Origin of the sequence: Rhodococcus sp. Leaf278, assembly GCF_001426085.1 — a bacterium.
Taxonomy (GTDB): domain Bacteria; phylum Actinomycetota; class Actinomycetes; order Mycobacteriales; family Mycobacteriaceae; genus Rhodococcoides.
On the sequence record NZ_LMRR01000016.1, the window covers coordinates 1 to 57,359 of the forward strand.

The 57,359-nt window shown below is 62.3% G+C and carries 50 protein-coding genes and 1 pseudogene; 38 read left to right on the plus strand and 13 right to left on the minus strand.

The features are described from left to right. The first annotated feature begins 178 nt into the window (after positions 1–178). Genes ASG84_RS15845 through ASG84_RS15855 form a run of 4 tightly spaced genes read left to right on the plus strand, consistent with a single transcriptional unit; the run spans position 179 to position 3,198 of the window. Positions 179–1,711, plus strand: coding sequence for a flavin-containing monooxygenase (locus ASG84_RS15845; RefSeq protein ID WP_235581687.1), 1,533 nt, complete (start codon positions 179–181; stop codon positions 1,709–1,711). Then, entirely contained in the window at positions 1,708–2,040 is a 333-nt protein-coding gene (locus ASG84_RS28540) for an SDR family NAD(P)-dependent oxidoreductase (protein ID WP_162248347.1), read from the plus strand. Before ASG84_RS15845 ends, ASG84_RS28540 begins: the two co-directional genes overlap by 4 nt. 22 nt (positions 2,041–2,062) lie before the next feature. Continuing rightward, on the plus strand, positions 2,063–2,551 hold the full coding sequence (locus ASG84_RS28545) for an SDR family NAD(P)-dependent oxidoreductase (RefSeq protein ID WP_082521025.1): 489 nt from the start codon (positions 2,063–2,065) through the stop codon (positions 2,549–2,551). Continuing rightward, entirely contained in the window at positions 2,548–3,198 is a 651-nt protein-coding gene (locus ASG84_RS15855) for a TetR/AcrR family transcriptional regulator (RefSeq protein ID WP_057478012.1), read from the plus strand. The genes ASG84_RS28545 and ASG84_RS15855 overlap by 4 nt, the downstream gene beginning before the upstream one ends. Before the next feature lie 10 nt (positions 3,199–3,208). Here the strand turns inward: ASG84_RS15855 and ASG84_RS27010 are convergent. After that, positions 3,209–3,736: pseudogene (locus ASG84_RS27010) on the minus strand (enolase C-terminal domain-like protein); the annotation flags it as partial. Between the two features lie 336 nt (positions 3,737–4,072). Further along, positions 4,073–5,662: a GMC oxidoreductase gene (locus ASG84_RS15870; RefSeq protein ID WP_235581688.1), complete on the minus strand. Its 1,590-nt coding sequence runs from the start codon at positions 5,660–5,662 to the stop codon at positions 4,073–4,075. A gap of 494 nt (positions 5,663–6,156) precedes the next feature. Between ASG84_RS15870 and ASG84_RS27490 the strand changes: the two genes are divergently transcribed. Next, positions 6,157–6,351 (plus strand): hypothetical protein, encoded by a 195-nt coding sequence (locus ASG84_RS27490; protein WP_156399552.1) that lies wholly within the window; start codon positions 6,157–6,159, stop codon positions 6,349–6,351. A 57-nt stretch (positions 6,352–6,408) separates the two neighbouring features. Here the strand turns inward: ASG84_RS27490 and ASG84_RS15880 are convergent, their stop codons facing one another. Next, positions 6,409–7,731: an NtaA/DmoA family FMN-dependent monooxygenase gene (locus ASG84_RS15880; RefSeq protein WP_057478017.1), complete on the minus strand. Its 1,323-nt coding sequence runs from the start codon at positions 7,729–7,731 to the stop codon at positions 6,409–6,411. 190 nt (positions 7,732–7,921) lie between these two features. On the opposite strand from ASG84_RS15880, the gene ASG84_RS15885 reads away from it, so the two are divergent. Continuing rightward, positions 7,922–8,512, plus strand: coding sequence for a TetR/AcrR family transcriptional regulator (locus ASG84_RS15885; protein ID WP_235581689.1), 591 nt, complete (start codon positions 7,922–7,924; stop codon positions 8,510–8,512). Positions 8,513–8,623: 111 nt separating this feature from the next. On the opposite strand, the gene ASG84_RS15890 is transcribed toward ASG84_RS15885, so the two are convergent. From ASG84_RS15890 to ASG84_RS15900, 3 genes are read right to left on the minus strand one after another with little or no spacing between them, the layout of a single operon-like run. Continuing rightward, entirely contained in the window at positions 8,624–9,331 is a 708-nt protein-coding gene (locus tag ASG84_RS15890; protein WP_082521027.1) for a nitroreductase, read from the minus strand. A 14-nt stretch (positions 9,332–9,345) separates the two neighbouring features. After that, positions 9,346–11,013 (minus strand): AMP-binding protein, encoded by a 1,668-nt coding sequence (locus ASG84_RS15895; RefSeq protein ID WP_057478019.1) that lies wholly within the window; start codon positions 11,011–11,013, stop codon positions 9,346–9,348. A gap of 55 nt (positions 11,014–11,068) precedes the next feature. Continuing rightward, entirely contained in the window at positions 11,069–12,940 is a 1,872-nt protein-coding gene (locus tag ASG84_RS15900; protein WP_082521028.1) for a flavin-containing monooxygenase, read from the minus strand. A gap of 344 nt (positions 12,941–13,284) precedes the next feature. Here ASG84_RS15900 and ASG84_RS15905 point away from each other — a divergent pair, with 344 nt between their 5' ends. After that, a complete protein-coding gene (locus ASG84_RS15905; RefSeq protein ID WP_057478020.1) occupies positions 13,285–14,472 on the plus strand; it encodes a CaiB/BaiF CoA transferase family protein in 1,188 nt (395 codons plus the stop codon). Here ASG84_RS15905 and ASG84_RS15910 read toward each other — a convergent pair. Then, on the minus strand, positions 14,469–15,146 hold the full coding sequence (locus tag ASG84_RS15910; protein ID WP_057478021.1) for a TetR/AcrR family transcriptional regulator: 678 nt from the start codon (positions 15,144–15,146) through the stop codon (positions 14,469–14,471). The two genes, ASG84_RS15905 and ASG84_RS15910, sit on opposite strands and share 4 nt — an antisense overlap. A gap of 114 nt (positions 15,147–15,260) precedes the next feature. Then, a complete protein-coding gene (locus ASG84_RS15915; protein ID WP_057478022.1) occupies positions 15,261–16,367 on the minus strand; it encodes a zinc-dependent alcohol dehydrogenase in 1,107 nt (368 codons plus the stop codon). Positions 16,368–16,718: 351 nt separating this feature from the next. Here ASG84_RS15915 and ASG84_RS15920 point away from each other — a divergent pair, with 351 nt between their 5' ends. The 5 genes from ASG84_RS15920 (at position 16,719) to ASG84_RS15940 (ending at position 25,228) form a co-directional block, all read left to right on the plus strand. Then, the gene (locus ASG84_RS15920) at positions 16,719–18,764 is read left to right on the plus strand and encodes a hydantoinase/oxoprolinase family protein (protein WP_057478023.1); all 2,046 of its coding nucleotides are present in this window, start codon (positions 16,719–16,721) and stop codon (positions 18,762–18,764) included. Further along, positions 18,764–20,857 (plus strand): hydantoinase B/oxoprolinase family protein, encoded by a 2,094-nt coding sequence (locus ASG84_RS15925; protein WP_057478024.1) that lies wholly within the window; start codon positions 18,764–18,766, stop codon positions 20,855–20,857. The genes ASG84_RS15920 and ASG84_RS15925 overlap by 1 nt, the downstream gene beginning before the upstream one ends. 54 nt (positions 20,858–20,911) lie before the next feature. Further along, a complete protein-coding gene (locus tag ASG84_RS15930) occupies positions 20,912–22,027 on the plus strand; it encodes an LLM class flavin-dependent oxidoreductase (protein WP_057478025.1) in 1,116 nt (371 codons plus the stop codon). A 127-nt stretch (positions 22,028–22,154) separates the two neighbouring features. Beyond that, positions 22,155–23,636, plus strand: a complete 1,482-nt coding sequence (locus ASG84_RS15935; RefSeq protein WP_057478026.1) for an MFS transporter — start codon at positions 22,155–22,157, stop codon at positions 23,634–23,636. Between the two features lie 257 nt (positions 23,637–23,893). Continuing rightward, the gene (locus tag ASG84_RS15940; RefSeq protein ID WP_162248348.1) at positions 23,894–25,228 is read left to right on the plus strand and encodes an MFS transporter; all 1,335 of its coding nucleotides are present in this window, start codon (positions 23,894–23,896) and stop codon (positions 25,226–25,228) included. Between the two features lie 93 nt (positions 25,229–25,321). On the opposite strand, the gene ASG84_RS15945 is transcribed toward ASG84_RS15940, so the two are convergent. Then, on the minus strand, positions 25,322–26,038 hold the full coding sequence (locus ASG84_RS15945; protein ID WP_057478028.1) for a TetR/AcrR family transcriptional regulator: 717 nt from the start codon (positions 26,036–26,038) through the stop codon (positions 25,322–25,324). Positions 26,039–26,271: 233 nt separating this feature from the next. On the opposite strand from ASG84_RS15945, the gene ASG84_RS15950 reads away from it, so the two are divergent. From ASG84_RS15950 to ASG84_RS15970, 5 genes are read left to right on the plus strand one after another with little or no spacing between them, the layout of a single operon-like run. Then, complete coding sequence (locus tag ASG84_RS15950; protein ID WP_200936605.1) at positions 26,272–27,378, plus strand: acyl-CoA dehydrogenase family protein; 1,107 nt, start codon at positions 26,272–26,274, stop codon at positions 27,376–27,378. Positions 27,379–27,414: 36 nt separating this feature from the next. Beyond that, a complete protein-coding gene (locus ASG84_RS15955) occupies positions 27,415–28,593 on the plus strand; it encodes a thiolase family protein (RefSeq protein WP_057478056.1) in 1,179 nt (392 codons plus the stop codon). Next, complete coding sequence (locus ASG84_RS15960) at positions 28,590–29,054, plus strand: Zn-ribbon domain-containing OB-fold protein (protein WP_057478030.1); 465 nt, start codon at positions 28,590–28,592, stop codon at positions 29,052–29,054. The genes ASG84_RS15955 and ASG84_RS15960 overlap by 4 nt, the downstream gene beginning before the upstream one ends. Beyond that, on the plus strand, positions 29,051–29,833 hold the full coding sequence (locus ASG84_RS15965) for a crotonase/enoyl-CoA hydratase family protein (protein WP_057478031.1): 783 nt from the start codon (positions 29,051–29,053) through the stop codon (positions 29,831–29,833). The genes ASG84_RS15960 and ASG84_RS15965 overlap by 4 nt, the downstream gene beginning before the upstream one ends. Beyond that, positions 29,830–32,235 carry a CaiB/BaiF CoA transferase family protein gene (locus tag ASG84_RS15970; RefSeq protein ID WP_057478032.1) on the plus strand — a complete coding sequence of 802 codons (2,406 nt, stop codon included), beginning with the start codon at positions 29,830–29,832 and terminating at the stop codon, positions 32,233–32,235. Before ASG84_RS15965 ends, ASG84_RS15970 begins: the two co-directional genes overlap by 4 nt. A 237-nt stretch (positions 32,236–32,472) precedes the next feature. On the opposite strand, the gene ASG84_RS15975 is transcribed toward ASG84_RS15970, so the two are convergent. Then, on the minus strand, positions 32,473–33,741 hold the full coding sequence (locus tag ASG84_RS15975) for an acyl-CoA dehydrogenase family protein (protein WP_057478057.1): 1,269 nt from the start codon (positions 33,739–33,741) through the stop codon (positions 32,473–32,475). Between the two features lie 65 nt (positions 33,742–33,806). Here ASG84_RS15975 and ASG84_RS15980 point away from each other — a divergent pair, with 65 nt between their 5' ends. From ASG84_RS15980 to ASG84_RS16020, 9 genes are all read left to right on the plus strand, one after another. Further along, on the plus strand, positions 33,807–34,283 hold the full coding sequence (locus ASG84_RS15980; RefSeq protein ID WP_082521031.1) for an FAS1-like dehydratase domain-containing protein: 477 nt from the start codon (positions 33,807–33,809) through the stop codon (positions 34,281–34,283). Next, a complete protein-coding gene (locus ASG84_RS15985) occupies positions 34,280–34,702 on the plus strand; it encodes a MaoC family dehydratase (protein ID WP_057478034.1) in 423 nt (140 codons plus the stop codon). The genes ASG84_RS15980 and ASG84_RS15985 overlap by 4 nt, the downstream gene beginning before the upstream one ends. Before the next feature lie 53 nt (positions 34,703–34,755). Next, on the plus strand, positions 34,756–35,901 hold the full coding sequence (locus ASG84_RS15990; protein ID WP_057478035.1) for an acyl-CoA dehydrogenase family protein: 1,146 nt from the start codon (positions 34,756–34,758) through the stop codon (positions 35,899–35,901). A 77-nt stretch (positions 35,902–35,978) separates the two neighbouring features. Then, positions 35,979–36,743 carry an enoyl-CoA hydratase/isomerase family protein gene (locus tag ASG84_RS15995; protein ID WP_082521032.1) on the plus strand — a complete coding sequence of 255 codons (765 nt, stop codon included), beginning with the start codon at positions 35,979–35,981 and terminating at the stop codon, positions 36,741–36,743. 29 nt (positions 36,744–36,772) lie between these two features. Beyond that, a complete protein-coding gene (locus ASG84_RS16000) occupies positions 36,773–37,222 on the plus strand; it encodes a Zn-ribbon domain-containing OB-fold protein (protein WP_162248349.1) in 450 nt (149 codons plus the stop codon). After that, complete coding sequence (locus tag ASG84_RS16005) at positions 37,219–38,433, plus strand: thiolase family protein (RefSeq protein WP_057478037.1); 1,215 nt, start codon at positions 37,219–37,221, stop codon at positions 38,431–38,433. Before ASG84_RS16000 ends, ASG84_RS16005 begins: the two co-directional genes overlap by 4 nt. Next, positions 38,430–39,368, plus strand: coding sequence for an SDR family oxidoreductase (locus ASG84_RS16010; RefSeq protein ID WP_057478038.1), 939 nt, complete (start codon positions 38,430–38,432; stop codon positions 39,366–39,368). Before ASG84_RS16005 ends, ASG84_RS16010 begins: the two co-directional genes overlap by 4 nt. A 101-nt stretch (positions 39,369–39,469) precedes the next feature. Further along, a complete protein-coding gene (locus ASG84_RS16015; protein WP_057478059.1) occupies positions 39,470–40,690 on the plus strand; it encodes an acetyl-CoA C-acetyltransferase in 1,221 nt (406 codons plus the stop codon). 152 nt (positions 40,691–40,842) lie between these two features. Then, positions 40,843–41,859 carry a zinc-dependent alcohol dehydrogenase family protein gene (locus ASG84_RS16020; protein WP_057478039.1) on the plus strand — a complete coding sequence of 339 codons (1,017 nt, stop codon included), beginning with the start codon at positions 40,843–40,845 and terminating at the stop codon, positions 41,857–41,859. A 130-nt stretch (positions 41,860–41,989) separates the two neighbouring features. Here ASG84_RS16020 and ASG84_RS16025 read toward each other — a convergent pair whose 3' ends face one another. Then, positions 41,990–42,559 carry a nuclear transport factor 2 family protein gene (locus ASG84_RS16025; protein WP_057478040.1) on the minus strand — a complete coding sequence of 190 codons (570 nt, stop codon included), beginning with the start codon at positions 42,557–42,559 and terminating at the stop codon, positions 41,990–41,992. A 362-nt stretch (positions 42,560–42,921) separates the two neighbouring features. Here ASG84_RS16025 and ASG84_RS16030 point away from each other — a divergent pair, with 362 nt between their 5' ends. Then, a complete protein-coding gene (locus tag ASG84_RS16030; protein ID WP_057478041.1) occupies positions 42,922–43,587 on the plus strand; it encodes a TetR/AcrR family transcriptional regulator in 666 nt (221 codons plus the stop codon). Between the two features lie 94 nt (positions 43,588–43,681). On the opposite strand, the gene ASG84_RS16035 is transcribed toward ASG84_RS16030, so the two are convergent. After that, positions 43,682–44,443, minus strand: coding sequence for a DeoR/GlpR family DNA-binding transcription regulator (locus ASG84_RS16035; RefSeq protein WP_235581690.1), 762 nt, complete (start codon positions 44,441–44,443; stop codon positions 43,682–43,684). Positions 44,444–44,608: 165 nt separating this feature from the next. Here ASG84_RS16035 and ASG84_RS16040 point away from each other — a divergent pair, with 165 nt between their 5' ends. Genes ASG84_RS16040 through ASG84_RS16060 form a run of 5 tightly spaced genes read left to right on the plus strand, consistent with a single transcriptional unit; the run spans position 44,609 to position 49,895 of the window. Next, entirely contained in the window at positions 44,609–45,490 is an 882-nt protein-coding gene (locus ASG84_RS16040; RefSeq protein ID WP_057478043.1) for a class II fructose-bisphosphate aldolase, read from the plus strand. Continuing rightward, on the plus strand, positions 45,487–46,809 hold the full coding sequence (locus ASG84_RS16045) for a D-tagatose-bisphosphate aldolase, class II, non-catalytic subunit (protein WP_057478044.1): 1,323 nt from the start codon (positions 45,487–45,489) through the stop codon (positions 46,807–46,809). Before ASG84_RS16040 ends, ASG84_RS16045 begins: the two co-directional genes overlap by 4 nt. 2 nt (positions 46,810–46,811) lie before the next feature. Then, on the plus strand, positions 46,812–47,957 hold the full coding sequence (locus tag ASG84_RS16050; RefSeq protein WP_057478045.1) for an SIS domain-containing protein: 1,146 nt from the start codon (positions 46,812–46,814) through the stop codon (positions 47,955–47,957). Then, positions 47,954–48,964: an N-acetylglucosamine kinase gene (locus ASG84_RS16055; protein ID WP_235581691.1), complete on the plus strand. Its 1,011-nt coding sequence runs from the start codon at positions 47,954–47,956 to the stop codon at positions 48,962–48,964. The genes ASG84_RS16050 and ASG84_RS16055 overlap by 4 nt, the downstream gene beginning before the upstream one ends. Next, complete coding sequence (locus tag ASG84_RS16060) at positions 48,957–49,895, plus strand: DMT family transporter (protein ID WP_235581692.1); 939 nt, start codon at positions 48,957–48,959, stop codon at positions 49,893–49,895. Before ASG84_RS16055 ends, ASG84_RS16060 begins: the two co-directional genes overlap by 8 nt. 70 nt (positions 49,896–49,965) lie before the next feature. Here the strand turns inward: ASG84_RS16060 and ASG84_RS16065 are convergent, their stop codons facing one another. Beyond that, positions 49,966–50,967, minus strand: a complete 1,002-nt coding sequence (locus ASG84_RS16065) for a LacI family DNA-binding transcriptional regulator (protein ID WP_057478048.1) — start codon at positions 50,965–50,967, stop codon at positions 49,966–49,968. A 147-nt stretch (positions 50,968–51,114) separates the two neighbouring features. On the opposite strand from ASG84_RS16065, the gene ASG84_RS16070 reads away from it, so the two are divergent. From ASG84_RS16070 to ASG84_RS27785, 6 genes are all read left to right on the plus strand, one after another. Continuing rightward, positions 51,115–52,341: a serine hydrolase domain-containing protein gene (locus ASG84_RS16070; protein WP_057478049.1), complete on the plus strand. Its 1,227-nt coding sequence runs from the start codon at positions 51,115–51,117 to the stop codon at positions 52,339–52,341. Positions 52,342–52,383: 42 nt separating this feature from the next. Then, a complete protein-coding gene (locus ASG84_RS16075) occupies positions 52,384–53,346 on the plus strand; it encodes an alpha/beta hydrolase (protein ID WP_057478050.1) in 963 nt (320 codons plus the stop codon). Between the two features lie 24 nt (positions 53,347–53,370). Continuing rightward, positions 53,371–53,673: a hypothetical protein gene (locus tag ASG84_RS16080; protein ID WP_057478051.1), complete on the plus strand. Its 303-nt coding sequence runs from the start codon at positions 53,371–53,373 to the stop codon at positions 53,671–53,673. Between the two features lie 84 nt (positions 53,674–53,757). Next, a complete protein-coding gene (locus ASG84_RS16085) occupies positions 53,758–55,992 on the plus strand; it encodes a glycoside hydrolase family 3 C-terminal domain-containing protein (protein WP_057478052.1) in 2,235 nt (744 codons plus the stop codon). Between the two features lie 606 nt (positions 55,993–56,598). Then, entirely contained in the window at positions 56,599–56,760 is a 162-nt protein-coding gene (locus ASG84_RS27015; RefSeq protein WP_162248350.1) for a helix-turn-helix domain-containing protein, read from the plus strand. 42 nt (positions 56,761–56,802) lie between these two features. After that, on the plus strand, positions 56,803–57,359 hold a 557-nt coding region (locus ASG84_RS27785), incomplete at its 3' end, for a TetR/AcrR family transcriptional regulator (protein WP_082521033.1).

A 57,359-nucleotide genomic window follows, 5' to 3' on the forward strand; every position in this document is an offset into this window, starting at 1 on the left:
CCCACAGACATGTCGGCACCGTCGGCGATGTCCTCGATCCGCACCGACGCGAACGGACCGTTCGCGAGCAACTCCTCCGCTGCGTCGATCAACGTCGCACGCGTACGCATACGACGCCGCTCACCGCGCTGGGCGGCATCCGTAACCATGTTTGAAGTATGATTCATAAAATGAACGAATGTCAACGATGAGTAGACTGTGGCCGGAGGGGATCGACAAAATGCACATCCACACAGTTGTAGTGATCGGTAGTGGGTTCGGAGGCCAATGTGCGGCGAAGGCGCTGCTGGCTCGGGGGATCGACGACCTCGTCATTCTCGAGCGAAGGCCCTTTCTCGGCGGCACGTGGAAGCAAAACCGATACCCGGGCGCGGCCGTCGACGTTCAGAGTCCGCTGTACTCGATCGCGTCCGAACCGTTCGAGTGGTCGCGCATGTTCGCCGAGCGTGAGGAGCTCGAGCGTTACACCCAGCACGTCCTCGAATCCAACGGCCTACCGCAGCGCACGCACGCCGATACCGATGTGCAGAAGATCCAGTGGGTCGGCGATCACTGGCTGATCACCACCTCCCGAGGAAACTACGCTGCCCAGTTCGTCGTGAACGCGTCCGGCCCGCTCAGCACGCCGGTCGTTCCGCCGTTTCCCGGGCGAGATTCATTCCGTGGCAAACAGTTTCACACCAACGATTGGGACACCGAGTACGACCACTCAGGTAAACGGGTAGCTATCGTCGGCAGTGGGGCCAGCGCGGCCCAGATCGTTCCCACGATTCAACCCGACGTGGAGACGTTGCATGTCTTCCAGCGCACCCCGCACTGGGTGATGCCGCGCCACGATTACGAGTTCACGCCATTGCAGCGCAAACTCATGATGATCGAACCGATCCGCCGCCTCGTTCGTGCAGGCCTCTACTGGAGCCTCGAGACGCGAATTCTCGCATTCAAGTATTGGCCGGCGGCGCTGAAGGCCGTCGGGCAGCGAAGCGCTGTCAAGCACCTCGCGGCGCAGGTTCCCGATGCCGATCTTCGGGCAAAGCTGACCCCGGACTACATCCTCGGGTGTAAGCGCATAATCGTGTCCAACAAGCTGTATCCCGCTCTGGCGCAACCGAACGTCACATTGCACGACAAGGGCGACGGCATCTCGGAAATCACCGAAACCGGAATCCTCACGACCTCGGGCGAGCGCGTCGACGTCGACCTTCTGGTGTGGTCGACCGGATACGACGCCACCGACGGGGTCATTTCCTACCCCGTCATCGGTCGCGACGGCACGGTTCTGTCGGACGTGTGGTCACCGTATCCGCGTGCATACCTGGGTACGACGATTCCGAAATTCCCGAACCTGTTCGTCGTCACGGGGCCGAACACCGGAATCGGGCACACGTCGGCCATCTTCCTCATCGAGGCGCAGATGGAATACATATGGCGCGCAGTCGAGTCCGTACGCAGCGTCGGGGCATCGGCGATCGAGGTCACCGAATCTGCCGAACGGGTCTACACGGACAAGATCCACCACGAGATGGAGGGTACGGTCTGGAAGATCGGCGGCTGCAACAGTTGGTACCAGTCCAAGTCCGGTCACGTCGTCGCCATGTTCCCCGGCTTCAGCTTCACGTTCCGCCGGTGGGCCAAGCGTTTCAAGCCCCAGGATCATCAACTTCACCATTCGTCGACCGAGGCGATCACGAAGGACGAGATATCGGCGTGAAAGATTTCTCGGGCCGGGTCGCGCTGATTACCGGAGCGGCAGGCGGTATCGGTTCCGCCGTGGCGACCGCACTGCATCGACGCGGTGCGTTGATCGTTCTGGTCGATCTCGAGTCGTCCGATGTGGATTCGATCGCGCGCGGTCTGGGAGTAAATCGCGTCGTCGTTGCCCATGCCGACGTCACTCGACGGGAACAGTTGGGTGCTGCGGTCGACGCGGCGATCTTCACCTTCGGGCGGCTCGACGTCGCGTTCGCCAATGCCGGATCTACAGTGGTTCAACGGCGTCGACCGTCCAATCGGCGGCTGACGGGATTTTCGAGAAGGTGATCGGCGTCAACGTGGTCGGCGTGTGGAACACCGTTCGAGCTGCGTTGCCGCAATCGTCGAATCGGGTGGCTACGTGTTGTCGACGTCTTCTACCTATGCCTACCTCAACGGACTCGCCAATGCTCCGTATGCGGCTTCGAAGGCCGCTGTCGAGCAGCTCGGTCGGGCTCTGCGGCTCGAATTCTCGGGCACGGGCGCGACCGCTGGTGGTCACTATCCCGGATGGGTGACGACGCCCATCGTGAAGGTCGACTTCGGCGGTGACGAGATCGCGACCGCGCTTGTCGTCAAAGGGTTTCCGGCATTGTTGCGTCGCCCGATCTCGCCGAGCACGTTGGCCCGCGGTGTCGTGCTGGGGATCGAACGACGCGTACCTCGTATTCAGTTGCCCGAGCGCTGGATCCCGATGTCGGTGTTGCGTGGCGTGATCAACCCGATCTACGACGCAATCCTGGAGCTTGACATGCAAGTACATGCTTTGACGGCGCAGCTGGACGCCTGTACGCCGTGACGGAGATCGCGAGCCCGGGTCGGGCCTACGGCGGCGAGAGTGCAGCCGACCGTGACGACCGACGGCGCAGGCAGCTGCTCGATGCCGGACTGTGGGTGTTCGGCAGTGTCGGTTACCGCGCGGCCACGGTCCGCGGACTGTGCCGAGAGGCCAAGGTGGCAGATCGGCACTTCTATCGGCCTTTCGACAAGACCGTGGACCTACTGCTCGCCGTGTATCAGGAATGTATTGCACGCCTGAACGATTCGATACTCGGGGCCGATGCCGGAGGCGCACCGAACAGTGATGTACACGCCGTGGCCAGGCAGGTCCTCGGGCCGTTCTTCCACCAGATCGAGGATTCGCACCTGGCCAGGGTCTGGTGGCTGGAAGTGCTCGGGGTCAGCCCGCGCGTCGAACAGACTTATCTTTCGGTGATGCAGCAGTTCGGTGCGCTCCTGCTCGGCTACCTGACCACGTTCGCAGGTCCGATTCCACCGAGGTCGGACCTCGATGTCGACCTACTCGCCACCGCGGCAGTCGGGGGCATCAGCCATACGGCCCTGACCTGGTACCTCAGTGACTATGCCACACAACGACATATCGTCGTCGGTACCTTCTCGACGATGTTGGGCAACATCGTCGAACCGCTGCAGAGCCAGGGCTGATCACCAGCGGGGGGCAGGTGTACTGGAAGCTCGGCTCGATGCTCTGCATGTACCCGGTGTCGTCGCGGTCGCGAATACTGCAGTCGAGGCACTGCCGATGCAGCGCCGCGAGCGCATCCTGGTCGATCTCGATACCCAGACCGGGCCCGGTGGGAACGGCCACCGCGCCGTCGACGAAGTTCAACGCTCTCGGCACGACGTCCTCGTGCTTCCACGGCGAGTGCGTATCGCAGGCATAGGTATGGTTCGGTGTTGCCGCGGCGAGGTGAACCATCGCGGCCAGGCTGATGCCGAGGTGGCTGTTCGAGTGCATCGACAGTCCGAGCTCGAAAATGTCACAGATTCCGGCGAACAACCGTGAGCGCTGCAGGCCACCCCAGTAGTGGTGATCCGACAACACCACCTGCACCGAGTCCTTCGCCACTGCAGGCTTCAGGTGATCGAAGGCCACGACGCACATGGTGGTCGCCAGTCGCATCTTCGCCGCGCGCGCGACCTCGGCCATTCCGTCGAGTCCGGGTGTCGGGTCTTCGAGGTATTACTGTCGTTGAATCTCGACGTCGCCTCGGTCACCAAGGTCGCGTCCATGCTCGAGCGCGCCACCGACAAGACGGCATCTACATCACCGGCAGCGGTCGAACAATAAACCACACGCTTTACACGCGACCCTTCCGAATTCCGTTCCACGCCGGCACCGCTGACTGTTGTCAACGACACGCCAACAAAGAGGTATACCGATGACCACCACGAACCCCACCACCCGGACGTCAACGATTGAACCTGTCGGTGCCGAACTCGTCCGAATGCTCTCGGCCCTCTTCGCGCCCTGTGTACGCCCTGTCGGGCAAGACGTGCCGTCGAGCAGGACTGCAGCTCAACGCTTCTCGCGCAGCACGGCCTCGATGTTGCGCTCGGCGAGTGCACTGATCGTCAGCGACGGGTTCGCGAGGCCGGTACTTCCCGGAACCAGTGCTCCGTCGACGACATACAGTCCCGAGTAGCCGTGCACCCTTCCCCAGTTGTCCGTCGCCTTACCCAGTACGGCACCGCCCAGTGGATGAGCGGTGAACGTGGCGTTGACGTCGGCCACCCGCAGCGGTGGATAGCCGGTCCCGATACCTGATCGCTCGGCAATCTTGCTGTGAACGGCGCGAAGGGACTCTTCGACGTACTGGTTCCCTCGCTCGGGCCAGGCAAGGCCTACCGAGTCGGTTGCTTTGTCGTAGAGGAAGTTTCCGCGTGTGGGGTCGAGTACCATTCCGAGAGAACCGATGAGTGCCAGATCGATGGGGTTGCCCGGTACGAACCAATTCGTCAAGCTGAGCGGGGTATCAGACTCATCGATGATGCGGGACGCCGACGGTGAGCCCTGAATGCCACCGATACCCTCGGGGCTCATTCCGCGGACCAATGCAGCGTCGCCGTTGTTACCCCAGCCCTGTCCTATGTGCTCGTTGAGCTGCGGCAACAGGCCCGTTTCTCGAGACTTCACCAGAAGCTGCGACGTGCCCATCGATCCGGCTCCGAGGAACAGGCGGTCGCAGGTGACGGTCCGTTGCGAGATTACCGACGCGGTCGGGTCCAGGATGGACACGGTCAGGGCGTATCGCCCGTTCGTCTCCTGAGTCACGGAAGTGACCTCGTGGCGCGGGTGTATGGCGCACCGACCGGTCGCTTCCGCAGCCGCCAGATAGTTCTGTGTCAGGTCGAATTTGGCGCCGTTGGAGTTTCCGAGGTTGGATTCGCCCATGATTGCCGACGGTCGCGACCGTCCCGCGAGTTCGGCGCGCACGATGTCCCAGTTCCAGATCCCGTCGACGGGGGACGGCGTGTATCCAGCGCGGCGGACCTGCGCATCCCAGATGCGCGAATGTGTGAACGGTGCAGAGGCATAGATGTCGGCCGGCATGGGGGAGAGGCGGAGTTCGCGTCGTACACGTGGGTAGTAGATCGACGTCAATTCGTCGTACGAGACGGTGGAGCCGAAGACCGCGTCGAAGTATCGGCGCTCCGGCGCAATCATGACTCCTGTGAACACAAGCGAACCGCCGCCTACCGCGGCGGCGCGCCACACGCTGAGAGTTCCGTGATCGGTCACCTCGAAGATGCCGCCGAACGAGTCTGTGGGAACCATCGGAAGTCCCGTGAGTGGCACCACACCTCCACGCCGCCAGAAAGCGCGCCCGTCGGGAGCGAAGTCGTTGGCGAAGATTTGGCGGAATGGGTCACGGGGCCAACGAGAACCGCGTTCGAGCACGGTGACGGACACACCAGCCTCGGCGAGTCGTCGGGAAGTGATCGCTGCTCCGAAACCGGATCCGACGACGATGGCTTCGCTGTGGTCTGGTGCGGGTTCGACCGGCGCGTAGATTTCCGGCACGAACTGTCGGTAAGCCGGATCCAGTAGAGGTGCTGCGGAGGCTGCGCGGTGTGCGCCGCCACCGAGCAAAGTCGCAGCAGCCACAGTTCCAGTTGCACGCACGAAAGTACGACGATTGAAGTTCACGTGTCACCCTTAACCCGACAATCGAAGTCGAACGCGGGAGCGACGACAGGTTTCAGCATGGGTTACCGGTAGGTAGGAATCTAGAATTCCCATCATTTTGCGGGCATGGTCACCATCGAGAATGTATGTGGTGTGCGTCATGGGCGATGGCGGACCGCTTCGGACTCCGGCGAATGCTCGTGCGAGATTTCGAGACGACAACAGTCCTGTGACTTCGACCGCCCAGGGGTCAGGAGCGCGTGCTTTCTCCCAAAGGACCAACTACTCGGAATCGTGCTCGAACGACTCACGGGCGATCTATTGACGGGTGTGAAAGACACCTTCTGGTCGGTGGACGACCCGGAAGATGCTTTGTTGGGCATCATCCGGCTGCAGATCGACGCTGCGATAAAGACTCGTGAGTACTTCGGCGGGCACGGCTTGCAGACCGACGTGAGCAAGCGGTGGCAGGAATGGAGCCGCGACTGCGAGGCGCTATGGACCACTGCGGTGACCCGCGCGATGGAAGCGGAGTACTCGTGTGGTCCGACCTACGCGTCACTACGCGCCTGCTGTTGGGAATGGCGATTTGGGTGTCGCGTTGGTATCGCCCGAGCGAGGGGTTCACCGCCGAGGAGCTCGCGGATGCCGCCATTCAGTTGATTTAGTCGCACCTGCCGAAGAATTGACCGTCGTGCCGGTTCGGTAGACTCAATTGGTCTGACTCACACCCGTGGATCGAGCCCGTACTGATCCGGGACGCCGAGGTTTTCGCGCAGCGTGGCACCTTCGTAGTCATCGTGGTAGATGCCGCGCTGCTGCAAGATGGGGACGACCTCGTCGACAAAGGTGTCTATCCCGTCCTCGTAGATGTCGATTGCTACCCAGAACCCGTCGGCTGCGCCTACCTCGAACCATTTCTGGAGGTGGTCTGCCGTCACCGACGCCGGTCCGATCGGCGTGGGGTGGTAGTCGATGACGCCGTGGGCGAGGATTTCACGGATCGTCCAGCCTTCCCGTGCGACCTCGAGGGCTCGGGCCGACCGCGGATCGCCCGGGTTTGCGCGGGCGGCGGCGAGTTGGGCCGGCGTGAGTGGCTGATCGATATGGTCGGCGGTCAGCGAGAGTCCGAGCATGGCACCGAGATACGGGACGCGGCCGGGAAACGACTGTTCGCCGAGTGCGAGGCGGCGGTCGAGCGCGGCACGCTTGGTCGGGGCGATTGCGGGCATCACTCCGGCGAAGAACTTCACTTCGTCGGGATCGCGGCCTGCCCGTTCTGCTGCGGCGCGGACCGCGTTTCGTTGAGCCCGCGCGTCTTCGATGGTGAACACTGCCCCGATGACCGCGCTGGCGTAGCGGCCGGCAATTTCGAGTCCGTACTCGCCGCCGCCGGCGGAGACGATGACCGGCTGGCCTTGTTCGGACGGTGGTATGGCAAGGGGTCCCGTCGAGGCGACGTACTTGCCGGCGAGATTGATCGGCTGGATCTTGTCCGAGTCGACGAATCGGGGGGTCTCGGTGTCCTTGATCCACGCATCCCGCTGCCAGCTGCCCCACAGTGCTTGGGTGATCTGAATCGTTTCGTGAGCGCGTTGATAGCGTTCGGGCCGCGGGGCGATCTGTTTGCCGAAGTTCGCTGCCGCGGCCGGATCGCTGGTGGTCACCGCATTCCAGCCGGCTCGCCCATGGCTCATCACATCGAGCGCCTTGAAGGTGCGAGCGATGTTGAAGGGCTCGTTGAAGGTTGTCGATCCGGTGGCGATCAGGCCGATCCGTTCGGTCTCTCGGGCGATCGCCGCGAGTGTCAGCATCGGTTCGAGTGTCAGCATCGGTGCCTCGTGATCGTGGCCCTCCCCGATCTGTGCCAAGAAGTCGGGCAGAAACAGGAATGCCACTTTGCCGCGCTCGGCGGCCTGGGCGTAACGAACCAATGCGTCGAAGTTCGTGTAGTTCGACGGGTCGACACCGGGCGCTCGCCACGCCGTCGGCTGTGTCCCGTACCCGTTGCCGAGTTGCATTCCAAGGATCATTTTTCGGTCGGTCATGTCGTTCCTTCGTGATAGCGCCAACGCGCGACGAACGGCGTTGTCGGCTGGTGCAACGGTCTGATGAGCGCGGCTCGGTTATTCGGAGGCGCTCTCCATCTATTTAACCGGAGATGCTTTCCACTTGCAATCCGGGTAGCATTTCGGCAGCGGAGAAGGCTTCCGCTCGACTGGGATGGGAGGACTGACAGTGGCTGAATCTGCACCGGTGGCGCGCAAGCTCAGAGCAGACGCGTCGAGAAATCGTGCTCGCATCCTTGAGATCGCCGAGTCGGTGTTCGCGCGAGAAGGCGTCGAGGGCTCGATGGACGCTATCGCCAAGGAAGCGGGTGTCGGCCCCGGCACTCTCTACCGTCACTTTCCGACGCGAGATGCGTTGCTGGCCGAACTGCTGAGCACACGGGACCACGCGCTCCGGGCGAGCCTCGATGCAATCGAGGCGCAGGGGGGCGATTCAGCGGAAGCGCTGGAAGGGTGGTTGGCAGCGGTGAGTGAGTGGGCTTCGGCCTTCGAGGGGCTTCCCGAACCTCTGCGAGAGGCGTTGAAAGAGGAGACGTCGCCGCTCGCGCTGACGTGTGGTGGGCTGATCGACACGACCGAATCGTTTCTTGCCTCGGCGCAGCGTGATGGCCTCGCGCGAGAAGATGTCGGCGGACGTGAACTTTTTCTGTCGGTGCTGGCGTCCGTGTGGATCAGTAGCGCAAGGTTGGCCGATTCGTCGTCGGCACCAGCACTCCGGTCCCTGATCAAGTCGGGTTGGGCGGCCGAACACGCGCGATAGCGGTCGTGTTCGGCCGCCAGGGCATGTCCACAGACAGGCTCGACTACACGTTGCTCGACTCGGCAACGCCTGCGCGCATACCCGACCGGACGTGTCGATCACGCCTGTGGTTCAGGTATTCACCCAGTCGAAGGTGTCGCCGACAGGTACGCGTCTTGTGCGGAACCCGTTGGCTGGGTGTTCAGTGTCGGGGTATCCGAAAGATATGCCGCACAAAACCATCCGGTCCTCGGGTAGTTGGAAGTAGTCTCGAATGAACTTCGAGTGTGCTGCCAGTGCGGCTTGAGGTATCGCGCCGAGTCCGACGCTCTGTGCGGCGAGCAGAAACGTTTGAACGTACAGGCCGCAGTCGACTGCACCGTAAATCCCGAGCTCGGAATTCGTCGTCACAATTGCCGTATGCGGCGCACCGAAGAACTCGAAGTTTCGCGCAGCTTGCGCGGCCGACGCGTGTCGATCACCCTTCGCAACGCCCACGCTGTCATAAAGCTGCAGTCCACATTCTCGTCGCCGGTCTCGATAGGTACCGGAATACCCTTCAGGAAAGCGAAAATCCGGCGTGATCGTCGCCGTGGAGGCGTGCTCCACCAACGCTTCGCGAAATCGGGTTGTTCCGGCACCTTCTGTCACCAGCAACTGCCACGGCTGGGTGTTGCACCAGGACGGCGACAGCCGTGCCAAGGCGAGGACCTGTTCGATCGTCCGGCGCGGAACTGGGTCCTCCAGGTACCCACGGCAACTCCACCGGCCCTGCAATATCCTGGTGAGGGCATCGAACTCCGATGATTGCGTGGAATTCACTGCAGCCTCCTTCTTCATCAGCGCAATCTGGGCTACCGAGCGGATCGTCGAGCAGTTCGGCTCACCGCAAGGCCTGACTCGTGCAGGTCGATGACCGTAGCGTCGGCAACGCTACGGTTCAGCGTGTGCTTGGTAACTCTTCCGCTGGCGTTCCGAGGTAGCGAAGCGATGATCTCGATGAATCGCGGAGTTGCGTAGTACGGCAGTTCGATGTTGACGAACTCGGCGAACTCTTCGATCTCGAAGGAGGCATCGTCGTGTACGACTATGTCCGCCTTGATGCAATCGTCGACCTCTGTATCGATGCGGACTCCGAACACTGCGACCTCCCGGACTGCCGGATGTTTCGCAATGGCCTGCTCCACCTGGAATGCGGAGACGTTCTCTCCCCTTCTTCGCATGGAATCGTTTGCGCGCCCAGCGAACTGCAGGTTGCCGGTGACGTCGTACCTTGCCAGGTCTCCGGTTCGGTGCCATAGGTCGCGCCACGCCTCGAGGGTCGCCTCAGGCTGCCGCCAGTATCCACCGAACATCACTCCGGACCGGTTGGGCCGCACTATCATCTCGCCGACCTCCCCCTGCGACACGTCGTTTCCGGCGTCGTCGACCAGTCTGAGTTCGACGTGATCGAGGGGCCTGCCCATCGAATTGCGATCTGCAGGAGGAAAATCCGGTTGAACCATTGCTACCGGGTTGAACTCCGTCTGTCCGTATCCGCCGCCGATGACGCGGACCCCGAACCTGTTCTCGAACTCTTCCTTCGCCTCATGCGGTGCGGCTCCGCTCCAGAAGAATCGGAGAGGATGGTTCTTGTCATCGTCGCGTGGTGGCTGCCCTAGAAGGGCGAGCGTGGTGAATCCGAGCCCGTGGAACGCGGTCACGTCGAATTCACGTACACGGTCCCAAAATTTGGAGGCACTGAAGCGGGGTACCACCAGTACGGCCGCTCCGGCGTTGAGTCCGGTTGTCAGAACGTGTATTCCGCTGACGTGGTACAGCGGTGCCGAGGACATGTACACGTCGTCGGCGCGTAGCCCGGACCACGGCCCGAAAACCTCGCCCTGATGCAACAGGTACCGCTGACTCAGAAGGCATCCTTTGGGTAAGCCAGTGGTGCCGGACGTGTAGACGATCTGAGCCGGGTCGTTCGGGCCGGCGACGTCGAGCTCACGCAAGGGAGGACCCGAGTTCAACGAGTCCCACAAAACTACGTCGAACGGAAGGCCATCGGTGGAAACAGGCTCCGTATCATCGAGCACCACAACGGTTCTCAGGTCTGGCAGGTCGAGCTCGAGCGCGACGATCATGGCCAGACCGTCGGCGTCGACCACCACTACGCTCGGCGCGGAATCGACCAGTTGGTGACGGAGCGAGTCGCCCTTCAAGTATTCGTTCAGAACTACGTTGATCGCCCCGACTCGGTACCCGGCGAGTACGTTCAGGAGCACTTCGTGTCGATACGCGCTGAGGTAGACGATCCGTTCGCCCGCGGACACGCCGATTCGGCGGAGGCCTGTGGCCAGCACCGCGGTCGCCGTGTCGAGGCCGTCATAGGTGAATGTGCTGTCGTCGATCCGAACAGCGATGTGGCCCAACCGCTCACGCCCCCACGTGTCGAGAGCGTGCGCGAAGTTGGCGAACCGCTGGGGGCGGCGGGTGGCGACCTCATCGGTCCGGGCCGCAAGATCAGGATTGCTCACGAGGTCCGTACTCCTGGTTCAGTCGAGGCGGTGAAGTGGGTGTGTGTCCGAGCACTCATGAGATTGCGTCGAGACCGGCCATCGAGCCGTCTTCGCGCCATTGCTTCAGAAGGTCGAAGAACTTGAGAGGTCCGTCTCCGTACCCGCCGGAGAACAGACCGTTGGCGTCACCCGGCTTACCTTCGTTGTTGAAGTAGCCGGGGGTGCATTCCTCGTAGAACGCCTGGTTGGATTTCGACGAACGAATGATCTCGTCTCGCCACTGCTTCTCGGCCAGAGGAGACGCCTCCAGCGGTCCCAGACCGGCCTGCTTCTGCGCCGAGTAGATGTAGGCGATGTGCTTCGACTGCTCGCTGACCGTGTGCATGTAGTTGACCGATGTGCCGGTCTGAATCCGGCCCATGAAGTAGCAGTTCGGGAAGCCGGCGGAATGCAAACCGTGGAAGGTGCTGAAGCCGTCCTGCCATTTCTCGCTGAGCCGGACACCGTCGCGGCCGACCACGTCGTACCCGTTCCTGCTGGTGTACTGAGTTCCGACCTCGAAACCCGTGGCGAAGATGAGGCAATCGAGTTCGATGGTCCGTCCGTCGGCCACGACGGCACCCTTCTCCATTCGCTCTATGCCTTGTCCATGTGTGTCTACGAGGCTGACATTGGGTCGATTGAACGTGTCGAGGTACTCGTCGTGGAATCCGGGGCGCTTGCACAGCAACCGGTACCAGGGCTTGAGCGAGTCCGCGGTGCGGCGGTCCGTGACGGTCTCGTCGATTCGATCTCGAATCTCGTCCATTTTCTTGAAGTCGAGCAGCTCGAGAATTTCTTCTTTTTCGGCCGAAGTCAGCCGTCGGCCGAGCTTTTCTGCGACCGGGCGCACTGCTCGACCTGTCAAGCGTTCGTAGATCGATGTCCAGCCGTCCGCGACCAGGTCCGTCGAGACCTTGTTGCCGCTGACGATAGTGATGAAGTTTTCCATTCGCTGTTGCTGCCACCCGGGCTCCAGCGAGTCCGCCCATTCCGGATCGGTCGGACGATTCGCGCGTACATCGACCGTGGATGGTGTCCGCTGGATGACGAAGAGCTCCTTGGCGGATTCGGCGAGCTTGGGAACGGCTTGGAGCGAGGTCGCTCCGGTCCCGACGATGCCGACCTTCTTGTCGGCAAGGCCGCTCATCGACCCCGTTTCGTCGCCACCGGTGTAGTCGAAGTCCCACCGGCTGGTGTGGAAGACCCGTCCCTCGAAATTCTCGATCCCCGGGATTCGCGGAAACTTCGGCTTACTCAGCGGTCCGCTGGCGATGACGATGCTCGTCGCAGAGAAATCATCGCCTCGGTTGGTCCGCACGTGCCATACCTCGCGCGCGGAATCCCATTCGACTCCCTCCACTCGCGTGTGGAAGGACGCCTTCTCGTACAGCTTGAAGTGAGTGCCGATTCGTTTTGCATGAGCCCGGATCTCCGGGCCCTTTGCGTACTTCAAAGTCGGGATGTAGCCGACCTCGTCGAGAAGCGGAAGGTAGATATACGATTCGATGTCGCACATGGCCCCGGGGTACCGATTCCAGTACCAGGCACCGCCGAAATCTCCACCCTCATCGAGGATTCGGATGTCTGTACAACCTTGCTCCCGCAATCGGGCGCCGGCCAGTAGGCCGCCGAATCCACCGCCGATCACGAGGACTTCGACATTCTCGATGATCGGCTCGCGAGGTTCCACCTCCATGAACGGATCGTCGGCGAAGCCGTCGTACTTGTCGACCGCACCTTGGTATTGCGCCACTCCGTCGACTCTGATGCGCTTGTCGCGTTCACGACGATAGATTTCTCGGTATTCGTCCGGAGACATGCGGAGGTCCGCGACGATGGCAGCTCGGATCTCCTCGAAGTCCGATGTCGTCGGTTCTGCGGTTGTCGAATGCGTGCTCGTCATGTTTCGCTTTCCTCTGGTCGAGTTTCGTATCGCCCGTCGAGTTCACGGCCCGCTTGCGTCCGACCTTGCGCACCGACACGGGGGCCGGTCGGGATCGGTTCGAGAAGTGGGGCCGGAGGTAGGAGCAGTCGAGGCTCAGGGTGAATCGAAGTCAAGGTAGTGCCTTGACTATCTAAACAATGTTTAGTTGACTGCTACTCGTACCGTACGGGCAAGCCCAAGGCCCGTCAACCCCCAAGGTCGCTGAGCGTGAATCGTGTTGTGCCAATCGGTAAGTAGGCATCGCACGGCAGTCTCGGTGCTTCGACTTTTGGTCGATGTAGACGAACGGCGAGGAAATAGCAATGAATTCGACTGACCAGACACCAGGCCCACTGGACGGGTTGCGGGTCTTGGAATTGGCTGGCATCGGACCCGTTCCCTTCGCCGGAATGTTGCTGGCAGACATGGGGGCGGACGTCATCCGCCTCGATCGTGTCGGTCGAGGAGCGCACCCGGCGGATGTCGACGAGCTGCGGCATACGAGTATCAACCTCCGCGGAAAGCGTTCTCTCAGCGTCGATGTCACCAAGCCCGATGGCCGCGACATCGTTCTTCGGATGATCGAGACCTGCGACGTCGTACTCGAAGGCATGCGACCCGGAGTGGCCGAGCGGTTGGGACTCGGTCCTGACGACTGCATGTCGCTGCGGCCCGAGCTCGTCTACGGTCGGATGACGGGGTGGGGACAAACTGGGCCGTATGCGCAGGTACCAGGCCACGACATCAACTACCTCGCGTTGTCCGGTGTGCTCGAGGGCATCGGACGTCCGGATTCCCCCCCGACACCGCCCCTCGCGCTGGTCGGCGATTTCGGTGGCGGTGCCATGTTCTTGCTCTTCGGCGTGATGGCGGCTCTGCACGAGGTGGCACGGTCCGGGTCGGGCCAGGTTGTCGATGCGGCCATGACCGAGGGGGCCGCGTTGCTGAACACGATGAACTACAGCATGACTGCCGCGGGAGCCGGCACCATGAAGAGGGGGGAGCATTTCTTGTCGGGGGCGGCTCCACATTACGACGCATACCGATGCTCGGACGGGCACTGGATCACTGTCGCTGCGAACGAACCGCAGTTCTACCGCGAGCTGCGTGACGCCCTCGGGCTCGACGGTGAAGCGTGGGAAGATCAGCACGATCGGTCCCTATGGACCTGGCGCAAGACGCAACTCGGGACGATTTTCGCACGTGCGACCCGCGACGAGTGGTGCGCGCGGCTGGAGGGGCGCGATATCTGTTTCTCGCCGGTGCTCGACATGTTCGAAGCGGAGAATCACCCACAGAGCCTGGATCGGAAGAGCTTCCTCAGGCGCGATGGCGTGCTTCAGCCGGCACCGGCACCGCACCTGAGCCGAACGCCGGGACGCGTCAGCACCAGTCCTCCGCGAATCGGCCAACACACATCGGAGCTTCTCACCGATCTCGGCGTGAGCGTAGATCTTCAGCGACAGTGGGAATCCGAAGGCGTGATCGGATCGCGCGTCGTCGAGCGCTAAGACGCTTCCTCGGCTGCTGACTGCTCGCCCGACGTCGGTTCCTTGGCTGCCAGTGCCTCGAAACCGGCAATCAGGGCTCGAACCGTCAGATCCAACGACTCTTCTGCCGTCCATGTGTCCGCTTCGATCGCACGGCGAAGAGCCGGGTATTCGTCGGGAACGTCACCGTATTTGCTGTTGTCCCAGTCCGGCCCGATGAGCGCCGATGCGAGTCCCAGCATCTCTCCGGCTCGCATGATCGCGAGCTGCAGTTTTTCCGGGACCCCGCCGGCCGCCATCGACGACAGCGAGTGTTCGAACTTCGCGTACGAATAGCCTTGCCACAGTCGAGAAGCGAGAATCGGTGCGGCACGGGGGTGTTCGAGCAGCGTTCGCCGGTACTGATGAGTGCCGGCGACGAACGTGTTCTGCCAGCCGTCCTGTTGTTTCGGGATCCGTTGCTTGCGAAGCAGGTGCATGGTCAGCTCCGCAAGAATCTCTTCTTTGTTCGCGAAGTGGTGGTAGAGCGAGGCTGCAGTGACGTCGAGCGCCTTGGCGATCTTCCTCAGATTCAGGCCCTCGGGGCCGTCCTCGTCGACGATCACCAGTGCGGCTTCTACGATCGATGCTCGGGTGATCAACGAGGACTTGGGGCGCCCCAGTCCGCGTTGCCCACTGCCTGTGTCCTTCTGCATCGCGCTCCTCGTCAGTCACCGGGGTCCGGTCGTTGGGCGAACACTGTCAGTCGTCGCTTTCAGTATCCCTCGACAAGCTCCGACGGGTGACTCGCTACCCCGCGAAGCCTTCGGTCACGAGGTGAAGTCCGGGGTGACGACAACGTTGATCGCGTTCTCCCCGGCGACCTCACCCTTGAGAACGTCGAGGGCGTTTCCGAGTCGATCGAACCCGAACACATGGGTGCGAAGCTTCGACATAACTCCTGGATTGGATGCGACGAGATCGAGCGCAAGGCGATACGAGCGGTCGGTACTGCCGGGTACGGCTTTGAGAGTTCCTCGCTTGTAAAGGAATTGGTCGATCGGGAACCCGTCCAACGTCCGGAGCTTGACTCCGATCACCATGATCGTTCCTCCCCGTCGCAGTGCAGCCACCGAGTCGTTGATCGGTGAAACCGCGTGGGGTGTGGTGTCGAGGATGACGTCGAAACCCTCTCCGTCGGACAGTTCCAGACTGCGCGCAACGAAGTCTTCCGTCTCGACGTCGATGACTGCGTCGGCCCCCAGTTCCAGTGCGACGTCCAGTTTGAACCGATCCTTGGTGAGGCCCGTGACGACAACTTTGCCCGCACCCGCCTGACGGGCAGCCAGCACAGCGCCCAAACCGCGTTGGCCAGGCCCGAGCACGAGAAGTCTGTCGCCGACTCGAAGGCCGCCCTGGGCGATCGCCCATTCGAAGCCGCCTGCGATGGGCTGCCACAAGGTTGCGTCGAGCGCGTCGACGGAAGGCGGGACCTTGTACAGAATTCCGTTTCGCGGAACGAACGCGTGCGTCGAGTATCCGCCCCACAAACTCGGTGAGACCGACGTGGGCACCATTCCATAGCGCAACCGTTCGACATGGCCAGTGCAGCCGGAGAGGTCGCCGATCAAACAGGAACGGCAGATGCCGCATGAGACGAACGGATTCACGCACACCCGATCGCCGACCTCGAGGCCCTGGCGGTTGATGGACTTCGGTCCCATATCCTGTATGACACCGGCGATTTCGTGGCCGAGGATCCGCGGGCGATCATCCCAGTCTCGGTCCAACCCCTCGTAGGCCTCGACGTCGGATGCGCAGAGCCCGTTCGCTTCGACACGGACGAGGACGTCACCTTCGCCGAGCGTGGGGAGGGTGAACTCCTCGAACTCGAATTTTCCCGGCCCGTGTTGAACGAGAGCGGTCGCTCTTTCCATCTGCAGTCACCTTTCGTCGAGTAAACCTTGCCGAGAGGTCGTCTCTCGCGGGTCGTGCGCAGGTCGTGCGCAGGTCGTTCTCGGAGAGGGCGAGGTGTCGTCACTGCGTTAACCAAACAAGGTTTAGTTAGGTATATCCCACACTCGCTGAAGCGGTCAACCATGCTCGTGCTGCTACTCACCTCGGATCTCGAGTGTGACCTACGTCTAGCTTTCAGATCACTATTCGACTACTATGTCGAGTAAGCGCAAGACGGTGGACCGGGTCGATCCATGCCGTCCACGCTGGCTCTATCAACCGCGCAGGTTCGCGTCGGAGTTCAGCAGTAACCGATACTTAGGGAGAGTTTGATGGGTTTCACAATCGGAGTCGACGTCGGCGGAACATTCACCGATATCGTCCTGAGCGACGGTGAGCGGACCTGGCGCGACAAGGCGCCGACGGACCCGCTCGAGTTCGGACGTGGTGTGTTGAACGCGTGCCAGAACGTCGCCGCGCAGGCTGGGTCGACCAGTGACGAGCTCTTGCCGCAGGTCGAGCGTTTCGGCTTGGGTACCACGGCCGTCACCAACGTTCTGACGGTGCGAAAAGGGATGCGCGTCGGCCTCCTGACGACCTCGGGTTTCGAGGACGTCATCTCGTCCGCGCGAAGCCGGCGGGTGTCGGTCGACGGTTGGTTGGAAGTGCCCTGGCAGCCGGTGGATCGCTCGTGCATCAGGGGTGTGTCCGAGCGTGTCGGTCGTGGCGGTGTTGTGGTGGAAGATCTCGACGAATCGCAGGCCATCGCCGCACTGGACGAACTGGTGCGGGATCAGCAGGTCGAGTCGATCGCCGTGTCGTTGTTGTGGTCCTTCGCCAACTCCGTACACGAAGATCGTGTCACAGCGATTGCGCGAGAACGGTATCCGCACATCCCAGTGTTCTCGGGCGCTGAACTTCACCCGTCCATCCGAGAGTACGAGCGAACCATGGTTGCGGTCCTGAACGCATTCAGTGGCAACGCGCTCGATGGAATCGACGATCTGGCAAAGACTTTGGCGGACAAGGGTCTCCGTTCGCCGATGCTACTGCTGCAAGCGAACGGTGGCACGACCACCTTGGACGAGGCACGTCGTTCGCCCTTCAGCCTGAACTCCTCCGGGCCGTCCGCCGGCGTCGTCGCCGCTGGGGAGTTCGCTGCGTCGGCCGGATTCACGAACGCACTGTGCGGCGACGCAGGCGGCACGAGCTTCGATGTGGCACTCGTCCGAGACGGACTTCCGCAGCGAACGCAGCGGGGAAAACTGCACGGCGTGATCACCGCGCAGTCCACGGTCGACGTCGAATCGATCGGCGCAGCGGGAGGATCCATTGCGTGGGTCGACGATCGCGGGCTGCTCAGAGTCGGACCGGATTCCGCCCGCGCCATGCCGGGGCCGGCGTGCTATGGGCGCGGCGGCACCAAGCCGACATTGACCGATGCAATGGTGGTCCTGGGATACATAGATCCCGCATCGTTCCTCCGCGGCAGTATGCCTCTCGACGCGGACGCGGCCCTGAAGGCGTGTTCCACCGTCGGTGAGCAGCTCGGTCTGAGCGGTGAGGAGGTCGCGCTCGGAATTCACGCAATCGCAGTCGAGCAGATGGGCAAGGCCGCGAGGCTCCTGGCGACGTCGAGTGGTCTCGAGCCCAAGTCGCTCGCATTCCTCGGCTACGGAGGGTCCGGTCCGCTGTTCTCGGGTGATCTTGCTCGAATTGCCGGAGTACCAACGGTTCTGGTGCCTCTTCCGGCGTCTGTGCTCTCCGCTTTCGGTGCCGCGTGCGCAGAGGTGCGACGAGAGCGTCTCACCTCGGTGAACCAGTTGATCGACGCGGTGGACACCGAGTCCCTCTCCGCCAAGATGAAGAGCCTCGGTCAGGCCGTGTACGACGACGTCGAACGTAACGGAGTGCCCGAGAGCAAACGGCGGGTCGAGTTCGAGGCGGACATTCGCTTTCACCAGCAGTCGTTCGAGTTGACGATTCCGATCGGCGACGGGGCATTCGATGCGAGCGAGGTGAAGAAGCACTTCATCGAGCAGTACTCCCAGCGATACGGCACCAGCGCAATCACTCTCGGGACTCCCGTCGAGGTCGCCGCTGTCCGTGCCATCGGAATTGGAAGCCTGCCGAGAGCGGCGATTCAGGTCGACCCCGATAGTGTTTCCGAGACGGCCGTGCCCGACGGAACCCGGCAGATCCTTCTCGACGAGAACGGTCGCCGCGCAGTCGACGTCTACATTGCAGCAAATCTGCGTCCAGGACACACGTTCGCCGGCCCAGCCATCGTGGACCAGGGAGACACCACCATCGTGGTCCCCGACGGCTACCGGGCAATGCGCGACTCTCGCCACACTTTGAAGATGGAGGCAATCTGATGACTACCCTGCAAGAAAACCCCGCCGCGACTATGAACGTCATTGCGGTCGAAGTTCTACGCCACCGTCTCGAAGCTCTTGTCGCAGAGGCATCGCGGGTGATCGAGCGGACGGCGATCAGTCCGATCGTCGTAGAGAACGGCGACTACTGCACTGCAATTCTCGATGGGGTCGGCGATCTCATCATCGGTGGCGGCAAGATCACCATGCAGTTCAACGAGTCCACCAACGCGGTCAAGACTGTTCTTTCGGTACACGCCGATATTGCCGAGGGCGATATCTTCCTGTCGAACGATCCGCATGGCGGCGGCGGACTGCACCCGCAGGACGTGTTCGTACTGCGGCCCGTTTTTGTGCACGGCGAACTCGTCGCATGGGTCGTGAACTCCGCGCACCTCATGGATCTCGGAGGCATGGTGCCGGGGTCCTTCGCCCCCAACGCCACCGAGTGCTACCAGGAGGCGCTGCGGTTTCCGCCGGTCCGGTTGTTCCGTGGCGGCGTGGAGCAGCGCGACATCTGGGCCATCTTCCTCAACAACGTGAGGGTGTCCCATCTGGTCGAGATGGATTTGCGTGCACTCGTGGCCGGCATCAACGTCGGGCACGATCGGCTCGCGGGACTGGTGGAAGAAACCGGCGTCGAACGATTCCGATTCGCGATCGCAGACCTCAATCGTCGTGCACTCGAGGCTATTCGGGGCCGTATCGCCGAGCTCGCGGACGGTACGTACCGCTACACGACGTACGCGGAGTGGAGGGGAACCTTTCACAAGATTCCGTGTGCGATGACGATCGACGGATCGTCGATGGTTTTCGATTTCGAAGGGGCCGCGCCACAGGTTGCAAGCTTCCTCAATTCCAAGGACCACGTGGTCAAGAGCATGCTGAGTATGTACTTGGCTCTCTACCTGGTGGGGGATCTGCCGCACAATCAAGGCTATCTCGATGCGTTCGAGGTGAAGTGCACGGAAGGCTCCATCCTCAATGCACTTCCGCCCGCGCCGGTCGGTGCTGCTCACCTTCTCGCGTCGATGGATGCAGTCAGCGCAGCTCTGCGGTGCTTGGTCGCCGCCGCTTCCTCAGCACCGGGTTCCTACGTCAGCCGATTCTTGTCTGCAATTCCGCCGCACTCGGGAAAGTTCCTGCTGACGTGGTCGGGTCCCGGTCATGCGGGTGAGCCGTTGGCGTGGCTGATGCAGGATTCCTCGGCTGCAGGCTCGTCTGCAGGTGCGGACCGTGACGGAACCGACTTCTACTGCGAGATCGTGGGAAAGCAGAACACGATCGAACCGGCGGACGTCGAGACGACCGAGTCGTGGTACCCACTCCGAATCAACTTCCGCCGTAGAGGAACCCGAATGGCACACGGCGCGTATCGCGGCGGTGCCGGGGTGGAACTGGGCTTCCAATCGACGAGCGAGCAGTCGCTGTTCGGCACGAGCATCGGGCAGCACGATCTGCTGTCCACCGCAGGCTCGGCCGGAGGAATGGATGGAACGACGTCTCGGATGGCCATCCAGCGCAACGATGGAACCCGCACAGCGCTGAAGTTGACCGACCAGGGATTCGAGTTGAAGCCGGGCGACGAATTTCTGTGCTGGGCGGGAAGCGGTGCGGCATGGGGCGATCCGATCGACCGCGATGCGTCGCTCGTGGAGGCAGACATCGAGTTGGGGTACATCTCGCCCGAAGATGCGGCCGAAATCTACGGCGTAGTTCGTGGTGACGAAAATGCAACGCGGGAACGTCGGACGGAGATCGGGCAGACTCGGCTTGCTCGGGGTCGGGCGGCGCTAGTGCCCATGGAGCAGACGGACGTTCCGAGCGAACGAGGATTGCCTATCGGTCCGAACGTCGATCAGCGGGGGGATGTTGCGGTTGCCAGTGCATCCGGATCGGTTCTGGCGCAGGCCCCCCGTCCGTGGACAGACGGTTGTCCCGTTCTGGTCGAGGTCAACGAGGGTGCGACCGAGCGTCGGGCGTACCTCGACCCGATCACAGGTCACTTTCTGCATGTCGAGGTCGTGCCGATCGGCGAAGGCATCTCGTTCGAGTACCTGCCGACGAGTTGGGTGGAAGCTGCACGCCAGTAGACCGGCGTCGACCCGAGACCCGAACCAGCACAACAGCAGACAGAGAGACACAGCATGAACAATGTCGAAGCGTGGACGACGCTCGTATCACCCTCAAGCAGCCGAGACCCGCGCAAACTGGCCGAACGTGCGGTGCGTCTGGAAGCCGACGGCTGGGACGGGGCGACGCTCGTCGACTCGCAGTGCCTGATGGGTGACGCGTTCGCGATTCTCACCCTTGCCGCGGCCTCGACTTCGAAACTGAAGTTGGGTACCGGCACCAGTAATCCTGTGACGCGTCACCCGTCCGTGTTGGCCAATCTTGCCGCCACGGTGCAGGTCATCTCCAACGGTCGAATGTCGTTGGGCATCGGACGGGGAGACTCGGCGCTCGCGTACATCGGTGCTCGACCCGCGTCCGTCGCGACGTTCGACCGAGTGTTGTCCATGTTGCAGAAGTATCTGAGGAACGAGGGAGTTCCGATCGAGGAGTCGGCGAGCATGCTCGCAGGCGGGCGCGGAGGGCTGGACGGGATCGCGATAGCCAACGCGCCGGAGACGAGCACTCTCGTATGGCTTCCGAACGACCTTCCGCCTGTGGAAGTCGAGGTCGCGGCGAGCGGTCCGAAGGTCATCGCTGCTGCAGCTCGGCACGCGGATTGCATTTCGTTCTCGCTGGGAGCCGACATCGATCGACTCCAGTGGGGTATCGGTGTTGCGCGGGATGAGATGGATCGAGTCGGAAGAGATCCGAAGTCCGTGCGCTTCGGTGCATATCTTCCCCTCTATCCGCATTCGGACGTGGAGGTCGCTCGTGATTTGAGTCGAGGAATTGTGACGTCCCACAGTCGATTTGCGGTCATGAACAAGTCGATCTCCGGCCCGGTGAGCGAGTCTCAGCGTGCCAACCTCGAACGAGTCAAGGCCACCTACGACATGACGAAACACGGTGACTCGTCGGGGAGTCATTCTCAGGTGCTCGATGCGGACTACATCGACAAGTTCGCGTTGGTCGGAGATCCCGACCACTGCGTCCAACGGATCGAGCAACTCGTCGACATCGGAATCGAGCGCTTCAACTTCTGGACGGCCGATCTGGACGGCCTGGGCGGCGAGAGTTACCACCTCGCAGTCGAGTCCGTATTGCCTCGGGTCCCGAACCGAGTCGGTCGGGTCACGGCGCATTCCTGAGACCGAGATTCGACCTCGGCTTTGTGAACCGCAGGCTCAGTAGTTCGCGATATACGGAATCAAGACTCCGCTTATGGTACGGTCTCAACCGGAGTCAATACTCCGCTTGAGCGCCCTAGGAGCAGATATGCGTAGTCCGGCCACCCGTACTCACCATCAAGTCACGTTCGGCGTGCTTGCTATCGGTGTGGGAGCTTTTGCCCTGCTCCAATCTCTCGTGACGCCTGCCCTACCGACCATTCAGGCTGCTCTGCATACCTCGCAGACCGACGTGACCTGGGTGCTGACCGCGTACCTACTGTCGGCGTCGATATTCACGCCGATCGTCGGACGGTTGGGCGATATGAACGGCAAGCGAAAGTTCTTCGTCATCGCTCTGCTGGCGCTCGCAGTCGGGTCGCTGCTGGCAGCAGTGGCAACTTCGCTCCCTGTCATGATTCTTGCTCGGGTGATTCAGGGTGTGGGCGGCGGCGTACTACCGCTTGCCTTCGGGATCATTCGCGACGAGTTCCCTGCCGAAAAAGTAGGCGGTGCAGTCGGTCTCATTGCCGCTCTCACGGCCATCGGCGCCGGATTCGGCATTGTGCTCGCCGGTCCCATCGTCACCGTTCTCAGTTACCAATGGCTTTTCTGGATCCCGCTGATCATGGTCCTCGTCGCTGCTCTGGCCGCACAACTCTTCGTTCCCGAAAGCCGTGAGAAGACGCCGGCTCGAATCAACTGGTGGGCCGCGCTGCTCATGTCGGGGTGGTTGGTCGCGCTCCTCGTCGCGGTCAGCCGGGCACCGTCCTGGGGCTGGACATCGGTGGCCGTACTGGGCCTACTCGTTTCAGCGGTCGTTCTGTGCGTGCTGTGGGTCATCGTCGAGAGTCGTAGCGTCAACCCTCTGATCGACATGAAGATGATGGCAATTCGTCAGGTGTGGGCCACGAATCTCGTCGCGCTGCTCTTCGGAGTCGCGATGTACGCGCTGCTGGGTTTCCTCCCGGCATTTCTGCAAACTCCGTCCGAAGCCGGTTACGGCTTCGACGCTTCGATCACCCAGTCCGGGGTCATGCTTCTTCCGCAGGCCGTCTTCATGTTCCTGGTCGGATTGGTGGCCGGGAGACTGGCACAGCGATTCGGGTCCAAACGCGTCCTTGTCATGGGATCGCTGATCGCCTTCGTCGCACTCTTGATGTTGGCCTTCGCCCACGCGCAGGCATGGGAGATCTATCTGGCGACTTCCATGACCGGAATAGGCTTCGGTCTCGCCTTTGCTTCGATGTCGAACATCATCGTCAATTCGGTTCCCCGGGAACAGACCGGCGTGGCCAGCGGTATGAACGCCAACATCCGTACGATCGGCGGCTCTCTCGGCGCAGCGGTCGTCGCCAGCGTCGTCGCAGCGCACGCAGGTCCGACCGGCATACCCGCCGAATCGGGTTACACGAACAGCTTCCTGTTGCTGGCGGGTGCGATGTTGCTCAGCGCTGTCGCAGGTCTTCTGATACCCCAGATCCGGCGGAGCAAGGTCGGCGATCACGTCGAGGAGCCGGCAGTACCCCTTCGACACGGGGAACTTGCCATGGTCGCCGGTGGAACCGTGGTCGGCGACGAGTCGGAGTGACGAGGTAACCGATGGGTCGTTCGATCCGCTAGGCATTGGTCAGAACTGTTGCAGCACAGACAGTTACGACCTCACAGGTGAGTGTGAACTCTGGATCCGGATTCGCTGCGTTCCCTTTCGGTGATGCAATCGCGTACCCCCCATTGCATTCGACATGCATGTCGGGTAGCTTTCCGGATGTAAGTGAACTCCATCACATTCACCTGGGCGTCCATCGTGAGCGCCGAGGTCGGTCCATTCCACGGAAGGATGTCTGCATGCCAAAATTGCAACCCAGGCTTGCGGCAGGGGCTAGCCTGATCGGCACCACTATCGAGTACTACGACTTCTTCGTGTACGCGACAGCAGCGGCCCTTGTATTCAACAAAGTATTTTTCCCCGGGTTGGGCGAATTCGGCGGCACCCTGGCGTCGCTGTCGACCTTTGCGGTGGCATTCTTTTTCCGCCCACTCGGCGGCATCGTGATCGGGCATTTCGGCGACAAGATCGGACGCCGTCCGATGCTGATTCTCACGCTGACCATGATGGGAATAGCGACCGTTCTGATCGGCCTTCTGCCCACGTATGCCGCGATCGGTGTGGCGGCACCCATCTTGCTGGTGGTGCTGCGAGCAGTACAAGGATTTGCGTTGGGCGGCGAATACGGTGGCGCGGTGGTGTTGACAATGGAACACAGTCCCGTTCAACGCCGTGGCTTCTTCGGCAGCTTCACCACGGCCGGCGGCCCGTTGGCGCTCGTGCTGGCGACTCTGGTGTTCATCCCGATCACCGCAATGCCAGAGGAAGCGCTACTTTCCTGGGGCTGGCGTATCCCGTTCATTCTGAGTGCAGTCTTGATATTCCTCGGATTTTATCTTCGGCGAACAATCGAGGAGAGCCCTGCGTTCACCGAGGTTCAACAATCCGGCAAGGCCGACCGGTCACCGGCACTCACCATTGTTCGCAAGTACCCTCTGCGAAGTCTCATCATTGCTGGTATCACGCTGAGCGCGGGTGTCTCGTTCTACGTTCTGGCCGTATTCGGGTTGTCCTACGGAACGACGACAGTCGGATTCAGTCGTCAGACAATGCTTCAAATAATCATGGTGACCATGATCTTCGCATTCGTGTTCATCGTCGCTGCGGGACGGCTCTCCGACCGAATCGGTAGGCCGAAGTGCATCGTCGGAGGAATGGTCGGACTAGCGCTGTGGGCTTTCCCGTGGCTGTGGCTGGTGGGCACTGGCAATGCGTGGCTCGCGCTTCTGGCGTGCATCGTGTTGTGCATACCGCTCGCGTTGAACATGGGTGTCATGGGTGTGTTTCTTGCCGAGTGCTTTCCCCCTGAGGTCCGGTACGCCGGTATTTCGATCGGCTACACGATCGGACTCATCGTCGGTAGTGGGTTGGCGCCCTTGATCGCCACAACGCTGTCGAAAGAGTATGGACCCCATGCAGTCAGCTGGTACCTGGTCGCGATGAGCGTCATTTCATTGTTCTCGGTGGGTGCCCTGATGCGTACCCGCGGGCACACCGCTGTCGATCGCGACGCCGTCGATCAGCCCTACGGAGACGCTGTGGGTGCTCCGCGGCCGGGGTCGACCGTGGCCTAGTCGGCTGAACTTCGAGGTCATCGCGTCCGGTTGGTCGGATCTATCCGACATCGACTTCCGGGCGTGATGGCCTTGTTCGGCTGTCGGGCGGTCTCAGCGTTTGTCGAGTGTCAATCCGATCGTTCGCACCCATGCGTCGGTCAGTGCGAGAGCGGCTTTGTCATAATCATGCGTCTCGGTGCCGACAAACCACCAGTAGCTGAAATTCGATGTCATCGAAACAAGCAGCCCTGCGGTTGTTTCCGCGTCGATGACGGGATCGGCGAACCCGCGGCGCTGCCAGCGCTCGATGGTGGCGGTAACTCGAGCGACATGGTCGTGACGCCGCTTCAATCGGTCTTGGTGCACTTCGGGATCGACGGTCGCAACCTGTTCCACGAGCCCGTACATCGCGGCGTTCTGCTTGTAGGTTTCGATGTACCTCAAGTTCGACTCGTGAAGCCGCGCGATCGGATCGGTCGAGGATTGGCTGGGCTCGGTGGTAGCGGCCTTCAATACCGCCTCGTTCACTTCGGCCGACAGGATGCGAAAGACCTCGAGCTTGTCCTCGAAGTACGTGTAGAAGCTGCCACGTGCCACCCCCGCCTCGTTCACGATGTCTTCGACGCCGGCATCGAAGTAGCCGATTCGCTCGAATACCGCTCGCGCCGCGTCGAGCAATCGCGCCCTGGTGCGCTCGCCGCGTGCTGTGCCCTTGGACGCATGGTTGGCTCGGCGCTCCGCGGCGGTGCCGGCTGGTGTCCACCCACCGCGGGTGAGCGGACCCGAACCGCTGCGTCGACTCGCTGACGAGGTCGTGGGACGAGGCATGTGGCTCCTTGGATCTATCGATGTCCTGTGGGATGCATGTTTCCCGAACCGAGAAACATTTACCCCTCGGCAGCGAGTCTAGTCGACATACCCGTCACAACCGCGGAAAAGTAATCGACAAAAATGTCGAATAAGGTTAAGATCCGTCTACGGCATCGATGCATCGCGCGTCTGGATGCCGGCGGCGAACGATCAACGCGCAGTCTGACGAGTAGGGCAGTCGAATGAATCTGATGTTTACGGAAGAACAAGAAGAGTTCAGGTCCGTGCTTGCCGGCTTCTTCGGCAACAAGTCGCCGGAGTCCGAGGTGCGTCGTCTGATGGAAACTCATGACGGCTACGACGCGTCGTTGTGGCACCAGATGGGGGAGAGCCTTGGCCTGCAGGGTCTCGCGATTCCGGAGGAGTTCGGCGGTTCCGGTTTCACTCTCTTCGAGGTCAATCTGGTACTCGAGGAAATGGGCAAGGTCCTCGTGTGCGCGCCGTACTTCTCGACCGTAGTGCTCGCCGCAAACGTATTGCTGCAGTGTGCAGACCAGTCTGCCAAGCAGTCGTATCTGCCTGGTATCGCAACCGGCGAGACAACGGCCACTCTCGCGTTCACGGACGACACCGGGCGCTGGGATGCGGACGGTATCTCAGCGACTGCTCGCGAGTCGGAGGCCGGTTGGTCGATCAACGGCATCAGTTCTTTCGTGTTGGACGGTCACACAGCGCAACTGGTGCTCGTTGCAGCTCGAACCGCCACCGGAGTGTCGTTGTTCGCGGTCCCGGCCGGTGCCGAAGGCATGACAAGGACCTTGCTGTCCACGCTGGATCTCACGCGGAAACAGGCTCGTCTCGAGTTTCGGGATACCCCGGCAACATTGATCGGTACCGAGGGGCAGGGCTGGCCGGTTCTCGAGAAGGTCCTCGACTTGGCCGTCGTGGGGCTCGCGGCCGAGCAAGTGGGTGGAGCGCAACGGGTCCTGGAGATGGCGGTTCAGTATGCGAAGGACCGAATTCAGTACGGTAGGCCTATCGGGAGTTTTCAGTCCGTGAAGCACAAGTGTTCCGATATGTTGTTGGAAGTCGAATCAGCGCGGTCCGCCGCCTACTACGGAGCCTGGTGCACCTCCGAGATGGTCGACGAGTTACCGGAAGTCGCAGCTCTGTCCAAGGCGTACTGCTCGGAGACGTACCTCAATGCGGCGACCGACAACATCCAGATTCACGGGGGAATCGGATTCACTTGGGAACACCCGGCCCACCTGTACTTCAGACGCGCAAAGTCCTCGGAGCTTCTGTTCGGCAATCCCACACGATGGCGCGAACTCTTCGCTGAACGCATCGGGCTGTGACATGGCAATGTGCGCGACGAGAAAAGTGAGGGCGAGATGAGCTGGACTGCCGGTGAGGGGCCACGCGGCACGATCGTCGGTCTCGGAATGACCGACAATGCGGTCGACGGACGATCGGCCGCAGATTTCGCTACGGAGGCAGTCCATCTCGCGCTGGGCGACGCCGGGCTTACCCTCGACGACGTCGATGGGCTCGTGACCTCCAGTGGCAAATCCGGTGGGGTCGACGTGAAGTTGGCAAGCAGGCTGGGGCTTCGCGACCTTGGATTGCTCACCCAGATTTCGCAGGCAGGATCGACGGCGAATGCGCAGGTTCAGTTGGCGGCCTTGGCAATTGCCGGTGGACTGGCCACCACAGTGGTGTGTGTCCACGCCGACGCTCCCTTGAAGCCATCGAAACGGGCGCGCGATGCGTATCGCCCGTCGGCCGGTTCGGTGGGTACCGGTTTTCGCGGCCTGTCGACCGTGGCTGGCCCCCGAAATCCAAACGGCGGCTACGCACTTGCCGCGCGCAGGCACATGAACCGATACGGGACGACGAGCGAGCAGTTGGGCGCAATTGCCGTCGGGCAACGCCAGTGGGCAGCTTCGAATCCACGCGCCAGGTTTCGGGAACCTATCACTGTGGCCGACCACCAAGCATCACGGTGGGTCGTCGAGCCGCTTCATCTGCTGGACTGTTGCATGGTGTCCAACGGCGGCGTCGCAGTCGTGGTGACCACAAAAGAACGAGCACAGGATTTGGCTCAACCCCCGGTCCATGTCCGTGGGTGGGCACAGAGCCATCCGGGCTACCGGATGGAACGTGGATCGGACTGGGGTCTGACGACCGGTGCCGCCATCGCAGGGCCCGCGGCGTTGAAGATGGCCGGAATGACACCTGCCGATATCGACGTCCGGCAAATCTACGACTGCTACACCTACACGGTCCTGGTTACCTTGGAAGATTACGGATTCTGCGACAAGGGCGAGGGCGGTGCACTCGCGGCCAGTGGTGCTCTCGCACCGGGAGGCGCGCTGCCGACCAACACGGGCGGCGGACAGCTGTCCAGTTTCTACCTGTGGGGGATGACTCCGCTGTCCGAAGCGATCCTCCAGATTCGCGGCCAGGGCGGTGCTCGTCAGGTCCCACAGCACGAGACCGCCATCGTGAGTGGCAACGGCGGAATCCTCGATTACCACAGCACCCTCGTCTTGGGAGCGCAGGCACAATGAGCGAGAGATCGACCCCTGATTCGACGGCGGCGCAGGAGTTCATCGTCGAACGCAACGATGCATCAACGCCGTTCTTCGATGCTGCACGTAACGGAACGCTTCTCATTCGGGAGTGCCCGACGTGCAACCACTTCTACGCCCCGCACGTCAAGCGTTGCCGCGACGGCAGCGAACTGGAGTGGCGTGCCGCACGTGGCACTGCAACTCTCGTGACCTGGGCAGTGGATCATTCGCCATCGATCAGTACCCAACTGTTGGGTAGCGACGGCGGACCTCCGGTGATCGGCATTGTGGAACTGTCCGAAGGTCCGTGGATGTACACCGCCTTGCCCGGCGTCAGCGCCGCATCGTTGAGCGACGGCTTGGACATGCACGTCGAATTCCTGGCGCTCGGCACCGGTGAACCGGTGCCTGTCTTCGCGCCGACCGCCATGCACACCGAAAGCGAGCAATTGCGATGACAGTCGACGATTCGAACCAGCGGGTTCTGGCCGAGCGGCGCGGATCGGTAGGACTACTCACGATCAACCGACCTGCAGCGCGGAATGCGATCAGTCGAGCCGTGACAATCGAAATGGCCAGTGCTATCGAAGAATTCGAGGCGGACGGCCGTGTGCGCGTGATGGTCGTGACAGGAGCTGGTGACAAGGCCTTCTGCGCAGGTGCCGACCTGAAGTCCATGAAGGACGGCCGCCCCATCGTTCCCGAACTCGGCGGGCTGGCGGGTTTCACGTCGCGGACGTTCGGCAAACCGGTGATTGCTGCCGTGAACGGATTTGCGCTCGGTGGTGGTACCGAAATCTGCTTGGCCTGCGACTTGGTCGTGGCGGACGAACGTGCATCGTTCGGGTTGCCCGAGGTACGACGGGGAATCGTTGCCGCTGCCGGCGGTGTAGAGAAGCTATCGCGCAGAATACCGCCGGCCGTGGCTCTGGAAATGATCTTGACCGGGGAGCCCATCACCGCGCAGCGAGCCTTCGATCTTGGGCTCGTCAACCGCGTTACCCCCAACGGCGGAGCTCTCGGCGGTGCACTCGAGCTCGCGGACCTTATATGCAAAGGCGCACCTCTGGCCGTTCGTTATTCCAAAGCCGTTGCACGTCTGTCGAGTTCGATTGGCGAGACCGATGCACTGAAGGAGTTCGACTCCCTCCGCCGAGAGGTGTTCCGGAGTCAAGACGCAGCCGAAGGACCACGCGCTTTCGCTGAGAAGCGCCAACCGAATTGGACTGGGCAATGACCGAGAATCTGCCGCTTGCGGGACTTCGAGTAGTAGACACGTCCGACGGCAAGGGCGAGATGTGCGGTCGCTACCTCGCCGACCTCGGTGCCGAGGTGATCCTCGTCGAACCCCCGGAAGGGGCATCGAGTCGCACCTGCGAACCGATATACCGAGGCGTCAGCACGTATTTCGCCTCGCACAACGCGAACAAATCGAGCGTCGTCATCGACCTGGAAGACGGGAACGGGCGCGCAACATTTTTGGGTTTGCTCTCCACCGCGGACGTCTGGATCGAAACCTCCGCTCCAGGAACACTTTCTGTGATCGGCCTCGATCCGAGCGCCGTGCAGCGTCGTTTCCCCGAGCTCGTGGTGGTCTCGATCACCGACTTCGGACAGAGCGGTCCGCGCCGTGACGACGTGGCTACCGACTGGGTGCAGATGGCCGTGGCAGGAATATTGAGTCGTTCAGGATCGCCCGACACGGCACCGATGATGCCTCCGGGTGCCTTGGCCTACGAGTCTGCGTCGATCCAAGCTGCCTGGGCCACGCTGCTGGCGTACTGGAATCGCCTCGAGACAGGCTCGGGGGACTACCTGGATTTCTCGATCTCGGATGCCGTTACTCAGGTGCTCGACCCCCCGTTCGGTTCGATCGGGACTGCGGCGGCTGCCACGGGCGACGGCGAGACCAGTCAGGATCGCTCTGCGTTCCAGCCGTACCCCATCTTCCCGTGTCGTGACGGGCACGTCCGCATCGTCGTCCTCGCCGCCCGGCAATGGCGCGCCCTTCGGCAATGGTTGGGCGAACCGGAGGCCCTGGCCCATCCGGACCTGCAGTTGGCGCACCGACGATATGCCATGGCCGATCTCGTGAACCCGTACATCTCCGCACTGTTCGCCGAGCGCACGTCCATGGAACTGGTGTTGGAAGGCCAGAAACGGGGCGTGCCGATAGCGCCCGTTCTGACGCCGGCTGCAGTACTCGGCAGCGAACACTTCGCGGTGCGCGGGGCATTCGTCGACGTCGAAGTTGCACCCGGGGTCATGGGCAAGATTCCGTCCGGCCTCGTCGAGTTGGACGGAGAACGGGCTGGAATTCGGCGGCGAGCACCGGAACTGGGTGAGCATCAGCACCTGCTCGACAATATTGTGCCGCGTTCCACGGAATCTCCGTCTCGAGCTCCGGTAGCCGAGCAGCGCAGACTTCCGCTGCAGGGAATTCGAGTGCTCGACCTCGGCGTCATAGTCATGGGAGCGGAATCGGGACGGCTGTTCGCCGATCAGGGTGCCGACGTGATCAAGGTCGAGAACCGGGCGTACCCGGACGGTTCACGAGCCGTACTACAACGTCCGATGACTCGACGCTTTGCCATCGCGCAACGTGGCAAACGCAGTTTCGGTGTAGATCTGCGAAGTGACGAGGGCAAGAACATTTTTCGGCAGTTGGTCGAGCAGGCCGACGTAGTGCTGTCGAACTTCAAGCCAGGAACTCTGGAAAAGCTGGGGATCGGCCCGAGCACCCTCCGTGACATCAATCCCAGGGTTGTCGTCGCGGCGAGCAGTGCGTTGGGAGCAACCGGGCCGTGGAGCAACTGGATGGGATACGGCCCGCTGGTTCGGGGAGCGTCGGGCCTGACGAGTCTGTGGCGCGATCCGGGTGACGATGGCCAATTCGGTGATTCCGCCACCGTCTACCCTGACCATCTGGAAGCCAGGGTGGTCGACATCGCCGTGCTGGCCTGCCTGATTGCGCGTAGGCGTGACGGAGTCGGTGCACTCGTCGAGGCGTCTCAGGCAGAAGCAATCCTCGTGGCGATGTCCGATCTCTTCCTCGGTGAATCGATCGAGCCCGGAACCGCTGCTCCGCGCGGAAATTCGATCGACAGTCAAGCGCCGTCCGGTGTGTACCGATGCGCCGGCGACGACGCGTGGTGCGTGATCAACGTCCGTGACGACGATGACTGGTCGAGCCTGCTCGAGGTCGTCGACGCCTCGAGGTTGTCGGATTCGGTGTTCGCCGAGGTGGCTGGGCGCATCGCCAACCGCGCCGAAATCGACAGTGCCATCAACTCTTGGACGAGCACACGAGATTCCGCAGAGGTTGCGCGCGCGCTGCAGGAGGTGGGCGTTCCGGCCGGCGCGATGAGGCACGTCGGCGAATTCGGATCGGACCAGCATCTCCAGGCACGCGGATTCTTCCGAACCGTGAGGCACCCATTGGTCAAACGTCCGATCCTGATGGAAAACAGCCTGTGCCATTCCATGCAGATGGCGGATCCGGTCCTCGATCCGGCTCCCTTGCACGGTGAGCACACGCGCGAGATTGCCGGCCAATTGCTCGATATGACCGAGGATCAGATCGAAACGGCCATCGACGCAGGGGTACTCGAGGAATCGCTCGCGCCGGTCTCGGTCTAGTTTCTGCTGGTCTCTTCTACGCTGCAGCAACAGATTTCAGATTGGAATGGTCGATCGTCAACTTTTGTGGTGGTGAGTTCTCCGGCCGACGCGCTGCCCTCCAGCGCGTCGGTGTGGATTCACGACGTTGGCTACCGAAGTACGAAGGGAATTCGCGAAGTAGCTTCGCAACGATCGATCACACAAAACAGCGCTGGCCCCGTTCTCGATGGGGCCAGCGCTGTTTCGTGGAGAACGTCAGCTGCTTCGCGGTACCTCGCGGAACGGCAAATTCTTGCCCACGACAGGTTCGCGTGGTAGCCCGAGAACCTTCTCGCCGATGATGTTCTTCTGGATCTCGTCGGTGCCGCCGGCGATGGATTGTGCAGGGACGGACAGCAGAACTTCGGCGATGACGCCGCCGAGCGGCGCATCCGAGCCGGCCAGCATGCCATCGGCTTGCTCGATCAGGGTGTGCACCTTGCCTGCTTCCTTGGCCAGCTTGCTCAGTGCCAGTTTGCCCAGTGAGCCCTCGGCACCCGGAGGCCGACCGAGCTCCTGTGCCGCACGTGCCCGGTCAGCGGTCCATTTGGTTGTTCGCTGTGTGGTGAGGAGCCGTGCAATTTCCTGGCGCACAACAGGATCCTTGGCTCGACCCGTCGCAATGGCACGTTCCACGATCAGATCGACGCGACCGAGGCGCTGGGGATACCACCGATACGTCTCGAAGTAATGCTCGGCCTCCTGCCGCGCCTCTTCGAGTGCCCGGCCAGGCGCGGTCGAATACTCCGGTCGCACCAGAGTGCCTGCGCGTCGTTCGAACGCAAGCGTGGTCAGGGCGACGGACCAGCCGTCGTTCACCTCGCCTATCACGTAATCCTTGGGTATCCGTGCGTCGGTGAAGAAGACCTCGTTGAACGAGCTGTAGTCGTTCATCTGTCGGAGAGGACGGACCTCGACTCCGGGCTGGTGCATGGGAATTGCGAAGTAGGTGAGTCCTCGGTGCTTTGGCGCGTCCCAGTTGGTCCGCGCCACCAGGATGCCGAAGTCGGCGTGGTGCGCGCTCGTGTTCCACAACTTCTGACCGTTGACTACCCACTCGTCCCCGTCGAGAACCGCCCGAGTGGTGAGACCGGCGAGGTCGGAGCCTGCACCGGGCTCACTGAACAGCTGGCACCATGTCTCTTGTCCGGTAAGGATCGGACGTAGGAAGCGCTCGCGGACAAGGTCGCTCCCGTGGGTCAAGATTGTGGGGCCTGCGAGGATTGTGCCGTTTCCGACCGGAGTCCCCACCGCGCCGGCGGCGAGAATCTCCTCTGTGACGACAGGGTCCGTCCACTCCGGCCACCCCCGTCCATGCCAGCTCTGCGGCCAAGCCGGTACAGCCCAGCCTGCGTCGAGAAGCAGGGTTCGCCACTCGACGAGGCTTCGATCCGGATCCCAATTCTCGGCGACCCATTGCCGAACTTGCTCGCGCAACTCCACAGCGGATTTCGGCGGCACGTCGATCGCAGAAGTGATGGTCATGCCAGCAGTGTAATTCAAGTCGACACTGTTGTCGAGTACGGATTTCAGATGTACAGTCGACATTCATGTCGGCTATAGATGAGGAACATGTCGTGACGATGCGCGTCGAGTCGTCTCACGTGATGATGTTCGCGCGTGCACTCGGAGAATCGAACGCGTCGTTGCCCGAGCCCGGTGACGAATCCGTACCGGTGACGTTCCCGGTCGCGGCGGCACAATTCGATCCCGACAACGAGTTACGGCCGAACGGCAGTCGTCCGTGGTTCGGCTCGGGACGAGAGGCCGGTACACCGCGTCCCACCGCAGTCGAAGGAACACGGTTGCACGCCGAACAACATTTCGAGTACCACCGACCGATCCGTGTCGGGGAAGAGTTGAGGTCGACCCAGACACCGGGGGCGCGGTGGACGAAGACCGGCTCGAAAGGGGGAGACCTCGAGTTCTTCGAAACGTTGACGCATGTCTCGGATTCCTCCGGTGAGCCTGTTGTCACGATGCGCAGTGTCAGCGTCATCGTGAAGGAAAAGGGAGAACTCCGATGACGGACGCTGCAATCGTCGGCCGGCAGTATCAGTGCGTTGTGGTCGACGATCTCAAGAGAACTCAGATCGTCCAGTACGCAGGCGCTTCCGGCGACTACAACCCGTTGCACACGGACGAGAGATATGCCGTCGAGGTCGCCAAGAGCCCGTCCGTCTTTGCCCATGGAATGCTGACGGCGGGCATGACCGCCCACGGTCTCAGAACTCTGTTCGGAGCTGCGCCGGTGCTTCGTTTCGGAGGCCGGTTTCTCGACAAGGTGTGGCCGGGAGATTCGCTGACCCTCACTGCGACCGTGGCGGGAACACAGGATCAGGGCGACCGACACGTCGTCACGCTCGACCTCGTCACCACCAACCAGCGTGGGCGTGCCGTCTACAAGGGGTCCGCAGATCTCGTTCTGGACCCTCCGACAAGCTGACCATCACTGCTTCCATTCGTTTCGAATCCAGATCGTCGAGAGAGCAAGAGATTATGCGCCGGAACATTTTTGACACCGACCACGAGGCATTTCGCGAATCGGTTCGGGAATTTCTCAAGCGGAACGTCGTGCCTCGCGCCGACGAACTGATCGAGAAACGAACAGTGCCGCGTGACATCTGGATCGAGGCCGGCAAGCACGGTTTTCTCGGTCTGCAGGTTCCCGAAGCGTACGGCGGATCGGATGCGCAGGATTATCGGTACACCGCCGTCATCACCGAGGAGTTCGCTCGTGTCTCGGCCTCCCTTTCGTCATGTCTCGGTATTCACATCGACGTTGTCGCACCGTATTTGACGGAGCTTGCAACGCCGTCACAGCGGGACAGGTGGCTACCCGGATTCTGTTCGGGTGAGACGTTGACTGCGATCGGGATGACCGAGCCCAGTGGGGGTTCGGACTTGGCCGGACTCAAGACGACCGCCGTGCGAGACGGTGACGGTTGGGTTCTCAATGGGTCCAAAACCTTTATCACCAATGGCTATTCGGCTGACCTCGTCGTGGTTGCCGCCCGAAGCTCTCCCGGAGGCGGTGCACGCGGTATCTCGCTGTTCGGGGTGGAAGCGGTGACGCCCGGGTTCGGGCGGGGACGCAAACTCGACAAGGTGGGGCAGTCCGAGTCCGATACGGCGGAGTTGTTCTTCGACGACATGTTCGTGGACCAGTCTGCGGTGATCGGCGAGGTCGACCGTGGATTCATCCACATGATGGAGCGACTACCTCAGGAGCGGCTCGGGTGTGCCGTCTCGAACATTGCGCATGCGTCCCAGATTCTCGACGAGACGATCGAGTACGCGAAGAACAGAAAGGCCTTCGGGCAGGCGATCGGGTCCTTCCAATACAACAAGTTCACCTTCGCCGAGATGGTCACGAAGATCGACGCAGCACAAGCATTTCTGGACCAGGCCATCATGGCCCACGTCGAGGGGACACTGTCGGCCATCGACGCGGCCAAGGTGAAATGGTGGTCGGCAGAAATTCAGAACGACGTGATTGATCGGTGCCTGCAGCTGCACGGTGGTTATGGCTACATGAACGAATACCGTGTCGCCCGGGCATGGCGGGACGCGCGAGTCACGAAGATCTGGGCGGGCTCGAACGAGATCATGAAGGAGATCATCGGTCGCGAACTCGGGTTCTAGCGATTTCGGAAGCAGTCGAGGAACATTCGGTCTTCGAAATGGTTGTAATCGACTTGCATGTCGACTAGGTTCGGTATGTGAGTAACGGCGATATCAAAGTGGACTTGGCAACGGATCACGTTGCCACGATCGAGATGTGCCGAGGCCCGAACAACTTCTTCGATACAGCGTTGATCGAGAGCCTCGGCGACGCATTGAACGAGTTGGCCGAGGACCAGTGCAGGGCGGTCGTTCTGTGCAGTGAGGGTCGAAACTTCTGTGCAGGTGCACGCCTGGAGTCGACGTCGAGTTCCGACGCGGCCCAGGCGCCACACCTGTACGACGTGGCGATCACATTGTTCGAGCAGCCGCTGCCCATTGTCGCGGCCGTACAGGGGGCTGCAGTCGGGGGAGGGCTCGGCCTGGCTTTGGCCGCAGATTTCCGAATCGCAGCCGAGGACTCGAGGTTTACGGCGTCTTTCGCCCGACTGGGGTTTCATCATGGCTTCGGTATGACTGCGACGCTCCCGAATGTCATTGGCGCACAGGCGACTCTGGACCTGCTGTATACCGGTCGCAACGTTGGTGCCGCAGAAGCGAAAAGTCTCGGTTTGTGCGACGAGGTTGTTCCCGCCGATGAGCTCCGGGCACGCGCTCGCGCCCGAGCTCACGCGATTGCGCAGTCCGCCCCCTTGGCGGTTCGGTCGATCAGGGCAACCATGCGCAGGACGTTGGTCGACGAGGTTCGTCTCGCGGTCTCGCGGGAGCGCAGCGAGCAGGAGCGGTTGATGGCAACAGCCGATTTCACAGAAGGCGTGACCGCAATGTCGGAGCGTCGTGATCCGGATTTTCACGGCGTCTGACGACGCCGCCCGAGCTAAAGGAGATGTACGTGCAGGCCTCGGTCCCGATCGTAAATTATCTGACGTTGGACGGTGACGAGGCGTACCTGCTCGCGACCGACTGTTCGTCGTGCGGTGCCAGCTATCTGGGTAGTCGTATCGCCTGTTCGCGCTGCAGTTCGCGGACGTTCGTCGAACGCAGGCTGCCGAACGACGGCACCGTCGGATCGTTTTCCATCGTGCACAGGGCGCCGGCACCGATAGTGACACCCTTCGTGTCCGCGTTGATCGACCTCAGCGACGGAACGACCGTGAAGGCGAACATCATCGACTGCCCGCCCGATGCGGATCATGTTCGCCTCGGTATGTCCACGGTCATGCGGACGTACGAAGTGGGCCGAGACTCCGAAGGAACCATCGCAATGGCGTTCGGCTTCGCGCCGAACGACGCCGCGACCGAAGGCGACACCGCAGCACCAGCGACGAAGGAACCACGATGACCACTATTACCCCGGAATCCCTCTGGTTGATCGGTGTATCGATGACACGTTTCGGTCGTTACCCGGACCGCGACGCCTTCGATCTCGGTGCCGAAGCGGCGCTCGACGCCCTCGACGATGCCGGTGTCGGAATCGCGGACATGGACGTCCTGGCGGCGGGCAGTGTGAATCAAGCGAGACTGTATCCTGCACAGCGCATTCAGAAGTTGATCGGCCAGACCGGAATTCCGGCGTTCAATGTCCTCAATGCGTGCGCCACTGGAGCGACCGCGGTTCGTGTTGTTGCGCAAGCTATCAAAGCCGGCGAAGCCACTATGGGGCTTGCGGTCGGATGCGAGCAGATGGGAAAGATGGGTCTGCTCGGTGCCGCCGGCACACCGGGCGTGCCGGAGCGGTTCATACCTGCAGGCCACGACGGTCACGTGGTGCCGACCGAAGGCATCCTGGGTACGTCCATGATGCCCGGCATCTTCGCTCAGGCGGGGATGCGGTACGCATCCGAAAACGACGGTGTCGGCTTCGAGCAGTTTGCCCGCGTCGCAGAGAAGAATCACCAGCACTCGACGCTGAATCCGCTTGCCCAGTACCGGAAGGCGTTCTCTTTCGAGCAGATCGTCAATGCCGAAATGATCGGATACCCGAACACCACGCTCATGTGTTGCCCGACCGGTGACGGGGCCGCCGCAGCGGTGATCGTTTCGGGGGAGCGCTTGGCGACCATGCCGTTGGCGACCAAGAAGCGTGCAGTCAAAATTTCGGCATCGGTATTGACGTCGGACCCCTGGTCACCGGACGGCCTCGTGCAACCGGATATCTCCACTCTCACTCGAAACGCCGCCAGGCAAGCGTACGAGACCGCCGGAGTCGAACCGAGCGACCTCGACTTGGTGGAACTGCACGACTGCTTCGCTACGGCGGAACTGATTCACTACGACAATCTCGAGTTGTGCGAGCGCGGAGGCGCCGGCGAATTCATCGATCGCGGTGCGCCGTGGCGAGACGGCGAAATTCCCGTCAACGTATCGGGCGGGTTGTTGTCCAAGGGCCACCCCCTGGGTGCGACGGGAGTGGCCAATCTATTCGAGGTGGCAACTCACCTGAGGGGTGAAGCGGGCGACCGTCAGATCGAAGGCGCGAAGATCGGACTAACTCACGTGATCGGGCTCGGTTCTGCCTGCTCGATCCATATTCTGGAACGGAGCGGGCTATGAGTGGCATTTGCGAGGATCGTGTAGTCGTCATCACCGGGGCGGGCCGAGGCATCGGCCGCGAATACGCGCTCGAGTTCGCAAGGCAGGGTGCGAAAGTGGTCGTGAACGACCTGGGCGCTGAGGGTGACGGCACCGGTTCGGGGTCAGATTCACCAGCTTCGCAGGTAGTGACCGAAATTCGCGACATGGGCGGTGATGCGATCGTCAATGGAAACGACGTCGCCGATTTCGATGGTGCCAAAAAGCTCATCGATGACGCCATCGATGCCTTCGGACGGGTCGACGTTCTGGTCAACAATGCCGGCATCCTGCGGGACCGAATGATCGCGAATATGTCGATCGAGGAGTGGGATTCGGTAATCCGGGTTCATCTGCGCGGAACGTTCGGACCCACCCGGTGGGCAGCCGCTCATTGGCGCGAACGCAGCAAAGCCGGTGAGTCCGTAGACGGCCGACTGATCAATACTGCATCGTCCTCCGGCCTGTACTCCAATGTGGGACAGGCCAATTACGCGGCAGCAAAAGCGGGCATCGCGTCGCTGACGGTTGTCGCAAGTCAGGAGCTCGCGCGTTACGGTGTCACCGCCAATGCGGTGTACCCAACTGCTCTGAGCAGGCTGACCGAGGACGTATTCAAGGCTGCCGGCTGGACTGGTGAGTCCGAAGACGGCTTCGACTCCTTCGATCCCTCGAATATTGCTCCCGCCGTGGTGTGGTTGGGTAGCACGCGATCCGCCGAGGTAACGGGTCGCGTGTTCGGGCTCCGTGGCGGGCGCATCGTTCTCGCCAATGGCTGGGAGGCGGGGCCCACGGTCGATGCGGGACGTCGTTGGGACCCAGCCGAACTCGACGATGTCATCGCCGATCTCGTGCGCCGCGCGCCCGAGAACGCCGGAACCGACGGCATCCGACCGGTCCGCGTCGACTCGGCATAGGAGCGCCGTCGCTTCAGCTGACATGTACGGCGTTGTGATCGTAGTTCGTCAATAGGCAACATCATTCGGTATTCGATGGTGTGCAATTCAAAGGAGAGTTCATGCCAGAGGCAGTCATCGTCGCCACCGCGCGCTCACCGATCGGCAGGGCGATGAAGGGGTCGCTCAAGGACATTCGTCCCGACGATCTCACCGCGCAGATGGTCGCCGCTGCGCTGGCCAAGGTGCCCTCGCTCGACCCGAACGACATCGACGACCTGCTCCTGGGCTGCGGTCTGCCCGGCGGCATGCAGGGCAACAACCTTGCCCGCATCGTCGCGGTTCAGCTCGGTTACGACTCGCTCCCGGGAACGACGATCACCCGTTACTGTTCGTCCTCGCTGCAGACCACCCGGATGGCGCTGCACGCGATCAAGGCAGGCGAGGGTGACGTCTTCATCTCCGCTGGTGTCGAGAGCGTGTCCAGCTTCATCCACGGCAGCTCCGACTCTCTGCCCGAGAGTTACAACCCGATCTTCGCCGACGCCGAGGCCCGCACCAAGAAGGCGCAGGAAGAGGGCGCGGACAGCTGGACCGATCCCCGCGAGAACGGCGAACTCCCCGACGCGTACATCGCGATGGGCCAGACGGCCGAGAACGTCGCGCTACATACCGGCATCAGCCGGGAGGATCAGGACCACTGGGGCGTCCGCAGCCAGAACCGTGCAGAAGAGGCCATCAACGCCGGTTTCTTCGAGCGGGAGATCACCCCGGTGACCCTGCCCGACGGCACCGTCGTCAAGACCGACGACGGCCCACGCGCCGGCACCACGTACGAGAAGATCAGCCAGCTCAAGCCGGTCTTCCGCCCGAACGGCACCATCACCGCCGGTAACGCGTGCCCGCTCAACGACGGCGCAGCAGCGCTCGTCATCATGAGTGACACGAAGGCCAAGGAACTGGGTCTGACACCGTTGGCTCGCATCGTGTCCACCGGCGTCACCGGTACGTCGCCCGAGATCATGGGCCTGGGCCCCATCGAGGCCACCCGTAAGGCACTGAAGATCGCAGGGATGTCCATCTCCGACATCGACCTGTTCGAGATCAACGAAGCCTTCGCCGTGCAGGTCCTCGGCTCGGCACGCGACCTCGGCATCGAAGAGGACAAGCTCAACATCTCCGGCGGTGCCATCGCGATCGGTCACCCGTTCGGCATGACCGGTGCTCGCATCACCACTACCCTCCTGAACAACCTGACCACACAGGACAAGACGTTCGGCGTCGAGACCATGTGCGTCGGCGGCGGCATGGGCATGGCCATGGTGCTCGAACGCCTCAGCTGACCCGACCAGCAAGGCCGGTTTTCGAACCGCATTCGACTACGGTTCTGCAGTTCGACATCTTTGTCGGGTAGATTCGGTCGATCATGCCGCGGCGGCCCAACCATCCGTCTTGTTGTCGATGTGCAAGCGGCCAGTAACGAGGAAGTGAATCAATGAGAGCAGTGAGGCTCGCAGTGGACGGCGACCGAAAAGATCCGATCATGCAGGAGGAGGCCACGCCGACACCAGGACGCGAAGACGTTCTGATTCGAGTGTTCGCAGCGTCGCTCAACTTCCGCGATCAGGCTGTTCTGGACGGGCACTACCGGGGACCGCTGAAGACCAGCGGTGTCCCGCTGTCCGATGGTGCAGGCGAGGTAGTGGCCGTCGGATCCCACGTCACTCGAGTAAAAGTGGGCGATCGTGTGTCGGCCAACTGTGCTGTGCACTGGGTGGCCGGCCCCAGGTTGCTGGAGCACCGTTCAACGGCACTGGGAATGACTGTGGACGGGATGCTGGCCGAATACGCGCTGGTGCACGAGAACGCTGTTGTTCATGTGCCGGAATGCCTTTCATATGTCGAAGCAGCCTCGCTTCCGTGCGCGGCGGTGTCCGCATGGTCGGCGTTGCACGTCGTAGCGCCGTTGCAACCAGGGCATACTATTCTCGTTCAAGGCACCGGCGGAGTGGCACTGTTCGGACTGCAGATTGCGCGCATCTTCGGTGCGCGCGTGCTGGCAATCACGTCCTCCGATGACAAAGCTGAGATTCTGAGAGGGCTTGGAGCGGACGCGGTCGTCAACTACCGGACAACTCCTGATTGGGAACGCGAGATCCTCGATCTCACAGACGGTCGAGGTGTGGACAAGGTGATCGACATTGCAGGTGAGGCGACGATCGTCAAATCTGCCGCATCGACTCGGCTGGGTGGCGAGATCGGGCTGGTCGGATTCGCCAGTGGATACGGCGGCGGGCTGCCGCCGATCGATATTCTCCAGCGCGGCATCACAGTCGCAGGAATCGGGGTTGGGCCGAGGGTCAATTTCGAGGCGGTACTCGCTGCATTTGCTGCCAACAATGTCAAACCCGTTATCGACCAGGTCTTTCCGTTCGAGCAGTACCGCGAGGCGTACAAACGCATCGAGAGTGGCAAGCACGTCGGTAAGATCGTCGTGGATATTGCGGGCTGACAGGTCTGCCGAATTCGGCTGCGCCGGTTCGGTATTGCCTGCATTCCTTCAGCCGGCACCAGCGGTGCCAGGGCGTACCGAAAGTCCCTCCGCCCTGGCACCGGGAACGAATCCAGGCGCTGTTCTCAGCTCAGGGTCGAGTCCCCGATACCTCGGGGCGATTGGAGTCGGCGGCGAGGGTAGGAGGACTGGAGTACCAATCCTGGTAGATCGGATCCAACGGATGGAAGTTGCCCCAGTTCGATAGTTCCGGAGCTTTCATGATGCTCCATCCGGTGTTGATCTCCATCTGCTGGTTCCAGTCCCAGACGCACACTCGATGCAACACCTTCCACTGACCGTCCCGCTTTTCGCAGAGGTCACGGTAGCGGCCGCCGAGCATCATGGTCGGTTTGCCTTCGAGATAGGTGGTGACCACCATGAACATACTTTCCCGGTGTGCACGGTCACCGTCGATTTCGGAATAGACGTTGCTGATGTGGTGGTTGCAACTGACGAGCACCTCTTTCGAGCCCATTGCCACCTCGCACCACCCATGCCCTGCTCCGACGTACCTACCGTGATCGTCTGTGCTGTCCTCCCAGTAAGTCGATTTCATCAATTCGAGATCCATCCTGTCGATCCCGCGGCAGTAGCGCATCAAGTTGTCGTGCAGCGCTTGCTTGTCGATCAACTCGTTTATTTTGTCGTGTTCGATCATCGGGTTCCTTTCACATCGTCGGCGTATCAGGCTTTTCGCGTCGGAGAAATCTGGAGTTCTCGCACGGATTGCTGTCTCTCGGCTTCGCGGTGCAGTGCACTGAAGCGCAGTGGTTGCGAATCGCAATCGTGGCAGGCCGAGCAGCGTTGTCGAACTTGCCTTTCCAGCGGACTACAGCCGACCACGCAATTGATCGTATTCATTTTCGACACTGTTGTCGATAGTGGCGTGCAGGCAATCGGTCCGCAGGCGTGGATGCGCTTGTGCGGACTCATCATGGCCTCGCCAGTGGTTGTGCGCGGGTTGCGAGTGGCCGAGTGCAGCCGAGCCGGCGAAAACGTCCGTGGTAACTTGGTCTTGCGATGAGAGCCACAAATTCTGATGCGAAAGAGTGCATTGTGGTCGGAGAGAAAGCACTTCGACGAGACGCAGCGGAAAATCGTCGGCGATTGCTTGTTGCTGCGGCTTCTGTCTTCAACGAGCATGGTCTGGATGCGGGTGTCGAAGAGATTGCGCGGGAAGCCGGCGTAGGCCTCGGCACCCTCTATCGGCGGTTCGCCACCAAGGATGCGCTTATCAGTGAGTTGGTGCGTACGCTGCTCGGCGACATTCTGCGAGTTGCAGAAAGTGCAGTTTCTGCGCCGAACGGGGAGGGGTTGGAGCGGGTACTGTCCGGTGCCGGTGCGGTCCAATCGGCCAACCGTGGATGCCTGCCGCGCTTGTGGTCGGACAGAGAGAGTGCATCGCTCCGGTCAGACCTCAGGCAACATCTGATCGAGTTGCTTCATCTAGCGAAACAGAATGACCGCATCCGAAGTGATGCAACCCTGGAAGATGTGGATCTCGTCTTTTGGGCTGTTCGCAGTGCGGTCGAGACGTCACAGGGTGTTACGGATTCCGCCTGGCAACGAACGTTGACCATCATGCTCGCAGGCCTTCGGCCCGGTGCCGAGCGGCTGGACACACGACCGATGACCGGCGAGGAGTACGAGGGCATCGCTGCCCGCATGAATCCGGCCACAGGATAGGGGATCGCGGTCCCTCGGATCGATTGCGAACAGGCTGTCTCGTCGATGCCGAACGTCACCGCCGACCTCGTTGCGACGTGATCGCCGACCGTACTCAGAGGTCACCGCTGATGTGGACATCGACGACGTGCACCTGAACCCCTTGCGCGGCAATGCGTTCGAGCTGCGTTGGGTCAGCGGTCGAGTCTGTGACGAGGTGGTCGAGTTGATCCAACGCCGTCATTCTCGCGAGCGTGACCTTGCCGATCTTCGAACCATCGACCGCAACTATCACGCGTTGGGCATTGGCGGCCATGGCGATCGCGGTGCGTGCCTCAGCCTCGTCATAGGTGGTGGCACCGACGTCGGCCGACATTCCGTCGGCACCGAGGACGGCGGTACCGACCGTGATGACCTGAAAGGCATACTCGGACATAGGCCCTACTGCTTCGAGGGAGTTCGCGCGTACCAGTCCACCGGTCATGATCACCTTCATGTGCGTGTCGACGACGCAGTCGGCCGCGATGGTGAGCGAGTTGGTGACGATAGTCATGCTCGGTCTGCCCTTGAGTGAGCGAGCGACCTCCTGAGTGGTGATTCCGCCGGTCAGTGCCACCGACTGCGGACCGGCCGGGATCAGGGCTGCTGCGCGCTGCGCGATCCGTCGCTTCACGGCGACCGTTCTGTGGTCGCGCAGGCGCACCGGAATGTCGCTTCCACTCGGATCGAGCGCGCGGGCACCACCGTGAGTGCGCTGCAACAGGCCCTGTCCCTCGAGTTCGCTCAGGTCTCTTCGCAGCGTCGCAGCCGACACCCCGAGCTGTTCGCACAACTGCTGGGACGACACCTCGCCGTTGTCGCGGAGTGTCGAGAGCATCTTCCGCATCCGGTCCGTTCGTTTCGTCGACATCGTCGTCGCTCTCGCTCTCTCGATTCGCTCAATTTTATTGATTGTTTAGCTGCTCCATATTGCGCGTTACATACGGCATTTTCATACTCGACGGATGCAACCCACATCACACCCCACACGACAGGCGTCGACGTGACACTCACGACGACGAGTGAACTCGTCGCCTCGGCAGCTTCGGACGGGAGAGCAGTCCCGGCGTTCAACGTGATCTCCCTTGAGCAGGTGGAGGGCGTGGTCGAGGGAATCGAGCGCGCCGGATCGTCGGCCTTGCTGCAGATCAGCGAGAACACGGCCCTGTTCCACGGAGGACGCTTCGCACCGCTCGTCGCTGCATGCGCGCAGATCGCCTCGCACTCGACGGCCCCCATCGCGCTACACCTCGATCACTTCCGGGACGTCGACCTGATCGAGGAGGCGATCGCGACTGCCGTAGAGCTCGGTGCCACGTCCATCATGGTGGACGCTGCGCATCTGGACTACGGCGACAACATCTTTCGTACCGCCTCGCTCACACGTGACGCGCACGCCGCGGGCCTGTGGGTCGAAGCCGAACTGGGGGAGATCGGCGGAAAGGACGGCACTGTGCTCGACGCACATGCACCGGGTGCGCGGACCGACCCCGATGAAGCCGCGGCGTTCGTCGCTGCAACAGGCGTCGACGCCCTTGCCGTCGCGGTCGGAAGTTCCCATGCGATGACGAGCCGTACTGCCCAACTCGACATAGACTTGCTCTCCCGTCTCGCCGGCCGGGTATCGGTGCCGCTGGTATTGCACGGTTCATCGGGCGTCCCCGACGACCAGATCCGCATGGCGGTCGACGCGGGCATCCGTAAGGTCAACATCGGAACGGCACTGAACGTGTCGTTCAGCGCCGCGGTACAGGGTGCGATGCGGGCAGAACCGTCTGCGCTCGATCCGCGAACATATCTCGCGGCCGGCCGCGCAGCCGTGAGCGATACCGTCGCTCACTTATGCCGCTCGGTCAGCCCTGTTCGGGCAGGGGGTGCACGATGAACGCAGGCACTCTCGCAGGTAGTCCACTGGCCGAGCTCATCACCCGGCACAAGGCCGGAGCAGTAGTCGGCATCTACTCGGTGTGCTCGGCGCACCCCACCATCGTGCGGGCAGCGATCACCCAGGCTGCGGCGGATGGCAGCCACGTTCTGATCGAGGCCACGTCCAACCAGGTCGACCAGTACGGCGGCTACACCGGTATGCGTCCCGCCGACTTCCGGTCACTCGTCCTCGGTATCGCCGACGAGGAAGAGTTTCCGCGAGACCGGGTCATCCTCGGGGGCGACCATCTCGGACCCAACCGGTGGCAGGACCGACCGGCCGAGGTTGCGATGGCCGAGGCCGACGTTCTGATCGCGGCCTACGTCGAGGCCGGCTACACGAAGATTCATCTGGACTGCAGCATGTCCTGCGCCGACGACCCGCCCACGCTGAGCGACGATGTCGTCGCCGGTCGCAGTGCTCGGCTGCTGCGCATCGCCGAAGATGCGGCGGAGCGCTCGGGCGGAGTTCTACCCGCGTACGTGATCGGCACCGAGGTGCCGGTACCCGGTGGTGCCCACGAGACACTCGACGCGCTGACACCGACACCTGCCGACCGAGCCAGAGCCACGATAGCCGCGCATCGGACGGCGTTCGCCGCAGCGGGCCTGGATGCCTTGTGGCCCAGGGTGATTGCGCTTGTGGTTCAGCCCGGCGTCGAGTTCGATCACGTCAACGTCTTCGACTACGACCGCACCGCGACTGTCGCCTTGCGTGGTGTTCTCGACGACGAGCAACACCTGGTCTTCGAGGCGCACTCGACCGACTATCAGCGACCCGAGCAACTTCGCGAACTCGTCGAGGACCACTGGGCGATTCTCAAGGTCGGCCCTGGTCTGACGTTCGCAATGCGGGAGGCACTGTTCTCCCTCGCCCGGATCGAGAAGGAATTGGTGGAACCGCCGTCCCAGTCGGGTCTGATCGAGGTCGTCGAACGCCGGATGCTGGCAGAACCCGCTTACTGGCAGGCCTATTACCACGGTGATCCGACGGCCCAGCGCACCGCGCGCCGCTACAGCTACAGCGACCGTCTGCGCTACTACTGGCCCGATCCTGAGATAGATGCAGCTCGAAAGACGCTGCTCGACAACCTCGATCGCGTCGGCATCCCCTTGCCGCTGATCAGCCAGTTCATGCCGGACCAGTACGGGCGCATCCGTGCGGGACTGCTGGACACCAGCCCGGACGCCCTCGTCATGGACCGTGTTCGCGACGCCATGCGCCCCTATGCACGAGCCTGCGGCATCAGTGCCGTTCACTACCCCGACGGAGCCTAGAAATGACCGACAGAACGCAATCCACATCGATCGCTGTACCCGCTCAAAAAGATGGTGGCGCAACAATTCTCGAGATCGGCCAGCAGCCCGAGGTGTGGCGAGAGGTCGCAGGAGTCTGGGACGCGCGAACCGAGGAGTTCCTTCGCGAACTGACCGCCCGCTCGAATCTACGGGTCATCCTGACGGGTGCCGGCAGCTCCGCCTTCGCCGGCGAGGTCGTAGCTCCCGCGCTTCGACGCCATCTCGGTCGACGCGTCGAGGCGATCGCCACGACCAGCATCGTCGCGAGCCCCCGCGACCATCTGGAGCCCGAGACTCCGACGCTCCTGGTGTCGTTCGCGCGATCGGGCAACAGTCCCGAGAGTGTGGCGACAACCGCGCTGGCCGAGGAGATGGTGAAGGATGTGTGGCACCTCGTATTGACGTGCGACCGTGATGGGCAACTGGCGCGCGCGCACGTCGATCAGCCCAACTCCGTTGTTCTGCTGATGCCGGAACGCACCAACGACACCGGGTTCGCCATGACTTCGAGCCTCACGTCGATGATGCTGTCGTGCCTGCTGCTGCTGGGCGGCACGACGCAGCAGGACGTCGAGGCTCTTTCGCGAGCCGCTGAGCACATCGTCGAGATGCAACCGGACATCCGCGACCTCGCGCGAACCAAGAACCGCACGTTCGTGTACCTCGGTGCCGGTGGACTCGAGGGCCTCGCTCGTGAGTCGGCGCTCAAGCTTCTGGAACTGACCGCGGGCGAGGTATCCACCTATTTCGACTCACCGCTGGGCTTCCGTCACGGCCCGAAGGCCGTGCTGGACTCCGACACTCTCGTACTGGTCTTCGTCTCTACCGACGCGCACACTCGTCGATACGATCTCGACATCATCGCCGAGATGCGCGCCCAGCTCGGGTCCGACAGTGTCACGGTGATCAGCGCCGAGCCGCTCGACGACGCCGTCGTCCTTCCCGGACTCACGGATCTGAACGATTCCTCGGTAGCACTTGCCTACCTCGTCTTCGCGCAGTATCTCGCTCTTTTCACGTCCATCGAGCGGGGGAAGACGCCCGACAACCCGTTCCCGTCCGGCGAGGTCAACCGAGTGGTCGAGGGCGTCACCATCTACCCGATGTACGACACAGTGAGGCGATGATGGAGACCACGGCTCACTATCTCGGTGTCGACGGCGGCGGCTCGAAGACGGCCTTCGCGCTGGTCGACTCGCACGGAGTGGTCTCGGCGCGCGTCACGGCTGCGAGTTCCTACTACTTCAACTCGAGTCCCGATGCGATGGAACGCGTACTGGGCGAGGGTGTCTCGCAAGTGTGCGCCGCGGCCGGGATCACGACCGAGCAGATCGGCGCCGCGTTTTTCGGGCTCCCCGGCTACGGGGAGGCGAGCGCGGACGTTGCCGAACTCGACGCGATGCCGGCACGCATCCTGGGACACGACCGCTATCGATGCGACAACGACATGGTGTGCGGGTGGGCAGGTTCGTTGGTATGCGAGGACGGAATCAACGTCATCAGCGGCACCGGGTCCATGACCTATGGCGAACGGCTAGGGGTCGGGCACCGTGTCGGTGGTTGGGGTGAACTGTTCGGCGACGAGGGATCGGCCTACTGGATCGCCACCCGCGGCCTCAATTCATTCAGCCGAATGAGCGACGGGCGCATCCCACGCGGCCCCCTGCACGGTCTGCTCGGGGAGAGGCTGAAGATCTCGTCGGATCTCGACGTGGTGGGACTCATCATCGGTACATGGGGTGGTGATCGCAGTCGAATCGCTGCATTGGCGACGACCGTGTGTGAAGCTGCGCGCGTGGGTGATTCGGAAGCCTTGCGTGTCGTATCCGATGCGGTCCGCGAGCTCGCGACCCTGATCGAGACCACGCGCTCCCTCCTCGGCTTCGGCGACGACGACGTCGTGCCCGTCTCGTATTCGGGTGGAATGTTCACCGACGACGGCTATCTGGCGTCGTTTCGTGCGGCTCTGGCGGAACTGCCGGCCGAGTACGACCTTCGAGTTCCCTTGTTGGACCCAGCACTCGGGGCAGCCGTTTATGCCGCCAAGAACGCCCGCACTCCGTTCAGCACCGCAGCGCTCCAGCGTCTTCGCGGTACCCACACACCGACAAATGAGGTTGAGATCAATGAGTGACACACTCGCGGCCCCCCGCACCCGCAGCTGGATCTTCTATGCAGCTTTGCTGATTCTCTTCTGGGGCGTATGGGGGGCGTTCTCGGCGCTACCCGCCACCAGGTACGGCTATCCGGACCGGATGATCTACTGCATCTGGGCACTCACCATGATCATTCCCGCTGTGTTCGCCATGCGTGGAGCGACATTCGACCGCCGGCGCAAGGCGACCGTCTACGGTCTGCTCATCGGGCTGACCGGTGCCGGTGGTCAGCTGCTCTTGTTCCAGGCGCTCACGATGGGGCCTGCCTACCTGATCTTCCCAATCGTGTCGGTGTCACCTGCGATCACGGTGATCATGGCGATGGTCCTTCTGCGAGAACGGATCTCACGTCTCGCCGTGGTCGGTCTCGTAGCAGCGCTCGCCGCGATCGTACTGTTCAGTGTCACCGGTGCCGCTGCGGACGACTCGACCGGTCCGTGGTTGCCGTTGGCAGTGCTCATCTGTGCCGCGTGGGGAGTGCAGGCCTACTTCATGCGCAAGACCGCCACGATCGGAGTCAACGAGGCCACCACCTTCGGATGGATGGCGATCAGCGCGCTCGCTCTGACTCCCTTCGCTGTCTACTCCATGGGCGGAATCCCCACCGACTTCCCCTGGCAGGCACCGATTTTGACTGCTGCAACCCAGGTCTTGAACGCTGTCGGTGCCTTGTTCCTGGTCATGGCGTTCAGTCGAGGCAAGGCCACGATCGTCGCACCCACCACCAATGCCCTGGCACCCGCTCTGACCATCGTGGTGTCACTCGTGGTCTACCAGACCGTGCCCACGCCGTACGGCGCACTGGGTATCGCCCTGGCGCTGATCGGATCGACGTTGATGGTCTACAGCGACGAGAAGCGCGGCCAGGCTCCCACCCCCGCCGTGGAAAGTGTGCACGCGCAGTCCTGACCTGACGTACTGCCTCTGGTCGACCCGGATTCGCGAGAATCCGGGTCGACTATCATGTCTGCGGGTGCGGTCACAGTGACGTGCTCGCCCGTCGTATCAACGACACCGTCTCGCGGTCGTCGTCGAGCGTCCTCTCCACCTCGCGTCCCAGCGTTGTGAGTACGTCGGTGGCGATGAGTCGGGCCTCGCGGGCCAGGTCGTATCCGACCGTGGACAGTGGTGGGACCAGGTAACGGGAGAACGGTGCATCGTCGACACCGATCACAGCGAGCTGGTGCGGTACGGACACGCCCGCGTTGCGGGCGACGTGGAGCACCCGACTCGCCACCACATCCGAGAACGCGCACACACCCACCGGCACCGCGGTGTCGACCCACGATTCGACCATGCTCTCGTCGGCCTCCGCCTCATCCGTCAGAAAGGCCGTCATCGCGTTCCCCGACGTTCCGGTGAGAGAATCGAATGCCTGTCGGCGCGCACGAACGAAGTCGTCGTCTCTCGATGAGTAGTCGGTCACGTAAACCAGCTTCTCGCAACCGATGTCGATCAGGTGCTGAATCTGGGTGCGCACCATGTCGCGCTGGCCGATGCTGATCGCGTCGCGGGGCGAGGCGGATTGCAGAACCCACGCTCGGACCTCCCGCACGCCCAGTGCCTCCAACGATGCCTGGTCGAGCGCAGAGAGTCGTTGGAACGTGACGACGCACGCTGTGGTGACCGACCGCAGCAGATCGAGGACCTGACCAGGGCGACCGCCGATCGGATGGCGCAGGAAGGCCAAACCTTCGGCGGACAATGCGCTACCGACGCCTGCGAGCAACCGCGCGATGGGCTCACTGGTATCCCACGGGTGCGGAACCAGCGCGACCACGATATCGCCGGTTCCTCTCCTCAATGCGCGAGCGGCCGGGGAGGGGTTGTAGTCGAGTCGCCTTGCTGCCTCCAGCACCGTCTGGCGCGTGGTCTCCGAGATCTGCTTGTCCACGCGGTTGTTCAGCACATAGCTGACCGTCGCGCGGGACACACCCGCCGCCGCCGCGACGTCTGCGCTCGTGGTTCTTCTCCCGGACATCGATACTCCTCGATTCTCTTCAGCGACACGGTACGCGGATCGGTCGGCGTGTCCCGAGGCTTCACACCCGATGGTTACACGTGTAACCTTAAGTAATCGTTCAATTCGACACCAGCAACATCACCTGGATTCCGGAAAGGCGGACCAATGCGTCGGCGCACGGGCACCATGTTTCCGCCGACCGCTTCCGGGACGCACGACGAACGGTTCGCGCCGGTCGTCGAGGTCTTCGAGGAACAGTTGATCTCGTTCCCGTACGGCGGTGCCGCGCTGGCGATATTCGTCGACGGCGAACCGGTCGTCGATGTCTGGGGCGGCATGGCCGACGCGATGGCTGGAAAGGCTTGGCGTCGCGACACTCTCGCGGTTCCGTTCTCGTGCTCGAAGAGCGTCACCGCGATCGTCGTGCTCACTCTCGTCGAACAAGGAATACTCGAGCTCGATACCCCTCTCGCGCACTACTGGCCGGAGTTCGCCGATCGCGGGAAGCAGCACATCACCATTCGAAATGTGTTGTCGCACCGTGGGGGTCTGCCCTCGGTGGATGCGCCCCTGTCCTTCGTCGACGTGTGCGATGGTGGCCCTCTTGTCGCGGCGCTCGAGGGTCAGCAGCCACTGTGGGAGCCCGGAACTGGTCACGCTTACCACGCCATCACAGTCGGCGCGTTGATCGGGGAAGTCGTTCGCCGAGTGACGGGAAAGACCCTCGGCACACACCTGCGTGATCATCTCGGCACACTGCTCGATCTCGACATGTGGATAGGGCTACCGCCTTCTCACCACAGCCGAGTGGCTCCGGTTCTGCCGCCCTCACCGGCGGACTACATCCCTGCGGTACACGAGCCGGTCGTCGACTACCTGCGGGACGACGTCAGGATTCTGCAAGCCCTCACTCTCGGTGGCGCTGTGCGTATCCCGGTCGTCGGATTAACCACCGAAACCGACTGGAACGACTCGCGGTTGTGGTCGGCGGAACTGCCGGCCGGCAACGCGATGACCACCGTACGAAGCTTGGCAAAACTTCACGCCGCGTTGGTGTCCGAGACGACTGCTACGTCCGGGACCTCGATTTCTCCGATCCTGAGCCCGTCGACGTTGCGCGACGCACGCGAGTGCCTCAGTGAGGGTGCACCCGTCATCGGACCGGATTCCGGGCCGTTCCCTCGATGGGGAACAGGCTTCATGCTGTCCAGCCACGCGCGGCCGATGTTGTCCGAGAACAGCTTCGGGCACGATGGCGCTGCGGGCGGACTGTGCTTCGCCGACGACGACCACCGTGTGGGTTTCGCCTTCCTGCCCAGCGTGATGGGGACGGGACCAGACTCTCGCGCTGACCGGATCGTCGATGAGCTTCGCCACTGCATCACCCTATGACGGTCGCCGACCGGGCGCCCGTTCCGACCGAGGAGGACCTCCATGCCTGTCGATCCCTTTCTGGCTCCGCTGCTTTCCCAGCTGCCGCCGTTCCCCGACCACATCGACGACTTCGAGGAGCTGCGCGCAACGGAGAATGCGGCGGGCGAGGTGCTGGTCGGTCAGGTCGCAGAGCCGGGGCCTGACGTCGCTGTCGTGCGTGAGGACTCCGTCCCGGTCGAGGGCGGCTCCATCAAGGTCCGCATCTACGAGCCCTTCGGCGACGCGCCGCATCCGGTGCACCTGTACCTGCACGGAGGCGGTTGGATAGCAGGCACCATCGAGTCGTCGGCCGTCGACATCGTCGCGAGGGAGCGGTGCGTCGGAGCGGGATGCGTGGTCGTCACCGCTGAGTACCGTAAAGCACCGGAGTATCCGTACCCCACCGGTCTCGACGACGCGTACGCGACGCTCACCTGGATCGCAGAACACAGCAGCGAACTCGGCGTCCGACCGGACGCGGTGACCATCGGCGGTGGGTCGGCCGGGGCAAACCTCGCTGCGGCCGTCGCCCTGCGCGCTCGAGACGAGAATGGTCCGTCGATCGCGTTCCAATTGCTCGAGGTTCCGGCGCTGGACCTCACATTCGGATCCGCGTCTATCGCCGAATATGGACAGGGTTACGGGCTCACGGAGGACGCTCTGCGTCGGATCACGTCCTACTACCTTCCCGATCCCGGTGTCGCGTCGGACCCGTACGTGTCCCCGCTGAAAGCGGCCAGCCTGGCCGGTCTACCGCCGGCACACATCATGTCCTCGGAATACGACCCGGTGCGCGACGACGGTGAGCGTTACGCCCGACGGCTGGTCGAGGACGGGGTCGAGGCATCATTCTCATTGCAGGCGGGGCACATTCACATTTCGTCGGCCTTCACGAAGGTCATGGAGTCGGCGCGAGAGTGGCGAGCGGAGGCTCTGGCGACCTTGACGCGCGTTCACGATGCGGTCGGTTCCGCCGTCGACTAGCAACGTTCGGAGATAGCGTTACGCGTGGCCCGTGAGGGGTGGACGATTCGCGACATCCTCGCCCTCGGCGTTATCGACTACCATCCCACTGTCGTCGGACCCGGCTCGAGGATCGCCGACCATCTGCAGGAGTGGTTCGAAGCCGAAGCCGCGGACAGATTCTGGATAATCCCCGATCTGGCGGAGGCGGGCATCGATGATTTCGTCGACGACGTGGTTCCCATCCTTCGGCAGCGCGGCATCTATCCCGACGGCTACACCGGCAAGACTCTGCGTGAGCACCTGGGCGTCCCTGCTCAATACGGCCGTGACCCTCGATTGTTCTAGAACGACCAGCACCCGACTACGAGCGACGGGCACTGAGGCCCCCGCATCGAGTCATGAAATGAAGGCTGGTGCGTTGCACAGTAAATGCGAACGACGTACCGTTTTTGTGTGAGCACACCAGAAATGTCTTTGGCCGACAAGGTATCGCTGGGAAGCGGAGCAGACTTCTGGAGTACCGAATCTGTCGGGTCCGTTGCGAAGATGATCATGACGGACGGCCCACACGGTATTCGCAGACAGACCGGTGCCAGTGATCACCTCGGGCTTGCGGGCAGCGAGCCTGCGACATGCTTTCCGCCCGCCGTAGGTCTCGGCCAGAGCTGGGATGTCGACTTGACCCGTCGCGTCGGGGAAGCGCTGGGCCGAGAGGCACGCGCCCTCGACGCAGACGTGCTGCTCGGGCCGGGCGTGAACATCAAGCGAGACCCGCGGTGCGGCAGGAACTTCGAGTACTTCTCCGAAGATCCCGTGGTCTCCGGAATTCTGGGTGCCGCCTGGGTGAACGGCTTACAGAGCGCCGGAGTCGGCGCATCGCTCAAGCATTTCGCCCTCAACAACGCCGAACACGATCGGATGCGATCGAGTTCCGACGTCGATCTGCGGCCGATGCGCGAGATCTATCTACACGCCTTCTCTCACGTCGTCCGTACCGCGAGTCCATGGACGGTGATGTGCTCGTACAACCGCATCAACGGGGAACTCGCATCCCAGAATCGCTGGTTGCTGACCGAACTGCTGCGTGACGAATGGGGCTTCGACGGCGTTGTGGTCAGCGACTGGGGCGCAGTGGCCGACCGTGTCGCTGCAGTTGCTGCGGGTCTCGATCTGGAGATGCCCGGCCGTAGCGATACGAATGCCCCCATAGTCGCGGCGGTCGAGGCAGGCACCCTCGATGAGGTTGCGGTGGATAGGGCGGCGTCGAACATGGCGGCGTTGGCCGCGAGGGTAGTGGACGGGCGCGCCGAGGCGGTGGCACCGGACCTGGAGGCGCACCACAGTTTGGCGCGTGAAGTCGCCGCTCGATGCATCGTGTTGTTGAAGAACGACGGTGGCCTCCTTCCACTGTCGCCGGACCGCTCGATCGCCGTGATCGGACCGTTTGCGCAGACTCCGAGGTATCAGGGCGGTGGAAGCTCGCACGTGAACCCGACTCGATTGGACGTGCCGCTCGACGAGATCCGTTTTCACGCAAGGACCGTGACCTACAACCGCGGGTTCACCACCGACGGATCCGAGATCGAGCCGCAATCGAGTGCAGTGGCTGCTGCATCGGCGGCCGACGTCGCAGTCGTGTTCCTCGGGTTGGGCGAAGGCCAGGAGTCCGAGGGATTCGACCGAGACGACATCGAGGTACCCCAGGATCAACTCGAACTGCTCACTGCCATCGTCGGGGTACAGCCGAACACGGTCGTCGTACTTGCCCACGGCGGAGTGCTGCGATTGGCCCCGGTGGCCGACGCGGCACCGGCAATTCTCGACGGCGCGTTGCTGGGCCAGGCAGGCGGTGCCGCCATCGCCGACGTGTTGTTCGGAGTGGTCAACCCGTCGGCGAGGCTGACCGAAACAGTACCGATTCGGTTGCAGGACTGCCCTTCTTACCTGAATTTCCCGGGTGAGAACTCCCATGTCCGTTACGGGGAAGGGATTTTCGTCGGCTACCGCGGATACGACGCGCGAGACTTGCCCGTCACGTATCCCTTCGGGCATGGACTGTCGTACAGTACTTTCGAGTATTCGGACCTCGTAGTGGCTTCGCACGAATCAGGAATCATCGCCCACGTGACCGTCACGAATACCGGTGATCGCAGCGGACGCGAGATCGTTCAGTTCTACACGTCCAAGCTCGACTCGGTGATCGCACGTCCACCACGCGAATTGAAAGGATTCGCCGCGACCGAGGTTCTGGAACCCGGGTCCGCGGAGCAGCTGTCGGTCTCGATCAACCGAGCCGACCTCGCCTACTGGGAAACCCGCACCGACGGATGGATTGTCGAGGGCGGCAGCTACGAGGTGTCTGCAGGGGCATCGAGCCGAGACATTCGCGTGACCAGTAGTGCGGACGTCGAAGGAGACGCGGTCGACATTGCATTCACGGCCGATACCACCGTCGGAGAGGCACTCCGAGACCCTGCCGCTGCGAAAGCATTGGGGATTCTCGGTTTGTCGCTCGGTACGGATGACGATGCACTCGGTATGGATACGGCCCGGATGATGGCAGACATCCCGTTGGGTCGACTGAAGGCGTTCGGAATGGGGCAGGACGAAATCGACGCCATCATCGCTCGCGGCGGCTTCATCGGAAGCGGATCCGGCGGGTAGGGGATTGGAAACCCACACGGACACTCGAGATGTACTCGGTCTGCTACCCACGGGCCATTCGACGCGCTAACGGCGACAGCTGGACCGAGCCAGGGATACCGCAGCCGCACCTCGGTCGGCGTTTGCGGCAGCTCGACGCCGTCGACCTCTTCGACTGCGACAGCACCTCAGCTGTAGACTTGCGTGGTGTTCTCGACCACGAGCAGCACTTGGTTCCCGGGCACACGACCGACCACCTAGAACCCGAACGGCTCCGCGAACTCGTCGAGGATCATTGGTCGATTGTCGAGGTCGGGCGGGTCTGACGTCCGCGCGGCGGGAGGCGCTTTTCTTCTCGACCGGATCGAGAAGGTGCTGGTGTCGCTGCCATATTGGTCAACTCCGATCGCGGTCGTCGCTGTGTCCGTTCGGTTGCAGTGACCGACCTGTTCGGTGTCATTGGTGCCGCCCAGACGACTCGGCCTCTTGGTTGGCCCCGGCAGTCGTCATTCGTGCCGCTTGAAGCGCAGGGGTAGGCGCATCCGGGCGACCCGTGCTTTCTGTCATACATTCGGGTTATTTTAACATCCGTTCATTTTATGAATGATACTTCAAACATGTCTAACGATGCTGCTCAGCGCGGTGAGTGGCGCGACGTTGATCGACGCAGCGGAGGAGTTGCTCGCGAACGGTCCGTTCGCGTCGGTGCGGATCGAGGACATCGCCGACGGTGCCGACATGTCTGTGGGCGCTGTGTACGGGCACTTCGAGAACACCAATGGATTATGAGTCCACGGCTCTAACCGACTGAGCTACCGCCCCATTGCGACGTTGATCGACGCAGCGGAGGAGTTGCTCGCGAACGGTCCGTTCGCGTCGGTGCGGATCGAGGACATCGCCGACGGTGCCGACATGTCTGTGGGCGCTGTGTACGGGCACTTCGAGAACAAGGACGGCGTGATCGCCGCTGTGGGTGAGCGCATCGCGGCTCGGGCGATCGAGCGACTCTCAGCCGCTTTCCAGCCAGGTATGTCGCCGTACGAGCAGTTCTCGTCGGCTGGCCCGGCATACATGCGGTTCCTCCTCGACAACCCGGCGTTTCTTCGATACCTCGCTACCGAGCCCGCCGGCCACGAGTCGCAGCTTCTGCAGGAGTCGGCGTCGCGGACCATCTCGGCGTTGCTGTCGTTGTTCGAAGCGGCGATCCAGGCGTGTGTCGACGCCGGGGAAATTCGCCCGGTCGATGCCCGCTTGATGGCTCACTTTCTCTTCGGTGCCTGGAACGGCGTCGCCGGGCTCGTACTCGGCCCGAGTGGAGCAACCCTCACTGCCGCAGATGTCGAGCAGTGCCTCGAACAAGCCAGACACATCGTGCTGGCGGGACTGGC

Bases quoted from the DNA above. Each gene is read 5' to 3' on its own strand.
- ASG84_RS15845 (WP_235581687.1), top strand. From the start codon at position 179: ATGTCAACGATGAGTAGACTGTGGCCGGAGGGGATCGACAAAATGCAC.
- ASG84_RS27490 (WP_156399552.1), top strand. From the start codon at position 6,157: ATGGAGCCGCGACTGCGAGGCGCTATGGACCACTGCGGTGACCCGCGC.
- ASG84_RS15880 (WP_057478017.1), bottom strand. From the start codon at position 7,731: ATGACCGACCGAAAAATGATCCTTGGAATGCAACTCGGCAACGGGTAC.
- ASG84_RS15890 (WP_082521027.1), bottom strand. From the start codon at position 9,331: ATGAAGAAGGAGGCTGCAGTGAATTCCACGCAATCATCGGAGTTCGAT.
- ASG84_RS15900 (WP_082521028.1), bottom strand. From the start codon at position 12,940: ATGACGAGCACGCATTCGACAACCGCAGAACCGACGACATCGGACTTC.
- ASG84_RS15905 (WP_057478020.1), top strand. From the start codon at position 13,285: ATGAATTCGACTGACCAGACACCAGGCCCACTGGACGGGTTGCGGGTC.
- ASG84_RS15910 (WP_057478021.1), bottom strand. From the start codon at position 15,146: ATGCAGAAGGACACAGGCAGTGGGCAACGCGGACTGGGGCGCCCCAAG.
- ASG84_RS15915 (WP_057478022.1), bottom strand. From the start codon at position 16,367: ATGGAAAGAGCGACCGCTCTCGTTCAACACGGGCCGGGAAAATTCGAG.
- ASG84_RS15920 (WP_057478023.1), top strand. From the start codon at position 16,719: ATGGGTTTCACAATCGGAGTCGACGTCGGCGGAACATTCACCGATATC.
- ASG84_RS15925 (WP_057478024.1), top strand. From the start codon at position 18,764: ATGACTACCCTGCAAGAAAACCCCGCCGCGACTATGAACGTCATTGCG.
- ASG84_RS15930 (WP_057478025.1), top strand. From the start codon at position 20,912: ATGAACAATGTCGAAGCGTGGACGACGCTCGTATCACCCTCAAGCAGC.
- ASG84_RS15935 (WP_057478026.1), top strand. From the start codon at position 22,155: ATGCGTAGTCCGGCCACCCGTACTCACCATCAAGTCACGTTCGGCGTG.
- ASG84_RS15940 (WP_162248348.1), top strand. From the start codon at position 23,894: ATGCCAAAATTGCAACCCAGGCTTGCGGCAGGGGCTAGCCTGATCGGC.
- ASG84_RS15945 (WP_057478028.1), bottom strand. From the start codon at position 26,038: ATGCCTCGTCCCACGACCTCGTCAGCGAGTCGACGCAGCGGTTCGGGT.
- ASG84_RS15950 (WP_200936605.1), top strand. From the start codon at position 26,272: ATGTTTACGGAAGAACAAGAAGAGTTCAGGTCCGTGCTTGCCGGCTTC.
- ASG84_RS15955 (WP_057478056.1), top strand. From the start codon at position 27,415: ATGAGCTGGACTGCCGGTGAGGGGCCACGCGGCACGATCGTCGGTCTC.
- ASG84_RS15960 (WP_057478030.1), top strand. From the start codon at position 28,590: ATGAGCGAGAGATCGACCCCTGATTCGACGGCGGCGCAGGAGTTCATC.
- ASG84_RS15965 (WP_057478031.1), top strand. From the start codon at position 29,051: ATGACAGTCGACGATTCGAACCAGCGGGTTCTGGCCGAGCGGCGCGGA.
- ASG84_RS15970 (WP_057478032.1), top strand. From the start codon at position 29,830: ATGACCGAGAATCTGCCGCTTGCGGGACTTCGAGTAGTAGACACGTCC.
- ASG84_RS15975 (WP_057478057.1), bottom strand. From the start codon at position 33,741: ATGACCATCACTTCTGCGATCGACGTGCCGCCGAAATCCGCTGTGGAG.
- ASG84_RS15980 (WP_082521031.1), top strand. From the start codon at position 33,807: ATGTCGGCTATAGATGAGGAACATGTCGTGACGATGCGCGTCGAGTCG.
- ASG84_RS15985 (WP_057478034.1), top strand. From the start codon at position 34,280: ATGACGGACGCTGCAATCGTCGGCCGGCAGTATCAGTGCGTTGTGGTC.
- ASG84_RS15990 (WP_057478035.1), top strand. From the start codon at position 34,756: ATGCGCCGGAACATTTTTGACACCGACCACGAGGCATTTCGCGAATCG.
- ASG84_RS16005 (WP_057478037.1), top strand. From the start codon at position 37,219: ATGACCACTATTACCCCGGAATCCCTCTGGTTGATCGGTGTATCGATG.
- ASG84_RS16010 (WP_057478038.1), top strand. From the start codon at position 38,430: ATGAGTGGCATTTGCGAGGATCGTGTAGTCGTCATCACCGGGGCGGGC.
- ASG84_RS16015 (WP_057478059.1), top strand. From the start codon at position 39,470: ATGCCAGAGGCAGTCATCGTCGCCACCGCGCGCTCACCGATCGGCAGG.
- ASG84_RS16020 (WP_057478039.1), top strand. From the start codon at position 40,843: ATGAGAGCAGTGAGGCTCGCAGTGGACGGCGACCGAAAAGATCCGATC.
- ASG84_RS16025 (WP_057478040.1), bottom strand. From the start codon at position 42,559: ATGATCGAACACGACAAAATAAACGAGTTGATCGACAAGCAAGCGCTG.
- ASG84_RS16030 (WP_057478041.1), top strand. From the start codon at position 42,922: ATGAGAGCCACAAATTCTGATGCGAAAGAGTGCATTGTGGTCGGAGAG.
- ASG84_RS16035 (WP_235581690.1), bottom strand. From the start codon at position 44,443: ATGCTCTCGACACTCCGCGACAACGGCGAGGTGTCGTCCCAGCAGTTG.
- ASG84_RS16045 (WP_057478044.1), top strand. From the start codon at position 45,487: ATGAACGCAGGCACTCTCGCAGGTAGTCCACTGGCCGAGCTCATCACC.
- ASG84_RS16050 (WP_057478045.1), top strand. From the start codon at position 46,812: ATGACCGACAGAACGCAATCCACATCGATCGCTGTACCCGCTCAAAAA.
- ASG84_RS16055 (WP_235581691.1), top strand. From the start codon at position 47,954: ATGATGGAGACCACGGCTCACTATCTCGGTGTCGACGGCGGCGGCTCG.
- ASG84_RS16060 (WP_235581692.1), top strand. From the start codon at position 48,957: ATGAGTGACACACTCGCGGCCCCCCGCACCCGCAGCTGGATCTTCTAT.
- ASG84_RS16065 (WP_057478048.1), bottom strand. From the start codon at position 50,967: ATGTCCGGGAGAAGAACCACGAGCGCAGACGTCGCGGCGGCGGCGGGT.
- ASG84_RS16070 (WP_057478049.1), top strand. From the start codon at position 51,115: ATGCGTCGGCGCACGGGCACCATGTTTCCGCCGACCGCTTCCGGGACG.
- ASG84_RS16075 (WP_057478050.1), top strand. From the start codon at position 52,384: ATGCCTGTCGATCCCTTTCTGGCTCCGCTGCTTTCCCAGCTGCCGCCG.
- ASG84_RS16085 (WP_057478052.1), top strand. From the start codon at position 53,758: ATGCGAACGACGTACCGTTTTTGTGTGAGCACACCAGAAATGTCTTTG.
- ASG84_RS27015 (WP_162248350.1), top strand. From the start codon at position 56,599: ATGCTGCTCAGCGCGGTGAGTGGCGCGACGTTGATCGACGCAGCGGAG.